General features: G+C 44.7%; 30 protein-coding genes (1 of these 30 running past the window's edge). 22 read left to right on the top strand and 8 right to left on the bottom strand.

Translation table 11 applies throughout. The features are described 5' to 3' along the window. Positions 1-310 precede the first annotated feature (310 nt). The 8 genes from yknW (at position 311) to sipT (ending at position 8606) form a co-directional block, all read left to right on the top strand. Positions 311-1009, top strand: a complete 699-nt coding sequence (yknW, locus tag AC2CGA_RS03875; RefSeq protein WP_024085245.1) for a YknW family membrane protein — start codon at positions 311-313, stop codon at positions 1007-1009. 1 nt (position 1010) lies between these two features. After that, on the top strand, positions 1011-2147 hold the full coding sequence (locus tag AC2CGA_RS03870; RefSeq protein ID WP_024085246.1) for an efflux RND transporter periplasmic adaptor subunit: 1137 nt from the start codon (positions 1011-1013) through the stop codon (positions 2145-2147). Continuing rightward, complete coding sequence (locus tag AC2CGA_RS03865; protein WP_003154575.1) at positions 2148-2840, top strand: ABC transporter ATP-binding protein; 693 nt, start codon at positions 2148-2150, stop codon at positions 2838-2840. Further along, positions 2837-4030, top strand: a complete 1194-nt coding sequence (locus AC2CGA_RS03860; protein WP_003154574.1) for an ABC transporter permease — start codon at positions 2837-2839, stop codon at positions 4028-4030. The genes AC2CGA_RS03865 and AC2CGA_RS03860 overlap by 4 nt, the downstream gene beginning before the upstream one ends. Positions 4031-4311: 281 nt before the next feature. Further along, a complete protein-coding gene (locus AC2CGA_RS03855) occupies positions 4312-5067 on the top strand; it encodes a DeoR/GlpR family DNA-binding transcription regulator (RefSeq protein ID WP_044053167.1) in 756 nt (251 codons plus the stop codon). After that, positions 5064-5975 (top strand): 1-phosphofructokinase, encoded by a 912-nt coding sequence (gene pfkB / locus AC2CGA_RS03850; RefSeq protein ID WP_003154572.1) that lies wholly within the window; start codon positions 5064-5066, stop codon positions 5973-5975. Before AC2CGA_RS03855 ends, pfkB begins: the two co-directional genes overlap by 4 nt. Positions 5976-5989: 14 nt before the next feature. After that, the gene (locus AC2CGA_RS03845; protein ID WP_003154570.1) at positions 5990-7894 is read left to right on the top strand and encodes a PTS fructose transporter subunit IIABC; all 1905 of its coding nucleotides are present in this window, start codon (positions 5990-5992) and stop codon (positions 7892-7894) included. Between the two features lie 130 nt (positions 7895-8024). Further along, a complete protein-coding gene (gene sipT / locus AC2CGA_RS03840) occupies positions 8025-8606 on the top strand; it encodes a signal peptidase I sipT (RefSeq protein ID WP_003154568.1) in 582 nt (193 codons plus the stop codon). Between the two features lie 36 nt (positions 8607-8642). Here sipT and AC2CGA_RS03835 read toward each other — a convergent pair whose 3' ends face one another. Further along, positions 8643-8912, bottom strand: a complete 270-nt coding sequence (locus AC2CGA_RS03835) for a hypothetical protein (RefSeq protein WP_003154565.1) — start codon at positions 8910-8912, stop codon at positions 8643-8645. Between the two features lie 162 nt (positions 8913-9074). Here AC2CGA_RS03835 and AC2CGA_RS03830 point away from each other — a divergent pair, with 162 nt between their 5' ends. Beyond that, a complete protein-coding gene (locus AC2CGA_RS03830; RefSeq protein ID WP_003154562.1) occupies positions 9075-10694 on the top strand; it encodes an ABC-F family ATP-binding cassette domain-containing protein in 1620 nt (539 codons plus the stop codon). A 112-nt stretch (positions 10695-10806) separates the two neighbouring features. Then, entirely contained in the window at positions 10807-11715 is a 909-nt protein-coding gene (locus AC2CGA_RS03825; RefSeq protein ID WP_003154561.1) for a ketopantoate reductase family protein, read from the top strand. 29 nt (positions 11716-11744) lie between these two features. Here AC2CGA_RS03825 and AC2CGA_RS03820 read toward each other — a convergent pair whose 3' ends face one another. The 3 genes from AC2CGA_RS03820 to mreBH all read right to left on the bottom strand — a co-directional run bounded on the left by AC2CGA_RS03820 (position 11745) and on the right by mreBH (position 14291). Continuing rightward, entirely contained in the window at positions 11745-12977 is a 1233-nt protein-coding gene (locus AC2CGA_RS03820; protein WP_025851469.1) for an aminopeptidase, read from the bottom strand. A 100-nt stretch (positions 12978-13077) separates the two neighbouring features. Beyond that, a complete protein-coding gene (locus AC2CGA_RS03815) occupies positions 13078-13212 on the bottom strand; it encodes a protein YkpC (protein ID WP_003154559.1) in 135 nt (44 codons plus the stop codon). A 71-nt stretch (positions 13213-13283) separates the two neighbouring features. After that, entirely contained in the window at positions 13284-14291 is a 1008-nt protein-coding gene (gene mreBH, locus AC2CGA_RS03810) for a cell shape-determining protein MreBH (protein ID WP_003154558.1), read from the bottom strand. A gap of 268 nt (positions 14292-14559) precedes the next feature. On the opposite strand from mreBH, the gene abhA reads away from it, so the two are divergent. The 5 genes from abhA to ade all read left to right on the top strand — a co-directional run bounded on the left by abhA (position 14560) and on the right by ade (position 19738). Then, positions 14560-14844 carry a transcriptional regulator AbhA gene (gene abhA, locus AC2CGA_RS03805; RefSeq protein WP_003154557.1) on the top strand — a complete coding sequence of 95 codons (285 nt, stop codon included), beginning with the start codon at positions 14560-14562 and terminating at the stop codon, positions 14842-14844. A gap of 172 nt (positions 14845-15016) precedes the next feature. Continuing rightward, positions 15017-16321: an ATP-binding protein gene (locus AC2CGA_RS03800; RefSeq protein WP_014304932.1), complete on the top strand. Its 1305-nt coding sequence runs from the start codon at positions 15017-15019 to the stop codon at positions 16319-16321. 1 nt (position 16322) lies between these two features. Then, positions 16323-17150: a gamma-glutamylcyclotransferase family protein gene (locus tag AC2CGA_RS03795; RefSeq protein ID WP_139885254.1), complete on the top strand. Its 828-nt coding sequence runs from the start codon at positions 16323-16325 to the stop codon at positions 17148-17150. Between the two features lie 40 nt (positions 17151-17190). After that, positions 17191-17856: a Ktr system potassium transporter KtrC gene (ktrC, locus tag AC2CGA_RS03790; RefSeq protein ID WP_003154554.1), complete on the top strand. Its 666-nt coding sequence runs from the start codon at positions 17191-17193 to the stop codon at positions 17854-17856. 148 nt (positions 17857-18004) lie between these two features. Then, positions 18005-19738, top strand: coding sequence for an adenine deaminase (gene ade, locus AC2CGA_RS03785; RefSeq protein WP_171463490.1), 1734 nt, complete (start codon positions 18005-18007; stop codon positions 19736-19738). Positions 19739-19769: 31 nt separating this feature from the next. On the opposite strand, the gene rnjA is transcribed toward ade, so the two are convergent. Further along, positions 19770-21437 carry a ribonuclease J1 gene (rnjA, locus tag AC2CGA_RS03780; protein ID WP_003154550.1) on the bottom strand — a complete coding sequence of 556 codons (1668 nt, stop codon included), beginning with the start codon at positions 21435-21437 and terminating at the stop codon, positions 19770-19772. A 5-nt stretch (positions 21438-21442) separates the two neighbouring features. Continuing rightward, positions 21443-21652, bottom strand: a complete 210-nt coding sequence (locus AC2CGA_RS03775; RefSeq protein ID WP_003154548.1) for a DNA-dependent RNA polymerase subunit epsilon — start codon at positions 21650-21652, stop codon at positions 21443-21445. 354 nt (positions 21653-22006) lie between these two features. Between AC2CGA_RS03775 and AC2CGA_RS03770 the strand changes: the two genes are divergently transcribed. Beyond that, a complete protein-coding gene (locus AC2CGA_RS03770) occupies positions 22007-22780 on the top strand; it encodes a Cof-type HAD-IIB family hydrolase (protein WP_003154546.1) in 774 nt (257 codons plus the stop codon). Positions 22781-22813: 33 nt separating this feature from the next. Here AC2CGA_RS03770 and def read toward each other — a convergent pair whose 3' ends face one another. Together def and AC2CGA_RS03760 are read right to left on the bottom strand one after the other, a co-directional pair. Next, on the bottom strand, positions 22814-23368 hold the full coding sequence (gene def, locus AC2CGA_RS03765) for a peptide deformylase (protein WP_003154544.1): 555 nt from the start codon (positions 23366-23368) through the stop codon (positions 22814-22816). 112 nt (positions 23369-23480) lie between these two features. Beyond that, a complete protein-coding gene (locus AC2CGA_RS03760) occupies positions 23481-23654 on the bottom strand; it encodes a YjcZ family sporulation protein (protein WP_003154542.1) in 174 nt (57 codons plus the stop codon). 246 nt (positions 23655-23900) lie between these two features. On the opposite strand from AC2CGA_RS03760, the gene AC2CGA_RS03755 reads away from it, so the two are divergent. The 6 genes from AC2CGA_RS03755 to AC2CGA_RS03730 form a co-directional block, all read left to right on the top strand. After that, positions 23901-24539 (top strand): YkyA family protein, encoded by a 639-nt coding sequence (locus AC2CGA_RS03755; protein ID WP_024085252.1) that lies wholly within the window; start codon positions 23901-23903, stop codon positions 24537-24539. Between the two features lie 469 nt (positions 24540-25008). Beyond that, complete coding sequence (fabD, locus tag AC2CGA_RS03750; RefSeq protein ID WP_139885305.1) at positions 25009-27315, top strand: ACP S-malonyltransferase; 2307 nt, start codon at positions 25009-25011, stop codon at positions 27313-27315. 21 nt (positions 27316-27336) lie between these two features. Next, complete coding sequence (locus AC2CGA_RS03745; RefSeq protein ID WP_484480129.1) at positions 27337-39588, top strand: SDR family NAD(P)-dependent oxidoreductase; 12252 nt, start codon at positions 27337-27339, stop codon at positions 39586-39588. Then, entirely contained in the window at positions 39588-44357 is a 4770-nt protein-coding gene (locus tag AC2CGA_RS03740; RefSeq protein WP_484480128.1) for a type I polyketide synthase, read from the top strand. The genes AC2CGA_RS03745 and AC2CGA_RS03740 overlap by 1 nt, the downstream gene beginning before the upstream one ends. 47 nt (positions 44358-44404) lie before the next feature. After that, positions 44405-53110, top strand: coding sequence for an SDR family NAD(P)-dependent oxidoreductase (locus AC2CGA_RS03735; RefSeq protein ID WP_484480127.1), 8706 nt, complete (start codon positions 44405-44407; stop codon positions 53108-53110). After that, positions 53103-57671, top strand: the 5' portion of a protein-coding gene (locus tag AC2CGA_RS03730; protein WP_484480126.1) for an SDR family NAD(P)-dependent oxidoreductase. The gene runs 2430 nt beyond the window's last position; the window shows 4569 of its 6999 coding nt (coding positions 1-4569); its start codon is at positions 53103-53105; its stop codon lies off the right edge, out of view. The genes AC2CGA_RS03735 and AC2CGA_RS03730 overlap by 8 nt, the downstream gene beginning before the upstream one ends.

Raw genomic sequence — 57671 nt, 5'->3', positions numbered from 1 at the left:
GTGCATCATTGCCATCCGGCTCTTTTTGTATATAGGCGCTGAATTTCAGAGAATATTTAAATGGGATTTAAAGGGTTTTGCAATTGAGGCGGTTTTCACTGCATGAATAGGCTGATAACAGTGCCTTTACAAGGTTTTGAGCCACCCGTCATACCGGTCTGACGATGCTTTTTTTTACATAATTATGGAACGTAAAGCTGAGAATTTGTGTTACAATTTAGCATAAATACGCAAACGGCAAAAAAATTGAAACTTCTCTCAGCCTAAAGCGTACGTATAAACAGAATAATACATAGGAGGCATCAGCTATATGGAACCAAACCTGGAAAAAAGCAATGCGGCAGTCACGGAAAAGCCGTCAATTTTCGGCGTCATTACAAGTCCTGTTGTGCAGTTTAAAAGATTAAAAGAAAAGCCGGTCATCGGCATTCCTCTCCTGATTGTCATCATTCTCATCGCGGCCGGCAGTATTTTGCGCGGACTGGGGATGAATTATGAAGAAGTGCTGAACAGCTCATCTCTTGACGGTTTGACGGATGATCAGATTGAAATGACCAAAACCTTCGCTAAATTCGGCACGATGTTCGGAGGAATCTTCGGGGGCATTATCGCTCTGTTTATCGTTCCGCTCATTTACTGGCTGTGCGTAAAAATTTCAGGCGGCGTGACAACTTACAAAAAAATGCTTTCACTCAGCCTGTTTACGGCGTTTATTACCAATATCGGCTTAGTTATTAACGGTCTTGTCACTTATTTTACCGGTGCGGGCTCATTGTACGCCGTTACATCTTTGGCGAGTGTCATACCGGCCGGAGACGGCGTCGCGGTCTTTTTAAGCGCGTTCGACATTTTCAGCATCTGGAGCTATATTTTGCTGGCTTTGGGACTTCGCTATACAGGCGGCATTTCGAAAAAAGCGGCCTGGACTTCCGCGGTTGTCCTGTTTGTTATTATGCTTTTGGTTTCGGCAGTCGGAGGACTGTTAAGTTCAGTGACAGCAGGTGTATAACATGAAAAAAATTTGGATCGGAATCGGCATCGCCGTAATTGTTGCAGTATTCATCGGTATCAATATTTATAAGTCTGCCGCTCCCGCGGGCGGCAGCGCCGAAAAAAAAATCGAAACCGGAACCATGGAAAACAGAGAAATCTCATCTACGGTTATGGTTCCGGGAACACTTAAATTCTCTAAAGAACAGTATGTTTTTTATGAAGCAGATAAAGGAACTCTTGATAAAGTGAAAGTAAAAGAAGGCGACAAAGTAAAAAAAGGGTCGTCGTTAGTCACGTATACAAATGAGCAGCTCAACCTTGATAAAGAACAAAATGAGTTGACGGAACAATCAAAACGGATGCAAATCGAACAAGTTGAAGAAAAACTCAGAGCATTAAACAGCAAGGAACAAGATCTGGCAAAACAAGTGGGAGAAGCGGAAGCCAAAAAACAAATTGAATCCGAACGGACTGATCTGCAGCTTCAGCAAAAAACGGCGGAAATCGAATTAAAGCAATCTGATTTGCAAAAGCAGTCTCTTGAAAATCAAGTGTCGAATCTCAATGTTAAGAGTGAGATGGACGGGACAGTTATCTCGGTAAATCAAGAAGCGGCTTCTAAAAAATCGGATATTCAAGAACCGGTTATACATATAGGAGACCCGGAACACCTGGTCGTTGCCGGCAATTTGTCCGAATACGACACGCTGAAAGTGAAAAAGGGCCAGAGCGTTACAATCACCTCAGACGCCATACCCGGTAAAACGTGGAAAGGGAGAGTGGCGGCTGTCGGCCTCGTTCCGGATCAAAAGTCAAGCGCTGCTTCGGGAGAAAGCACGGAACAAGCCGTCCAGTATCCGTTTCAGGTTAAGCTGATCGGAAACCTTCCGGAAGGCAAGCCGGGATTTAAATTAATTATGAACATTGAAACCGACAAACGGAAAGCCGACACGCTGCCGTCCTCCGCAGTCAAAAAAGACGGAGATGAGCACTGGGTCTTTACGGTGAAAGACGGGAAGGCCAAACGCGTGAAAGTTAAAGTCGGCGATACCGCAAATCAGCTTACGGAGATAAAAGAGGGGCTTTCAAAGGATGATAAAGTCATTCTGAATCCGGCTGACGGTTTGACTGACGGAACGGATGTGAAAGCATAGATGATTCAGCTTTCAAAGGTGAAAAAAAGCTATCAGATCGGCAAGGAGACGTTTGATGTTCTCCGTTCAATCGACCTGACGATTGAAGAAGGAGAATATGTGTCAATTATGGGACCCTCGGGATCGGGAAAATCTACGATCATGAATATCATCGGCTGTCTGGACAGACCGACGTCCGGCAATTACAGTCTTGCGGGCGAAGATGTTTCTTCATGCACCGAAAAAGAGCTTGCGGCGGTCCGGAACAAATCAATCGGTTTTGTCTTTCAGCAGTTTCAGCTGCTGCCGCGATTGAATGCAAGAAAAAATGTCGAACTTCCCATGATCTACGCCGGTATCGGCAAAAAAGAGCGTGAGGAACGGGCTGAGCACGCGCTGGAAAAAGTCGGTTTGGCGGATCGGATGCGTCACATGCCGAATGAGCTGTCCGGCGGCCAGAAGCAGCGTGTCGCGATTGCAAGAGCCATCGTGAACGAACCGAAGCTCATTTTAGCTGATGAACCGACCGGCGCGCTGGATACGAAAACAAGCATTTCCATTATGGAGCAGTTCACAGAGCTTAATGCAGAGGGCGTGACCGTGGTGCTTGTCACTCATGAGCCTGAAGTGGCGGACTGTACAAACAGAGTGATTTTCGTCCGTGACGGCATGATCGTTTCCCGCGATTCTGAGCAGAGGAGAGTGGGGGAATGAGCCTGTCAGAAAATCTCCGGATGGCCCTCAGTTCCGTAAGAGCTCACAAGCTGAGATCGATTCTGACAATGCTCGGAATCATTATCGGCGTCGGTTCAGTAATCGTTGTTGTGGCTGTCGGCCAGGGCGGAGAGCAAATGCTGAAGCAATCCATCAGCGGGCCGGGCAATACGATTGAATTGTTTTACATGCCCAGTGATGAAGAATTAACAGCCAATCCGAACGCCTTACAGCAAGCGAGTTTTACAGAAGAAGATATTAATGGATTAAAAGGAGTGGACGGCGTAAAGCAGGTTGTCGCTTCCGCGGTAAAATCCATGACGGCCCGTTACCATGAAGAAGACACGGATATTACGCTGAACGGCATTAACAGCGGCTACTTGGACGTAAAAAAGCTGGACGTTCAAGATGGACGGACGTTTACGGACAATGATTTTCTTTCCGGGAAAAGAGCGGGAATCATCTCGAAAAAAATGGCTGAAAAGCTGTTCGGGAAAACGTCTCCGCTCGGGAAAATCGTCTGGGCCGGCGGACAGCCCGTAGAAGTAATCGGCGTACTGAAAGAAGAGAGCGGCTTTTTATCGTTAGGACTCAGTGAAATGTATGTGCCGTTCAACATGCTGAAAACGTCTTTCGGTACTAACGACTACAGCAACGTTTCCGTTCAGACGGAGTCCGCTGATCAAATCAAAACAACAGGAAAAGAAGCGGCCCGTCTCTTAAATGACAATCACGGTACAAAAGAGGCCTATCAAGTCATGAATATGGAAGAAATCGCGGCGGGAATCGGTCAGGTCACGACCGTTATGACGACGATCATCGGTTCGATCGCCGGTATTTCTCTCGTTGTCGGCGGGATCGGGGTCATGAATATTATGCTCGTATCAGTGACGGAACGGACAAGAGAAATCGGCATCCGCAAATCGCTCGGTGCCACGAGAGGACAGATTCTGACACAATTCTTAATTGAATCTGTTGTGCTTACTTTAATCGGCGGCTTAATCGGAATCGGTCTCGGCTACGGGGGAGCAACACTCGTTTCCCTTATCGCAGGCTGGCCGTCGCTCGTTTCCTGGCAGGTGGTTTGTATCGGCGTGCTGTTCAGTATGCTGATTGGCGTCATCTTCGGCATGCTGCCCGCCAACAAAGCATCACGCTTAGATCCGATTGAAGCGTTACGGTATGAATAACCGGCGCCCCATGCAGTCTGCATGGGGTTTTTTGTGTTTTAATGATTGAATGAATATAATAGACTTTTTTCATTTATGATAAAAAGAAAATGTCATACAATTGTCCCCCTTTTTGTCGAATTTACAGTTTACAAACCCTATGTACATACGTTAATATGAACAAATGTGAAAGATTTTGATAGTTATTGAATGAATTTGAGTGATTTTAGTTGCTTGAAGTAAAAAAAGCGTTTACAATTATCTTGCAGCCGAAATGAATACGTTTTCAAAGGAGGCGGAATATGCTTACTCCTGAAAGGTATCAGCTGATTATGGATCAGATTGAAAAGCGAGATGTGGTGAAGATTCAAGAGCTGATAAGCATGACAAACGCTTCTGAATCAACGATCAGAAGAGATTTATCAACACTTGAAGAGCGCGGATTTTTAAAGCGCGTTCACGGCGGGGCGTCTAAACTTTCCAACAGCAGGCAAGAACCCGATATGCTTGAAAAATCCTCCAAAAACCTTCAGGATAAACTGAAGATCGCTGAAGAAGCGGCATCTTTATTAGAAGAAGGTGACTGTATTTACCTTGATGCGGGAACAACTACATTGCACATGATTGATTTTATAGATCATACAAAGGACATTGTGGTTGTCACAAACGGGGTTATGCATATCGACGCTTTAATAAGGAAGGGGATTCCTTTTTATCTTCTCGGAGGATATGTGAAGCATAGAACAGGTGCGATGATCGGCGGCGCCTCATTAATGGCGGTCAGCCAGTACCGTTTTGACAAAAGCTTTCTCGGGGTGAACGGCGTGCACATTGAAGCCGGCTTTACCACACCCGATCCGGATGAGGCTCTTCTGAAGACAAAGGCTGTGAGACAGGCGAAAAATGCGTATGTTTTAGCCGATCCTTCTAAATTCGGCGAGATTTCTTTCGCAGCGTTCGCCGCCTTGGGCGATGCAGCTATCATTACCACTGAAGCTGAAGAACTTGCATTCGATGATTACCAAGAAAAAACTGTCGTAAAGGTAGTGAAACCATGATTTACACTGTAACTCTCAATCCGTCTGTTGACTATATCGTTCACGTTGAAGATTTTGCCGTAGGCGGTTTAAACCGTTCCAGCTATGACACGAAGTATCCCGGCGGAAAAGGCATCAACGTTTCGAGATTACTGAAAAGACACCATGTGCCGTCAAAAGCATTGGGGTTTGTCGGCGGATTTACCGGAAATTATATCACGTCATTTTTGCAGCAGGAAGGTCTGGAAACGGCTTTTTCTGAGGTGGATGAAGACACGCGTATAAATGTAAAACTGAAAACGGGCGATGAAACGGAAATTAACGGACAGGGCCCGACGATTTCAGACGAAGTGTTCAATGCCTTTTTAGAACAGTTCTCCGCTCTGGAAGAGGGAGACATCGTCGTTTTAGCGGGAAGCATCCCTTCTTCCCTGCCGCATAACACGTATGAAAAAATTGCTGAGGCATGCAGAAAGCAGAATGCCCGGGTAGTGGTGGACATCTCCGGTGAAGCGCTGATGAAAGCGACAGAAATGAAACCGTTTTTGATGAAGCCGAATCATCATGAGCTTGGGGAAATGTTCAATACGGTCATTGATTCAGCCGAAGCTGCCGTTCCTTACGGTAAAAAATTAATTGAACAAGGCGCTGAACACGCGATTGTTTCGATGGCTGGCGACGGTGCGCTTTTATTTACGAAAGAGGCGGTTTTCCTCGCCAATGTTCCTAAAGGAAAGCTTGTCAATTCGGTAGGCGCAGGTGATTCCGTCGTCGCGGGATTCCTTGCGGGAATTTCAAAACAGCTGCCTTTGGAAGATGCGTTCCGTTTAGGAGTTGCTTCCGGAAGCGCGACGGCATTTTCTGAAGAACTCGGAACTGAAGAGTTTGTACAGCAGCTTCTTCCTGAAGTTAAAGTCACACGTCTATAGAGGAGGAAAGAAAAGTGAAGATAACTGAGCTGTTAACAAGAGATACAATTCATCTCAATATAGAAAGCAAAGAGAAAGAAAACGTTATCGATGAAATGGTGACAGTGCTTGACAAAGCCGGCAGATTAAATGACAGAGAGGCTTACAAAGCAGCCATTTTAAATCGTGAAAGCCAAAGCTCGACGGGAATCGGCGAAGGTATTGCCATTCCTCACGCGAAGACGGCGAGCGTCATTAACCCGGCCATCGCATTCGGCCGTTCAAAAGATGGTGTGGATTATGAATCATTAGACGGTCAGCCGGCACACTTGGTCTTTATGATTGCGGCAACCGAAGGAGCGAACAATACGCATCTTGAGGCATTATCAAGACTTTCAACGCTTCTTATGCGTGAGGAAATCCGCAAACAGCTTCTTGAAGCTGAATCAGAAGATGCGATCATTGACATCATCAATCAGCATGACAAAGATGACGATGAGGAAGAAGAAGAGCAGGAAGAACAGGCAGCGCCGTCAGGAAAAGGGAAAATCCTTGCGGTTACGGCATGCCCGACAGGTATCGCTCATACGTTCATGGCAGCTGACGCATTGAAAGAAAAAGCGAAAGAGCTCGGCGTTGACATTAAAGTCGAGACAAACGGCTCAAGCGGTATTAAACATAAGCTGACGGCTCAAGAAATTGAAGACGCGCCTGCGATTATCGTGGCGGCTGATAAACAGGTTGAAATGGAGCGCTTTAAAGGCAAACATGTTCTTCAAGTGCCTGTGACGGCCGGTATCAGGCGTCCACAGGAACTGATTGAAAAAGCCGTTAACCAAGATGCGCCGATTTACGAGGGCAGCGGCGGAGGATCTTCCGCTTCAAATGAAGACGGCCCGAAACAGAAATCAGGCACAAGCATCGGGAGTACTTTCTATAAACACTTAATGAGCGGTGTCAGCAACATGCTGCCATTTGTCGTCGGCGGCGGAATTCTCGTTGCGATTTCATTCTTCTGGGGAATTCATTCAGCTGATCCGAAAGACCCGACATACAACACGTTTGCTGCAGCGCTGAACTTTATCGGTGACGGTAATGCGTTAAAGCTGATTGTTGCAGTACTTGCCGGATTCATCGCAATGAGTATTGCGGATCGTCCGGGATTTGCGCCGGGTATGGTCGGCGGATTTATGGCTACGCAGGCGAATGCCGGATTCTTGGGCGGACTGATTGCGGGATTCTTAGCCGGTTATGTCGTAGTCCTTTTGAAAAAGCTGTTTGTCTTTATTCCTCAGACTCTTGACGGATTAAAACCTGTATTGATTTATCCGCTGCTCGGTATTTTTATCACCGGTGTCCTGATGCAGTTTGTCATTAACACACCTGTAGCAGCGTTTATGAATTTCTTAACAAATTGGCTTGAAAGCCTTGGAACTGGAAACCTTGTCTTAATGGGTATTATTTTAGGCGGTATGATGGCTATCGACATGGGCGGCCCGCTCAATAAAGCGGCGTTCACTTTCGGTATCGCGATGATCGATGCCGGAAACTATGCGCCGCATGCGGCCATCATGGCGGGCGGAATGGCTCCGCCGCTTGGAATCGCACTGGCGACAACATTCTTTAAACACAAATTCTCTAAACGTGACCGTGAAGCCGGTATTACGTGCTACTTCATGGGAGCAGCTTTCGTTACAGAAGGCGCCATCCCGTTTGCAGCGGCTGATCCGCTTCGCGTCATCCCTGCAGCCGTTGTCGGTTCTGCGGTAGCGGGCGGACTGACAGAGTTTTTCCGGGTAACGCTTCCTGCACCGCACGGAGGGATATTCGTTGCATTCATTACGAACCATCCGCTGCTTTACTTAATGAGCATCGTGATCGGAGCGATTGTAACGGCGGTTATCTTGGGAATCATCAAAAAACCGGTAGTAGAGAAATAAGCGAAAAGCGTCCTTTACGGGCGCTTTTTTCAATCATATACGCATAGAAGCGTTATGTATTTTGTGATGAGTTGTGATAAAGTAAAGATGGTACATGAACCGAAACAGTGATCGTCTAGGAGGAACCACGTTGACTGAAGAACAAAAACCTACTTCTGAAAAATCGGTAAAAAGAAAATCCAACACGTATTGGGAATGGGGAAAGGCCATCATTATAGCGGTTGCACTTGCGCTGTTAATCCGCCATTTTCTGTTTGAACCGTACTTAGTGGAAGGATCATCAATGTACCCGACATTACATGACGGTGAAAGACTGTTTGTCAACAAAAGCGTCAATTATATCGGAGAAATCGAGCGGGGGGACATCGTCATTATTAACGGCGATACATCGAAAGTCCATTATGTAAAGCGGCTCATCGGAAAACCGGGAGAAACGGTGGAAATGAAAAATGACACGCTTTACATAAACGGCAAAAAAATCGCAGAACCGTACCTCGCGAGCAATAAAAAAGAAGCGAAAAAACTGGGAGTCAACCTGACGGGAGATTTCGGCCCCGTAAAGGTTCCGAAAGGCAAATACTTCGTCATGGGCGACAATCGGCTGAACTCAATGGACAGCCGGAACGGCCTCGGCTTAATTGCCGAAAACCGGATCGTCGGCACCTCGAAGTTTGTGTTCTTCCCGTTTCATGATATGCGTCAGACAAAATAAAAACGCCGCGCTGCCCGATTCGGACAGCAGGCGTTTTTATTTGGCAAACGAGGCCGCGACGGCGATGAACAATACCGTGGCCAGCACTGATCCGACAATGGCCAGAACGCTGAAAAAAAGATTCACCTGCTTCTTCTCTTTGCCGCGTCTTTCAAGCATCCGTTTGGAAAAGAGATGCGAAAACGTATAAATGAGGGCGATTCCGACGTACAAGCCGATGTCACGTGCCGTAAAGCCTGTGACGGCCAGAAAAACCCCGGTGAAGAAAATCATAAGACAGTATTCTGTGAGTGTTAAAAGCTTCAACTTGTTCCTCCGTGATGAATATGTATATATATCTATTGTATCACAGCGCTCCGGGTTTGACGCCTGCATCTTTTCAAACCCGTATATTCGCAGGGAAACATTTCTCTTCCCCTTTATTCATGGTATACTTTTAATGATGATAGACACGATGGAGGATTCTAAATGATTGCTGTAAATAATGTGAGCTTGCGTTTTGCGGATCGCAAGTTATTTGAAGATGTCAATATTAAATTTACGCCGGGCAACTGCTACGGATTAATAGGCGCAAACGGTGCCGGAAAATCAACATTTTTGAAAATTTTATCCGGTGAGCTGGAGCCTCAGACCGGCGATGTCCATATGAGTCCGGGCGAACGTCTTGCCATTCTGAAGCAGAACCACTTTGAATATGAAGACTGCGAAGTGCTGAAAGTCGTCATTATGGGACATAAACGTTTATACGAAGTCATGCAGGAAAAAGACGCGATTTATATGAAGCCTGATTTTTCAGATGAAGACGGCATCCGCGCCGCTGAACTTGAAGGAGAGTTTGCGGAATTAAACGGATGGGAAGCTGAAAGTGAAGCCGCTATTTTGTTAAAGGGGCTGGGCATCTCTGAAGACCTGCATACGAAGAAAATGGCCGACTTAGGCGGTTCAGAAAAGGTGAAAGTGCTTTTGGCACAGGCGCTGTTCGGCAAGCCGGACGTTCTGCTGCTTGATGAACCGACCAACCACTTGGATCTGAAAGCGATTCAGTGGCTGGAAGAGTTTTTAATCAACTTTGAGAACACAGTCATCGTCGTATCCCATGACCGTCACTTTTTAAATAAAGTGTGCACGCACATCGCCGATCTTGATTTTAATAAAATTCAAGTGTACGTCGGCAACTATGATTTCTGGTATGAATCAAGCCAGCTTGCTTTAAAGCTTTCTCAGGAAGCCAACAAGAAAAAAGAAGAGCAGATTAAACAGCTTCAGGAGTTCGTGGCCAGATTCAGCGCCAACGCCTCTAAATCAAAGCAGGCGACATCAAGAAAGAAACTCCTTGATAAAATCACGCTTGATGATATCAAACCGTCATCACGCCGTTATCCTTATGTCAATTTCACGCCGGAACGCGAGATCGGAAATGACGTGCTGCGGGTTGAAGGCTTAACAAAAACGATTGACGGGGTTAAGGTGCTTGATAACGTCAGCTTTATTATGAACAGAGAAGATAAAATCGCATTTACGGGCCGCAACGAACTTGCCGTTACGACATTGTTTAAAATCATTTCCGGGGAAATGGAAGCAGACAGCGGCACATTTAAATGGGGCGTGACCACTTCTCAGGCGTACTTCCCTAAAGACAACAGCGAATATTTTGACGGCAGCGATGCGAACCTTGTCGACTGGCTCCGCCAATACTCGCCGCATGACCAAAGCGAAAGCTTTCTGCGCGGTTTCTTAGGACGCATGCTGTTCTCAGGAGAAGAAGTCAACAAAAAATCAAACGTCCTTTCCGGAGGAGAAAAAGTGCGCTGCATGCTTTCAAAAGCGATGCTTTCCGGCGCGAATATCTTAATTCTGGATGAACCGACAAACCACTTAGATTTGGAATCCATTACGGCGCTTAACAACGGCTTAATCAGCTTTAAAGGCGCTATGCTGTTTTCATCTCATGACCATCAGTTTGTACAGACAATTGCCAACCGCATCATTGAATTAACGCCTAAAGGCATTGTTGACAAACAAATGTCTTATGACGAATTTCTTGAAAACGCGGATGTGCAGAAAAAGCTTGAAGAGCTATACGCGTAATAAAGAAGCAGGGGAGACTCTGCTTTTTTATTTATGAAAAAAGTTTTCAATCTTCTGACTTCCCATTACAATAAAGGAATACATAAATTGAAAAGAGACGGAGGAATGCATCATGAAGTTTTTAGTTGTCGGAGCTGGGGGAGTGGGCGGATATATCGGTGCGCGTCTTGCAGAAAAGGGAAATGACGTTACATTTCTCGTCCGCAAGAAACGGGCGGAACAATTACAAGAAACGGGTTTGACCGTCAAAAGTGCAAAAGGTGATGTTTCAATCAAGCCGAAATTAATGTTGGCGGGCGAAGAAGGAGCATTTGACGCCGTTATCATCGCTTCAAAAGCGTATTCTTTGCAGGACGTCATTCGGGATGTCAAACCGTTTGTCAAACCTTCGTCGGTCATTATTCCTTTTTTAAACGGATACAGGCACTATCACCAGCTGTTTGAAGCTTTTTCAAAACGGCAGGTGCTGGGAGGCCTCTGCTTTATTGAGAGCGCCCTTAACGACAAAGGGGAAATTCTTCATACGAGCGCTGCCCACCGTTTTGTTTTCGGTGAATGGAACGGGGAGCGCACAGAACGTATGAACGAGCTGGAAAACGCATTTGCAGGCGTGAAAGCGGATGTCATCATCAGCGGGGATATTGAAAAGGACATTTGGAAAAAATATATGTTTATTGCCGCGCAGGCGGGAGTGACCACTCTGTTTCAACAGCCGGTCGGACCGATTTTAGAAACAGAAGGCGGCCGCAGCACGGCAAAGCGCCTCTTTGCTGAAATCGGAGCCATTTTCAAGGCTGCCGGCATCCCGAAAGATCCTGGTCTGGAAGAAGAGAGTTATCGCACATTGACAAGCATGTCTTACCATATGAAATCGTCGATGCTGAGAGATATGGAAAAGGGCAGGGTGACGGAAGGTGATCATTTACACGGCTTTTTGCTTGAGAAAGCGAAAGGCTTGTCAATTGATACACCTGTTTTGGAAACCGTCTGCGCCAACTTGCAAATGTATGAAGCGAAATAAAAAGGAGGCCTGATCGCCTCCTTTTTTTATTAAAATGCCCAGTTTCCGTTTCTGAAGATCGGTTCTCTTTTGCCGTCCGCGGTAATGCCGTCGATATTCATTTCTTTGGAACCGACCATAAAATCTACGTGTGTAATGCTTTCATTTAAGCCCTCTTTGACAAGCTCTTCCCGTGTCATTTGTTTGCCGCCCTCAATATTAAAGGCATACGCACTGCCGATCGCCAAGTGGTTAGAGGCGTTTTCATCGTACAGTGTGTTGTAAAATAAAATATTTGATTGTGAAATCGGTGAATCGTACGGCACTAAGGCCACTTCACCGAGATAGTGTGAGCCTTCATCGGTTTCGACGATGCCTTTTAAAATCTCCTCGCCTTTTTCAGCTTTCACATCGACAATGCGCCCGTTTTCAAAGGTAAGAGTGAAGTTATCAATAATGTTGCCGCCGTAGCTAAGCGGTTTCGTGCTGGAAACCGTGCCGTTCACCCCGTCACGCTGCGGAAGGGTGAAAACCTCTTCTGTCGGCATGTTGGCCATGAATTCGTGCCCGCTTTCATTCACGCTTCCCGCGCCTGCCCATACATGTTTTTTCGGCAGTTCAATGGTTAAGTCTGTTCCTTCAGCCTGATAATGCAGGGCGCTGTAATGTTTTTTGTTCAGGTGTTCCACTTTTTCATGAAGATTTTGATCGTGTTTTTTCCATGCTTCCACAGGGTTTTCTTCATTTACGCGGGTTGTTTTGAAAATTTCTTCCCATAAAAGCTCAACGGCTGTTTCTTCCGGCTGATCCGGGAACACTTTTTTCGCCCAGCCTGTTGAAGCCGCTCCGATCACCGTCCAGCTGACCTTATCTGATTGAATATATTGTCTGTATGTATGCAATGCTTTTCCGGCGGCTTTTTGGAACGCTGCAATCCGTTTGCCGTCAGCGCCTTTTAACAGGTCGGGGTCGGATGAGACGACAGAAATAAACGCAGCCCCTTTTTTCGCGAGCTCTTCTTTTCCTTTTGCTTCCCATTCAGGATACTCTTCAAACGCTTCAAAAGGTGCCATCTCGTATTTTAATCTGGACAGTTCATCGTCCTGCCAATTTACGGTGACGTTTTTTGCGCCTTTTTCATAAGAATGTTTGGCAAGCAGTCTGACAAGTTCCCGGACATCAGTTGAGGCATTGATTACGACATGCTGTCCTTTTTGGACATTGACGCCGACTTCTACCGCCAGCTGAGCATATGTATTTAACTTTTCAGTAAACGAACTCATCGTTCATTCCTCCTCATCGGTTTTTCTCATCATATCAAATATCGCCTCATAAAGGAAAGGAAGGAGCACAAACGAAAAAGACACAGCTTTTGCTGCGTCTTTACGGGTGATTCAGTTTTACGGCGCCGCCGGCCGGAGAATGGGGCATATTGGCCAGTGAAATGCTCATACCCCCCAAAATAATCCCGCTTAAAATGACGGCTACTGCTACGCGTCTTCCCACATCTCTAAGCATATGCTTCCTCCTTAATGTTTCTCCAGTTCTCACAATATGAGCCGGCCGGAGAAAAAAGAAGCACAATCTTATTATTTAATCGCTTTTTGCAGCTTGTCGATGACGTCTAATGAACGCCCAGTGCCGATAGCCACTGATTCAAGCGGATTTGCCGCCAAATGAACGGGAACGACGATTTCATCTGTCAGCCATTCTTTCATCCCGTTTAAAAGGGAGCCTCCGCCGGTTAACACGACGCCGCGGTCAACGATATCACCGCTGAGCTCCGGCGGACAATCTTCAAGTGTCGCTCTGATCGCTTCAAGAATATGCAGGAGCGACTCACGCATCGCGTGCTGAATTTCATTAGACTGCAGTCTGATTGTCTTCGGCAGACCGGTTACGAGGTCACGCCCGCGGATTTCCATCGTTTCCGGCACATGTTCGATCAATGCAAATCCGATTTCCATTTTCACTTGTTCTGCCGTGCGTTCCCCGATCAGCAGGTTGTATTTTTTTCTGACGAACGAGGCGATATCTTCATCAAGCTGGTCGCCGCCGATTCTGATCGAATGACAGGATACGACGCCACCGAATGAGATGATGGCGACTTCAGTCGTACCGCCGCCGATATCTACGACGACGTTTGCGACCGGCTCGTCAACAGGGAGGTCGGCCCCGATTGCAGCGGCTACGGGTTCTTCAATCAAGTGAACGTTTTTCGCTCCGCAGTTTTTGACAGCGTCACTGATGGCGCGGCGTTCAACGGCTGTTGAGCCTGAAGGCGTGCAGACGACGACATTCGGTTTGCGGAAGGTCATTCCGATTTTTTTTCCGGCTTTTTTCATAATGTGTTTTAATAAGTCAGTTGTCATATCATAATCAGCAATGACACCGTCTTTCATCGGCCGTACGGCGACGATTTTCCCCGGCGTCTTTCCGATCATGCTTTTGGCATCCGTTCCGATGGCAAGCACCGCTTTCGTTGTTGTATCTACAGCGACAACGGAAGGTTCATTTAAAATAATTCCTTTATTTTTACTGTAAACAAGTATATTAGCGGTTCCTAAGTCGATTCCGATCTCAGTTGATTGAAACATGTTTTCACCCAATCCCTATCCTGATTTAATTGATTCTACATTTAAAGTTTCTGAGAAAAACCACGATTTTTGGGGGTTTCCGCCGGGAATGAAATGTTTTTGTAAAAAAGGAGGGAAAGTCTGTATCCCGTATTTCAAAAGGCTTTCTTTTGTAAAAAACATTCATTTCCGGATGCTGAGAAACTTTTGCTCCGTTCCTTTCGTCTACGTTTATGAAGGATTTTCCTTGGACATAAAGAAGAGACATTAAAGGAAGTAGGGGATTTCTATGAAATCAATTGGTGTAGTAAGAAAAGTAGACGAACTCGGGCGTATTGTCATGCCGATTGAATTGCGAAGAGCATTGGATATCGCTATTAAAGATAGTATTGAATTTTTCGTTGACGGAGACAAAATTGTCTTAAAAAAATACAAGCCGCACGGCATTTGCTTAATGACCGGGGAAATTACCCCCGAAAATCAGGAGTACGGCAACGGCAAAATTATTTTAAGTCCTGAAGGAGCGAAAATGCTGCTTGAGGAAATCGAAGAAGCGTTAAAAGATAGATCATAATCAGCAAAAAGGGCGGGGCATCATTCCGTCCTTTTATTATGAACTTGTGCAAAAACTCACGGGAAAAGTAAGCGAACCTGCTCAATTAATTGGGAATAGTTATCATTTTTTAGTCAATAATGCAGTCAACAATGTTACAATATATGTAGAAATGTTAGCGGCAGGTGGGACTATGGGAAAATATCAAGCGCGTATCATTTCCTTAATCTTGGCAATGATTTTTATTATGTTTTGGGATTATTTATTTTATATGATTGAACGGAATCCGATTAACTGGCCCGTTGACATCACCTTTACCGCCGTCACATTAATCAGCGTCTGGCTGCTGGCTTATTATGTGGACAATAAAAAGCAGCTGCTGGCGGAGCTGAAGGACAGCGAGCAGAAAGCAAAGGCGCTTTCAGATGAGAAAAACCGGATCATGGACAATCTGCAGGAAATCGTTTTTCAGACGGATTCACAAGGGAATATTACATATTTGAATCAGGCCTGGACGACGATTACGGGCCACTCCATCAGCGAATGTATGGGCACGATGTATAATGATTATTTTATAAAAGAAAAACATATCATTGATTATATTATCTCCCAAATCAAGCAGCAGTCCCCGTCAGGAATGTTTACGGCCAAATATATTAAAAGAGACGGCACGATCTTTTGGGGAGAAGTCCATTATAAGCTGTATTATGACCGCAGACAGAAATTTGTCGGAAGCCTGGGGACGATGTCTGATATCAGTGAACGGAAAAAAGCGGTCGACGAGCTTCTGGAAACGAACGAACGCCTTGCCATGCAATCTCAAAAGCTGGCCATTGCCGGGGAGCTTGCGGCAGGAATTGCCCATGAAGTAAGAAATCCTTTAACGTCAGTCAGCGGCTTTCTCCAGCTGATGAAAGCCCAGTATCCGGAAAGAACGGATTATTTCGATATTATTTTTTCGGAGATTAAAAGGATTGATCTCGTGCTGGGGGAGCTGCTTCTGCTCGCCAAGCCGCAGACCGTGACGTTTACCGCTCATCATCTCAACCATATTTTAAGGCAGGTGGCGACGCTTCTTGACACGAACGCGGTGCTGTCGAACACTGTGATTGAGAAGGATTTCAGGCAGACTGAGTCCTGTATGGTCAACGGGGACGAAAACCAGCTGAAACAGGTATTTATCAATATTATTAAAAATGCGATTGAAGCGATGCCTGACGGCGGGAATATTCATATTTATACAGAACGGGATGAAGAATACGCGGTGATCAGCATACAGGATGAAGGAAACGGCATGTCGAAAGAAAAGCTTGAAAATATCGGGAAACCGTTTTTCTCAACAAAAGATCAGGGAACGGGTCTCGGGCTTCCGATTTGTTTACGAATTCTGAAGGAGCATAATGGTAAACTTAACATTAAGAGCAAAAATGGAGAAGGCAGTACGTTTCAGGTGATTCTGCCTTTAGAAGCGGCTGCTGTCCAAAAGGAGGAAAAATAACTTGCTTCTTTTTGTATACGGTTTGTTACGGAAGCGTGAAGAAAACCATGAACTGCTGAAAGGCGCTCCGTGTGTGTGCGAGCAGGCCGCGATAAACGGTGTGCTGTACGAAACGGATAAAGGTCAGCCTGCGGCGTCTTTAGCAGAAACAGCTTTTGTGTACGGGGAATTGTATGAAACAGATCATCAGATGATCCGTAAGCTGGATATGTATTATGCTGATTTTGACCGGAAAGAGGTTGCCGTGACGACGGATACCGGGAATAAAACCGCCTTCGCATATGTCGTAAAGCCCGGCCAGTGTGCCTCATTCAGCCGTATCAAAAGCGGAGACTGGAAAGAATACCGTTTTATGAAACGGGAGGATGACAGTCCGGTTTATTATTTCGCTTACGGCTCCTGTATGGACAATGCCCGGTTTAAACAGGCGGGGGTCGACCACTTTTTTGCCGAGCCGGTCGGAGGGGCGGTTGTTGAAGGGTATTCGACGAGATTCACGTTAAGGCGTCCTGACGGTTCCAGAGCCGATCTTGTTGAAGACGGGGGACGAACTGAAGGCGTGCTGTACAAGCTCCCGTTTGAAGCGGCAACCTATCTGTACAAAAGAGAAGGTGTTGATAATCACACATACCGTCCCGCGTTCATAGAAGTGTGTGCCGGCGGCCGTGTATACAGAGGCGTCCTGACGTTTCTGGTTCTTGATAAAGCTGAGGAAATTGCGCCTCCGGGTCACTATCAGGAAGAAATCGAACGCGGAGCGGACCTGTATTTATCACCCGCCTTTTCAGAAAAGCTTAAACGCTATATGAACTCATTGCCGAAAATGTGATACTATTCCTATTAGAGATATTGTTTAAAGGAGTACTGTTATGAGAAAAGAGTTTGCCGTTATCGGTCTCGGACGCTTCGGCGGAAGTATTTGCAAAGCATTAAGTGAAGAAGGCCTTGAGGTCATGGCGATGGATATTGATGAAGATAAAGTAAATGAATACGCCAAAATCGCATCACACGCGGTCATCGGCGATTCAACCGATGAATCGGTGCTGAAAAACTTGGGGCTGCGCAACTTTGACCACGTCATTGTGGCAATCGGCGAAAACATACAGGCGAGCATTTTAACGACGCTGATCTTAAAGGAACTCGGCGTGAACACGATCACGGTTAAAGCGCAGAACGATTATCATGAGAAAGTGCTTGCGAAAATCGGGGCCGATCACATCGTCCACCCTGAACGTGACATGGCAAAACGCATCGCCCACAACATCGTATCAAATAATGTGCTTGATTATTTGGAGCTGTCCGACGAACACAGCATTGTGGAGATCGTGGCCAACAGCAGGCTTGCGGGCAACACACTGCTTGATCTGGACATCCGGGCGAAGTACGGCATTAATATCGTGGCCATCAAGAGAGAAAAAGAAGTGATCGTATCTCCGCTGGCGACTGAAATGATCCAAAAAGAAGATATTCTCATCGTTATCGGCTCTCTTACGGACATTTCCCGATTTGAAAAAAGAGTGCTTCATACAAAGTGAAAAGCCGTCCGTAAAAGGACGGTCTTTTATTATGTCAGAATAGAAAGACATTTATCATGTAAGCGGTATATTCTGCAATTTTTATTGACTATGATCAGGCGATCCGATAGCATATTGTACCATATAAAGAAAAAGAGGAGGCCTCATTTTGAACAAAGAAACACTGGCTGAACGGCTGAATGCATCAGCCGGCAGACAAAAAGCCGATACCGTCATTAAAAACGGAAAAATCATGGATGTATTTAACCAGGAATGGATTTCTGCAGATATCGCCATTACGGGCGGAGTGATCGTCGGGCTGGGCGAATATGAAGGGGAAGAAGTCATTGATGCAGAAGGCCAAATGATCGTTCCGGGCTTTATTGACGGACATGTTCATATCGAGTCCTCTATGGTTACTCCGATTGAATTTGCTAAAGCCGTCCTCCCTCACGGAGTGACTACTGTCATTACTGATCCTCACGAAATTGCGAATGTTTCCGGAGCAAAAGGCATTTCATTTATGATAGAGCAGGCGAAAAAGGCGCCGCTGAACATCCGTTTCATGCTTCCTTCCTGTGTTCCCGCCGCTAGCTTTGAACGCTCAGGAGCTGTATTAAAAGCCGAGGATTTAAAGCCTTTTTATCAGGAGAAAGAGGTGCTCGGGCTTGCGGAAGTAATGGATTATGTGTCTGTTGCGGAAGGTGAAGAGGATATGCTTCAGAAACTGCTTGATGCCAAGCGTCACGGAAAGCGGATCGACGGGCATTTAGCCGGACTGTCTTCAGATATCATCAATATATACAGAACCGCAATGGTGTCAAATGATCATGAAGTGACGACAAAAGAAGAAGCGCTGGACAGAATCAGACGGGGAATGTACGTCATGCTGCGCGAAGGATCGGTGGCAAAAAATACGCTCAATGTGCTGCCGGCGGTGAATGAAAAAAACGCGCGCCGCTTTTTCTTTTGTACGGATGATAAGCATGTAGATGATCTGCTTACAGAAGGAAGTGTGAACCACCAAGTCAAAATGGCGATAAAGGCGGGACTTGATCCATTCCTTGCGTATCAGCTCGCCAGCTTAAATGCGGCTGAGTGCTACGGCCTTGAAACAAAAGGGGCGGTAGCGCCGGGTTTTGACGCAGATCTGCTGTTCATTTCAGATGTACGGGAGGCTGCCGTCACGAAGACCATGGTCGCCGGCCGGACCGTTGCCGAGAACGGACGGACGGTTTATGAACAGTCTGCCGGTTCCTATTCGCCGGACCAGGCACTGTTGGATACAGTGCGGCTGAAAGCGCCGCTGACTGAATCGGATTTTCATATACCGATTCAAGAGGGCAGGAAAATGAATGTAATCGAAATGATACCGAATCATTTGGAGACGAGAAAAAAAGAAGTGCCTGCACCGTCTGCTGACGCGTTTCGACCTGATACAGATAATGATTTATTAAAAATCGCCGTCGCAGAGCGGCACAGCGGCGAAAAAATGATAGGACTCGGGATTGTACAAGGGTTCGGGTTAAAAGAAGGCGCCATCGCCACAACCATTTCTCACGATTCCCATAATATCATCGCCGTCGGTACAAACGATGCCGATTTGGCAAAAGCAATCAACAAGCTCCGTGACACCGGGGGCGGATTAACAGCCGTGAAAAACGGAGAATTGCTTCACTCCGTTCCGCTTCCGATCGCCGGGCTTTTGTCTGATAAGTCGGCGGAATGGGTTAATGACAGCTTGGGCGTGCTTCATGAAAAGCTTCATCTGCTTGGATTCACCGGTGATTTCAATCCGTTTCTCACCTTATCGTTTTTAGCCCTTCCGGTGATTCCGGATATTAAAATGACGGCGGCCGGTCTGTTTGATGTCAAAGCCTTTCAGCATATTCCGCTGCAATAAAAAAACTGCACTCGTAATGAGTGCAGTTTTTTTAGACCTCCATAATGATCGGAAGGATCATCGGGCGGCGTTTTGTTTTTTCGTATAGGAACGGAGCAAGCGTATCGGTAATTTCATTTTTAATTTCGGACCACTGCGTTGTTTTCCGATCCATTACTTTCTCCAGATGGTTCGAAATGAGCTGCTGCGCGTCATTGATCAAATCACCGGATTCTCTCATATATACAAAACCTCTTGAGATTAAATCAGGTCCCGCCGAAACCTTAAAGTCGTCCATATTGATGCTGACAACAACGATAACAAGGCCTTCTTCTGAAAGAATGCGGCGGTCGCGGAGCACGATATTGCCGATATCACCGATTCCGCTTCCGTCAATGTAAACGGAGCCTGACGGAATTTTGCCTGCCACAGCGGCTTCTTCGCCTTTGAGGGCCAGCACTTCGCCATTATCCATGATAAAGCAGTTTTCTTCAGGTATGCCGCAATCAGTCGCGAGTTTGACGTGCATTTTCTGCATTCTGTACTCACCGTGAATCGGCATAAAGAACTTCGGTTTGATCAGGCGGAGCATTAATTTCTGCTCTTCCTGTCCGCCGTGTCCGGATGTATGAATGTCATTCAATGAACCGTGAATGACTTCTGCGCCTGCACGGTACAGCTGGTTGATGGTGCGGCTTACGCTGATTGTGTTTCCGGGTATCGGAGAGGAAGAAAAGACGACCGTATCTCCGGGATTAATGGAAATCTGCCGGTGCGTCCCGTTAGCGATGCGTGATAACGCCGCCATCGGTTCACCTTGGCTCCCCGTACATAAAATCGTTACCTTATTGGCAGGCATACGATTGATTTCGTTATGCTCAATAAACGTATTTTTAGGACAGGTGATGTAACCGAGATTTTGTCCGATTTCAATAGCCGATTCCATACTGCGTCCGAATACGGCAACTTTTCTGCCGTTTAAAACGGCTGCTTCAATCACCTGCTGAAGACGGTGTATATTCGAAGCGAATGTCGCAAATATAATTCTGCCGTCCACTTTTCGGAAAATATCGTGAATGCTTTCGCCTACGCGGCGTTCTGACATGGTGAAATCAGGCACCTCACTGTTTGTACTGTCAGAAAGCAGGCACAAAACGCCTTCTTTCCCGATTTCAGCCATCTTTGTCAAGTTGGCCGGTTCGCCTACCGGTGTGAAATCGAACTTAAAGTCCCCGGTATGTACGATATTGCCCGGCGGTGTTTTGACGACGATTCCGTATGAATCCGGAATGCTGTGTGTCGTTCTGAAGAAGGATACAGACGTCTTGCGGAACTTCACGATGTCGTCTTCACCGATGATGTTTAATTTGGTCTGTCTTAACAGCCCGTGCTCTTCAAGTTTATTCCGAAGTAAGCCGATCGCGAGTTTACCGCCGTAAACGGGAATATTTACTTGTCTGAGCAGGTACGGAATACCGCCGATATGGTCTTCATGACCGTGGGTGATAAACAGACCTTTAATTTTATCTTCATTTTTTACTAAATACGTGTAATCGGGGATTACGTAATCAATGCCGAGAAGTTCATCTTCCGGGAACTTGATTCCCGCATCAATCAGTACAATTTCATCCTGAAACTGCACCCCGTACGTATTTTTCCCGATCTCGCCCAATCCGCCGAGGGCGAAAACGGCAGTCTGGTCATTTTTTACAAATTTCATTCCGCTCATAACTCCAATACTTTAAAATTTTCGCTCTGCTTCTCATATTCTAAAAAAGCACCGTCCACAGGCTGAACAAATTCAATGTTGTATTTCTGATCTTTCAGTTTCGTTCTGACGTCCCGTTCTGAAACGCCCTCAATGTAAAGTGAATCTGTTTTTTCCCGAACAGGTACTTCGTCAGCCTTCTCTTGATAAAATACCTTATAAATCATCCAAATCTCTCCTTAAATGCCGTATGTTAGACTCGCTTATTCTATTATATTCGAAAACGGATTATAAGGAAAGTCTCGAGCAAAAAAGGGACTTTCAAAAACCGAAAGATCCCTTCTATGCGATGACTTTTTTCCGGAGCATTCCGCCCCACTGTCTTCTGAGTTTCTTCCGTAATCGGCGCAGCATCGTATACCTCCTTTAAAGCCCTTTATAGCAGTAGTATGCGGAAAAAATGAATTTGTTTTCGTGGGTAAAACTGGAATTTCGTCAAGGCGGTTTTCCGGAAGAAAAACTTTCTGTATGATGATATTGAAAAAGACACGACTGATAAACGGGAAAAAGGAGAAATTGACATGAAACCAAAACTGATCTTTTTTGATATTGACGGCACGATCTATGACCATGATAAACATATTCCCGATAGCGCAAGAAACGCCGTGACGGCGCTTAAAGAGGCTGGCCATCACGTTTTTATCGCCAGCGGAAGGTCCCCGTTTATGGTAAAACCGATTCTGGAAGAGCTTGAGATTGAATCATTTATTTCATACAACGGCCAGTATGTCGTATTTGAAGGTGAGGTCATTTATAAAAATCCGCTTCCTGAAGATGCGGTTGCGCGTTTATTAAAGCAGGCGGCAGAAGGGGAGCACCCCGTCGTATTTATGGCGGAAGACACGATGAAAACGACCGTCCCCGGACATCCGCACGTCTCGGAAGGTATCGGCAGTCTGAAAGCGCCTTATCCCGAAGTTGATGAAACATTTTATAAAGGAAAAGAAATTTATCAGCTGCTTTTATTCTGCCGCGGACATGAAGAAAAAGCATATGCCGCTTTTCCAGAGTTTGATTACGTCCGCTGGCATGAATTGTCAACGGATGTGCTTCCGAAAGGCGGTTCAAAAGCGGAAGGCATTAAAAGAGTGCTTGAGCGGCTTCCGTACGGCGTAAGTGACACTTATGCATTCGGCGACGGACTAAATGACCTTGAGATGATCCGTTTTGCCGGCACCGGGGTGGCGATGGGAAATGCGGTTCCGGAATTAAAAGCTGCCGCCGATTTCGTCACAAAGCCGGTGGATGAAGAGGGAATCAGCTGGGCTGTCAAAGAACTGGGCCTTTTGAAATAAAGAAAACCGGCACTTTGGGAAGTGCCGGTTTTTTTAACGGTCAATGGCAATGGCGTTTTCAGGTTCTTTGAACGGATTTTCTTTATCGATATGGTCGTAAAACATCACGCCGTTCAGATGATCGATTTCGTGCTGAAACACGATGGCCGGAAAACCTTTGAGGCGGATGTCAATCTGTTCTCCTTCAAGCGTCACCGCCTTTACGCGGATGCGGGCGTAGCGCGGCACATAGCCGGGAATGGGTTCGTCTACCGACAGGCAGCCTTCTCCGCTCGTCAAGTAGCTTTTTTCCACTGAGTGGCTGACGATTTTAGGGTTAAAAAGAGCATAGCTGTATAAAGTGCCTTTCGCATCTTCTGCATGGACGGCGATCATCCGTTTTTTTACGTCTGTTTGCGGAGCGGCAAGACCGACGCCCGGACGAAGCTTGTATTTCTCGGCTAATTCAGGATTTTGGCTGTTTTTCACAAACTCAATCATATCAGCAAGATGCTGTTTTTCTTCGTCGGAAGCGGGAAGCTGAACCTCTTCAGCGATCTCTCTGAGCGCGGGATGTCCGTCGCGTACAATATTTTCCATAGTAATCAAGAAACTTCACTCCTAAAGCTTAATATGTAAATTATAGCGAATTTCTTTATCGCGGCGCAACGAAACAATTGGCCGGCCATAGCAGGCCGGCCGATTTTCATGGTGTATAAGGTCAGCAGCCGCAGCCTAAATAAGCGGCACCGACGATGATTAATAAGATAAACAATACGACGATTAATGCGAATGTGCGGCCGTATCCGCCGCCGCAGCCATAACCGTAACCGCCATAACCGTATCCGCCGCAGCAACCGCCGCCAAATCCGCCGCCAAATCCATATCCGTACATAAAAAAACCTCCTCTTTTAATTACGCTGACCCTTTGTCAGCAGGGCCGGCGTCTACTATAAACTATGTAAAAGCCAAAAAGATGTATGGTCATCCGCCCTGTTTTCTCAATTTTTTACGCAAGTATTCTTTGACAGCACCGTAAGCATCTTTTTACCCGGTCATGCCAATTACAGCTCAGCTATTGTCAAAAAGCGTTCGGGCTTCTATAGTGGAAATTGTCAAGATTGGGGGATTTTAAGTGAATATGATTCAAAAAAAGGTATTAGCAGGAATCGGAGCGCTCGGCGCCGCAAGTATGCTGCTTGCGGGCTGCGGGGGAAAAGATCCGGTTGAATCGCTTCATGACTCGATGGAAAAAGCCGTTCAAGCGGAAAAACCGTTTCAAAAAGAGCAGAAAACATTAGGAAAATTGGAGAAAAAAGAGCATAAGCTTTACGACAGCGCGGTTAAACTGAATATGGATGATTACAAGAAAATCGTCACACTGTCTGATCAGGCTCTGAGCAATGCAAATCAGCGAAAAAAACATCTGAAAGCAGAAAAAGACAGTATTGATGATTCAAAAAAAGCATTTGAATCCGCAAAAAAAACTTCTCAAGAAATAAAGGATAAGAAAGTAAAAGAAAAAGCCGGGCATGCTGTCGCTTTAATGGAAAAAAGGTATGCATCTTATGATCTTTTGTACAAAAAGTACGAAAAAGCCATTTCACTTGATAAGGACCTTTATAAACTGATTAAAGATAAAAAGCTCACATTATCGCAGCTGGAAGAGCAAATCGGCAAAGTAAACTCAGTTTACGAAAAAGTGCATAAACAAGCAGATGAGTTCAATCAATTTACTAAAGACTACAACAAAGAGAAAGAACTATTATTCCGCGAATAGTATAGTGAAGGCATATCGGCATGGGCTGATGAACTGATAACAACCGAGTTCAGCCGCCTGTAAAACGGCGGCTGAAGAATTGGTATATACGTGTGTTTCCCATTGACAACATGTAAATCATGGTATAGTATTTATTTAGGGAAATATTCACATAAAACCAATCGTTGTTTCGGCACGTTGGGATGTTTTTATTATATTGATATATAAAAAACAGAATGAAAATGCGGTTATAATTATCAGAAAATTCTATCTATTATATTTGCGGCAATATGATCTTTGTACATGCTTTTTGCTTTTAAACCTTTATCCGGCATAAAGGTTTTTTTATTTTGCTTCGTAATGCTTATTAAGTAATGGTGCCGGGTGCTTAGAGTAAATGACAATTTTAAAAATTGAAGTGAAAAATGTTAAACAAATCACAATCGGAACGAAAAGAAACGGCAGAAATACGGAACAAGGAGGAAAACAAATGCTTGCTTACGTCTTTCCCGGACAGGGAGCGCAGTTTAAAGGAATGGGCAGAGACTTATTCGATGAATTCAGTGAGCTCATTAAAAAGGCAGATCATATTTTAGGATACTCCATAAAGGATTTATGCCTTTCAGATGAAAAAGAGAGGCTCACTGATACGAAGTATACACAACCTGCAATTTATACAGTGAGCGCACTGCAATATTTAAAGGGTTTAAAAGAAGGTCATACTCGCCCTGATGCTGTTGCAGGACATAGTCTGGGTGAATATACTGCGCTTTTTGCGGCCGGTGTTTTTAATTTTGAAACAGGTCTCCGGCTGGTTGCTAAAAGAGGCGAGTTAATGAGTGAGGCTTCCGAGGGCGGAATGGCTGCCGTGATCGGACTGGATGAGCATCACATAAAAAAAATACTTCAAAAGTATGAATTCGGCCAAATAGATATCGCCAATTACAATACATCTTCACAAATTGTGATAGCAGGGGCTGCAGAAGAGATAAAGCGTGCAGCCTCTTTTTTTGAAAAAGAAGGGGCGAAAGCTTATATCGTATTGCAAGTCGGCGGAGCTTTTCATTCTCGTTTCATGGAAAGTGCACAGCGTGAATTTGCGGAATTTATCGGGGAGTTTCATTTTTCTGAATTGAATTTCCCGGTCATCTCTAACTATACGGCAAGACCTTATAAACAAGAAGATATCAAACGGAATTTAATTGAACAAATAACAAACTCGGTGAAATGGACTGAAAGCATCAGGTACTTAATGGGACAAGGCGTCACTGTGTTTGAAGAGATCGGTCCCGGAAACATTCTGACTAAATTAATTCAAACCATACAAAGAGATGAGGAACCGCTTAATATTAGTGCGCCAAAAGACAGTCTCTTGTTTTCTGAAGGGAACAAGGACAATTCCGAAAGCGGGAAAGAGAAGGGCCTCTTGGCCGAAAATATAGAAAGCGTTGCGGCTTCACCGGTGTCCCGATTGGGTGATCAATCTTTCAAAGAAGATTACGGTTTGACATACGCGTATTTGGCAGGTGCGATGCATAGAGGGATCTCTTCCGCTGAAATGCTGATCCGCCTCGGGAAGAAAGGAATGCTGGGGTTCTTTGGCACAGCGGGTTTAACTATAAGGGAAATTGAACAGGCCCTTATTTCTATTAAGGAGACACTCAAAAATGGCCAGCCCTACGGAATGAATCTGCGATTTGAGCCGGATCATCAAGATAGAGAAAAGGAATTGATAGATTTATATATCAAGCATGACGTACGGGTAATAGAAGCGTCTTCGTATCTTTCCGTCAGCGCGCCATTAATTTATTACAAAGCGCATCAGTTGAAGATGGACAAAAGCGGCAGGGTCATACCTCATAATCGGATCATTGCCAAAGTTTCACGGCCGGAAGTTGCGGCCGCATTTCTGAGTCCGCCTCCCCAAAGTATCGTAAAGAGAATGTGTCAGCACGGTATGCTGACGGAAGAGCAGGCGGAGTGGCTCAGCCGTGTTCCGGCAGCAGACGATATCATTATTGAAGCAGATTGCGGCAGTAATACCGAACAGGGCTCATTGACGGCGATGCTGCCGTTTTTTGTTAACCTGCGGGACGAAATGATGGAAACACACAAATACGCAAGGAAGATCAGAGTCGGGGCCGCGGGAGGAATCGGGACTCCCGAGTCTGCGGCGTCTGCTTTTTTAATGGGCGCTGATTTTATTATGACGGGATCCATTAATCAATGTACAGTTGAAGCAGAAACAAGCGGTTTTGTTAAAGAAATGCTGAGTGAGACAGGAATATGCGATACTGCTTATGCGCCTTCGGAGACTCTGTTTGAGTTCGGAACAAAGGTGCAGGTGCTGAAAAAGGGCACGCTGTTTCCGGTCAGGGCAAATAAATTATTTCAAATCTACCAACAATATGAGTCTTTGAGTGAGATAGATGAAAAGACAAAGATTCAGCTCGAAAATGACTATTTTAACAAGACTTTTGATGAAATCTACGAAAGCATAATAGATAAACAGCCGAACCTGGCCCAAAAAGCTGAGCGCAATCAAAAATATAAGATGCTGTTACTATTTAAGTGGTATTTGCAGAGAGGATGTCTGCTTGCTTTGGAAGGGCAGGAAGAACAAAAGGTGAATTTCCAAGTTCATTGCGGCCCGTCTTTAGGCGCTTTTAACCATTGGGTAAAGGGCACGGAGTTGGAATCATGGAGAAACAGACATGTCGATGACATTGGTGAAAAAATGATGAATGAGACCGAAAGTCTGCTAAGGCGCAGATTGGATACGTTATTTCTACACTAAAGAAGGGGCGGGTGGAGGCCAATGGTTCATTTGAATAAACAGAGTGCGGATATCGCGATAATCGGGGTTGCTTGCAGATTCCCCGATGCAGATCATTATCATGAATTCTGGGAAAACATAAATAGCGGCAAAGATTCCATCCGGGAAGTGCCGATTGAACGGTGGGATCACGATCTTTATTACTCAGCTGATATCAGTATACCGAACAAAACAATCAGCAAGTGGGGAGGTTTTATTCATAAAGCTGATCATTTCGACCATAAGTTTTTTAATATCTCTCCCCGGGAAGCGAAAAACATGGATCCTGAGCAAAGAATCCTTTTAGAAGAAACTTGGCGGTGCATCGAAGATTCCGGGGTCTCTTTGCGGGATCTCCAGCGTAAAACCACTTCTGTTTTTGCGGGTATTATGAATTCTGACTACCGGCAGACAGGTCATGAATCGGAAATCGACAGTTACGCCTGTTTAGGAAGTTTCGAAGCTATGCTCTCCAACCGGCTTTCATACACATTCGGTTTGACCGGAAAAAGCATGTCTGTAAATGCCGCTTGTGCATCGTCGCTTGTTGCTTTACATGAAGCGGTTAAGTCATTGCGGACAAAAGAAAGCGATTATGCAATTGCATCGGGAGTAAACTTGAATTTCCAACCCGGAAAATATATTTCTTTTTCTAAAGCCAGAATGCTGAGTCCTGACGGCAAATGTAAAACCTTTGACGCAGCGGCGAACGGGTACGTTCCCGGAGAAGGGGCAGGCGTTGTATTGCTGCAGCGCCTTGGTGATGCAGTAAAAGCCGGTCACCATATATACGGGATCATAAAAGGGACGGCTGTTAATCATGGCGGTAAATCCCGTTCCATAACCGCTCCCAGAGCAGAAGCGCAGTGCCGGGTCATCTCAGAAGCTTTACACAACGCTGCTGTTGATGCTGCGACGGTTTCTTATGTAGAAGCACATGGCACAGGTACATCTCTGGGCGATCCGATAGAAATAGAAGCATTGACAAAAGCATATCGGCAATATACTGAGGATACTCAATATTGCAGAATCGGAAGTGTGAAAACAAATATCGGTCATACAGAAGCAGCGGCGGGAATGGCCGGATTGATAAAAGTTCTAATGATGATGAAACATCGGAGGGTGCCGAAAAGCCTGAATGTACATACGGTAAATCCAATTATACAGTTTGAAAAAACACCGTTTAGGCCGGCGCTTGATTCAAGTGATTGGAAGGCGGCAGACGGGGCTCCGCTCAGGGCGGGAATCAGCTCCTTCGGTTTTGGGGGTGTTAACTCTCACGTCATCATCGAAGAATTTATACATACAAATGACGAAACTGACAGAAAGGGAAGGGTTCCCTTCCTTTTTTCCGCTAAAAGTGAAGAAAGCATGAAACAAATGATACATAATTGGAGAACCTTTTCTGACGATTCTGAGGAATTTTGCAAAATATCAAATGAAGCGATCAGCAGCACCCTTTTAACAAGGACATCGTTTGATTACAGGGCGGGTTTATTGGCAGGCAGCAAGGAGGAATTTAAAAATCAGCTTAAAGAGGGATTAAGTTTTCGGAGGAAACAAGATTCTGAATGGGCGCTTGCCATCGGTGACTTCAAATGGGAAAGTTATAAACAATTTGCCGTTTTGAAACGCGTGTTCCCTGATCTAGAAAAGAACGTAAGGTCGGTGCTGAAGGGTATACCAGCATTGCACAGTTCATTTAAAAGAAAATGGACGCCTGAGAAAATCCGCTTGTATTCTTTAGTTATCAATACGGAAATCATAAAAAGTATCCTGGCATCCGGTTTTAAGCCAAGTCTCATTACAGGCGCCGGAGACGGATATTACGTCGCTCTTGCAGCAGCGGATATCATCAAAATTGAAAAGGCCATTTCTGTGATCACAGGCGCTGAAAAACCTTCGCACTTATCCTGCGAGCCGCCGTCCATTCCATTTGTCAATCCGTACACTTCAAAAACGTACCCGCCGGTTCGATTAAATGAAGAATATGTAAGGATGCTGCTGAACGGTCTGAGCTTCCCGGCTGATTTTACAGACCGCCTGTACGGGAAAACACGGCTGCTTCTTGAGCACCAATATACGTTTAAAGGGTTTTTAGAAGAGTGGGATAAAGCGGGAAAGACTCAGGAAATCGAGATTTTATCTTATATTGTGAATCGCACGGCGGATAAAAGAAACGCATTGCCGGCTGAAGAGGAAGCGGCGATCATGGCTATCCTTGCCTCTATGAGAAGACTGTATAAGAGATGGGATTTAACAGATTATGATGGATTCTTTGATAATGATTATGTTCTGGAAATATTAAATTTACTGGATGAAGGAATCTTGTCTAAAGAACTTTTTCTGAGCATGTTATTGAAAAAGCAAGACGGAATTAAACAGGCTGTTGCTTGTATGAATGAGCATCCGTCAGGTTTTTATAATAAGGCCCGTTTTCCGCTGATGACAGAATACAATCAGATGGATGCCGTGTTTCAGGAGATAGCTGACCATATGCCGCTTCACACGGAAGAAAAGGGAACGGAGCCGGATGTGAATATCTCTGATTTTTCAGTTTTTCAATTCGGATCGCTCCCTCCATCAGCAAAACTAAACAAAGCGGCTGCTTTTGAAGCGGACAAACCAGCCGATGAGGCTCTTTATCATTCATTTATGCAAATGTGGCTTTCAGGAGAAGAGATTGAATGGGCGAAACTAGGTGATTATCATAAAAGAAAAGCCCCGCTTCCGCCTTATCCGTTTGAGCGCTCTCAATTTTCTTTAAACCCTCAGCCGGTAAAATCAGACGCGGCTTTTTCAGAAAAGAAGAATCAGGCACTTTATACGCCGGTATGGAAAGAAACCGCACTTGAGAATGAAGCGGGCAGCGGACAAGCCTGTACTATTTTGTTGTTCTCCGGGAATAAAGACTATTTTGAAGAGCTGAAAAAAAGAGAGAATACGTCCGCATATCTTATTATGCCCGGTGACCGTTTAGAGCAGATAAGCGACAGTGTTTTCACCATCAACAGGCAGTGTCCCGAAGATTATCAAGGTGTCATTCGTCTGTTAAAGGAAAAAGGCGCAGCGCCCGATGCAATTTTGCATACTTGGTCTGAAAAACAGCCTGAACTGGAAGAAACACTCGCATCAGGAATTTATTCTGTGTTTTATCTGACTAAGGCTTTAATCAGCGAGAACCTTATAAACAAAGTAACGTTCATTTATACATTCAGCGCAGATCAAAAAGAAAAATTGCCGTATTTTGAAGGTGTGAACGGTTTTTTAAAATCGGTAAAACAAGAGTACCCGCAGCTGCATTGTAAGACGGTTTGCTTTGAACATGATTCTGCATCCGTTTCATGTTCAGAGAAGGCTGACATTCTTTATAAAGAAATAAACACAGCGCCTGATCGGCATATTCATATCACTTACAGAGGCTGCGTAAGATATGCACGGATGTTAGAGAAGCAGAGAGAAACAAACAGAAAGACCATTCAATACCCTGAAAAAGATAAAGTATATTTAATTACAGGGGGATTTGGGGGGATTGGCAGTAAAATCGCTGAATATTGCGCGAAAACTGAAAGATCCACTATTATCCTATCGGGGCGATCTGTTTTAAACGGAGATAAGCAGAAACATTTAGAATACCTGAACAGCTTTAAAGCCAAGGTTTATTATATACAGGCGAATATATCCGATAAAGAAGCGGTAAAAAAAATGATTGACGGTATTACCGATCAGCATGCAGGTCTTCATGGCGTCATTCATTGTGCAGGAGTTATCAGAGACTCGCTGCTTTTTCGAAAAACAAAGCATGAACTTTCAGAGGTGATTGCTCCGAAAGTTCATGGCGCATTGAATCTTGATCATGCAACGAAGTCGCTCGAATTAGATTTTTTCGCCGTTTTTTCTTCAGTCGTCTCTATTGCAGGCAACGAAGGTCAGTGTGATTATGCATATGCAAACGGCTTTTTAGATCATTTTGCCGAATATCGGGAACAGAAACGGCAAAATTCTCTGCGCAGCGGCCGCACCCTGACAATCAATTGGCCTTTATGGCAAGACATCGGAATGGGGGCGAACCTGTCAGGTCAAGGGCGGACGTCTCTTTTTCATGGTTCAGGGCTCGAAGAACTTCCTGCTGAAGACGGAACGCAATGGTTTTCGCGGATTGTAACTTCGGGTCAGCTGCATAATATTGCAGTCTGCGGTGATCATGAACGCTTTGAACATTTTATGCAGCAGAGATTTTTGACGGACGAAACAGAGACAGGCAGTGCCGTTCCTTTGGCTCAAGGCGATATTTTGGATCAGACAGTTTTGTTTTTAACCAATATCATCTCCTGTGAGGTCGGTGCAGAACGGGAAGAGATCGATCAAGATGTGCATCTGGCTGAATATGGAATGGATTCCGTTATGATTCATCAATGCAACACAAAGCTGGAGCAGTCACTGGGAGCAATTTCGAAAACGCTTTTATTTGAATTTCATACAATCAGAGATTTAGCAGATCATCTTGTAAAGGAATACCCGGATCGGCTGGGACGTTTATTTTCACGGGAGGAAAAAGGAAAACAGATTCAGAGCATTACCCCCGCCAGGCCGGAACAAAACACCACTGCATCTGCGGCGGAGGAAAAAGAACATCTTGACGGGATAGCGGTAATCGGTATCAGCGGCCGTTATCCCGGGGCTGAAAATATCGAAGAATTGTGGGATCTTCTATCAAAAGAGAGAACCTCAATCACAGAAATTCCGAAAGAACGATGGAATTATGAGACCTACTATGATCCAGATCCCGCTAAAGCGCATGAGGGGAAAATTTATTGCAAATGGGGCGGATTTTTAAAGAATGCTGAATCATTTGATTCTTTGTTTTTCCAAATATCGCCGAGAGAAGCAGAAGCGATGGATCCTCAGGAACGAATATTTCTCGAAACCGTATGGAAAGCATTTGAAGATTCGGGATATACCATTGAAGGGTTGAGAAAGCAGACCGAAAAACATGTCGGTGTATTTGCGGGAGTTACAACCAATTCTTACAAGCTGCTCGGCGAAAGAATACCGACGGACAAAAACGATGTACTTCCAAATTCGTTCCCGTGGTCTCTCGCGAACAGAGTGTCTTACACATTTGATTTTACGGGTCCCAGTATCCCTGTAGATACGGCTTGCTCTTCATCCTTAACGGCAATTCACATGGCTTGCCAAAGTTTAAAAAAAGGTGAGTGCTCGGTTGCGGTTGCGGGAGGAGTAAATTTGTATCTTCATCCTTCTGACTATTTATACCGGTGTCAGATGGGAATGCTTTCAAAATCGGGAAAATGCAGAAGTTTTGGAGAAGGCGGCGACGGTTTCGTGCCCGGAGAAGGTGTCGGGGCCGTTATTCTTAAACCGCTTAAAGATGCCATACGTGATAATGATACTGTGTACGCCGTCATAAAAGGAACGGCAATTAACCATGGCGGAAAGACGAATGGCTATACGGTGCCTAATCCTGCCGCACAGGCGGATTTAATTCAAGGAGCTCTTAAAGCGGCCGGTTGGAGCGCCAGAAGTGTCAGCTTTATTGAAGCACACGGCACGGGAACGCCGCTGGGTGACCCGATTGAAGTCCGAGGTCTGACCAAGGCGTTCAGAGCTTATACCGAAGATGTTTCATATTGCTCTCTCGGATCGATTAAATCTAACATCGGTCATCTCGAAGCGGCCGCGGGAATTGCCGGCCTGACAAAGATTATTTTACAAATGAAGTATAAAAAAATAGCCGCAACACTGCATGCTGAACGGGTGCATCCGGATCTTTATCTGGAAGAGACACCTTTTTGTCTCCAGCAGGAAACCGCCGACTGGATAAAACCCGCGAATGAAAAACATTCTGACAGCAAATATCCGCGGCGTGCGGGATTAAGTTCTTTCGGAGCGGGCGGGGCAAATGCTCATATCCTTGTGGAAGAGTATGAGTCTGCTGCTGACTGTCAAACGGGGCGTGAGGAAAGTGAAGAACTTATCGTACTCTCAGCCAAGCATTCACTGAGTTTACGGGAATCAGCAAAACAGCTGGAGGAATATCTTCAAAAGGCTCGTCATAAGCAGGGCGAGTGTTTACAGCCGGCGGGAACAAATAAGCCGCTTCACCTTTCTGATATTGCATATACCCTTCTTGAAGGGCGGGAAGCCATGCCGGAAAGGCTTGCTGTCATTTCGAAAAATATCGATGACCTGATGTTGAAATTAAATCACTTTTATAATGGAATTGACGATCACGAAATATTCAGAGGGAAAAAACCGAATCATAAACGCGGACAGCGGCAATCGGATCTTCCGCTCAAATCCGGCAGAACCACATTAGCCGACATGGCTGAATTCTGGGTATCGGGAGGGAATTTAAGCTGGGAAGATTTCCGCACCGGCAGAAAACCGGCAAAAATTGCGCTGCCGACTTACCCTTTCTTAAAAAACAGACTGTGGGTGTCAAATAAGGCGCAAACAACATCAGCAGCCGGTACAGCTCCTTTATTTGATTTTTCTGCAGGTGAGTGCCGATTTTATAAAACGCTTTCAGATTCTGAATATTATTTAAAAGACCATGTTGTGCATGGGAATATGGTTCTGCCCGGAGCGGCAATCATCGAAGCGGCCAGAGAAGCGGGAGAGAGGCTGTACGGAAAATCAGTCATAAAACTGAGTCAGGTTGTATGGGCGGTTCCGATAACCGTTGAAAAAGAAAAGACGATAATGATAGATCTGCTGCCGAATCAAAAAGACGGCAGATTTGTGGTAAAAACCGATATGCAATCTGAAGCGGCAGTTCATTGCCAAGGAAACATTATGACATGCGGAGATAAAGACGCCTCTCATACAGAGCATTTTAAATTGGACAGCTGGTTAACCGGACAGAAAAGATTAATCAGCGGCGCTGAGTGTTATAGAAACTTCCGGCAGAGCGGTTTGGACTATGGAGCCGGCTTTCAGGTAATAAAACAGCTGTTTATCCATGAAAATGCTGTTCTTGCACGAATATCACTTCCTGAGAGCATTGATAAAAAATCCGGCGCGCTGCTGGAACCGTGTTTATTGGATGGCATTTTTCAATCCACAATCGGGTTTACGTTCGGTCAGGAAGACGATCATACCGCATATTTGCCTTTTGAATTAGGTGAGCTGGAGATTCTTCACCCACCTTCGGCAAACGGCTATGCTTACATTACTGCTGCCGATGAAAGACAACATGATGATGTCAAAAGGTTTCATATACTATTTATGGATGAACACGGATCTGTAAGTCTTAAAATAAAAAACTTAGCGTTGAAGGCATTAAGGGCTGCACCGCAGACTCAAAATGAGCGGCATTCAGCTAAGTATTACACTGATATGTGGAAGCGGGCCCCTATGCTTCATCAGCCTGAAGGCAGCGGTTTAAACAGCTGCCTTGTAATTTCACTCCGTCAGGATATATCAGAACCGCTGATCCGCCAGGCATATAAAGATATCGGCCTGAACATGATCTTTGTCCGCCATGGCGGAAGTTTTCAAGAAAAAGAAGCTGATTCCTTTGAATTGAACAGCGTCAAACTTGAAGGCTATAAGAAATTGCTGGCGATTCTTAAAGAAAGACAAGTGACAATTGACCGCGTCATTTTAATCGGGATGAGCCCTGAAACGGGAATTGAGCATAACATTCATGAAAAGCTGGAAGAGGCTGTTTTGCCGATTTTCAATGTAACGAAAGCTCTGTTAGCAACCATCCCAAGACATAAAATTCTGATATCACATGTATTTTTCACAAGGAACAATCAAATCTTACCTTATCAAATGGCAATCAGCGGCTTTTTTAGGTCGCTTCATTTAGAACATCCAATGTTGTCCGGTAAAAATATTGAAATACACAGCGATGAAATTCAGTTACAGCTGAACACCGGTCTGCCTGAATTAAAAAACCTTGTGAAAGAAACAGTCATCAGCGATGATGCTTCAGAGATCAGATACAGAGATGGAATCAGGCAGGTGAAACACTCTGCAGAAATTGAAAGGGCAGAGCCCCCCAAAAAGATGGAAGTAAAAGAAGGGGGAGTTTACCTTATTACAGGAGGAACAGGCGGCCTGGGCCTGATTTTTGCCAGACATCTTGTGCGAAAAGGGAGAATAAAGCTTGTGCTTATCGGCAGGTCAGAGCTTTCTGAGGAAGCCGTAAGCAATGTAAAAGAGCTCGAAAAAAACGGATCAGAAGTTTTTTATGTAAAAACCGATATTTCTGATAAGGAAAATGTCAACAACCTGATAAAACTCGTCAAAAACAAATTAGGTCCTGTTAAAGGAGTTATTCACAGCGCCGGTGTGATAAAAGATTCATTACTCATCAATAAGCGTGAAGAGGATCTCGATTCAGTCCTGGCCAGCAAGGTTTACGGAACGATATGGCTTGACCGGTATACAGACAGAGAACCTCTGGACTTTTTTGTTATGTTTTCATCTATCAGCGCAATAATCGGGAATGCCGGACAAACTGATTATGCTTATGCAAACCGGTTTATGGATTACTTTGCGGAAATGAGAGCGGCGGAAAATAAACCTGGAAAAACAGTCTCGATTAATTGGCCTTTATGGAAAGAAGGCGGTATGCAAATTGACATTCATTCAGAGAAGTTCCTTTATGACCGTTTCGGAATGCTGCCTCTGGGAAAACGGGAAGGCCTTGCAGCATTTGATCAAGCAATGACAGGGTGTGAACATCAAATAATGGTATTTAGCGGTAATGAATTAAAGCTGGAACGAATGATAACGATTGACAGCGGAAAAAGTGACCCGGCAATCGCCGACGAAAATCACGAACCGAAAGAGCTGTCAATAACTGAATCTTTAAAAAGCACTTTGACGCGCATCATCACCGGCGTATTAAAAATTGAAGAACGGGAATTTGATTTTGAACTGCCGATAAGTGAATACGGATTTGATTCAATTATGTTTACAATGCTGGGCAACGAATTAAACGAAACATTAGGAATATCAATGATGCCGTCAGATTTTTTCGGTCTTACTGATTTTAATGAACTTCTTGAGTTTTTAAAGAGTGAGTATTCCGAAGAGCTTCATCTCTGCGGATCTTTTTCTTCAGATGAATCTGCGGCGAAAGACAGGAGAGAAAATCTGATTGAGGGCATCGCAAAGATGATGTCCAGTATTTTAAAGATTGACAGAAAGGAAATGGAAGAAGAAACTTCATTCGGCGAGTACGGATTTGATTCTATTACGTTTACCAGACTCGGAAATGAAATCAATCAACAATATGGTACGGAATTATTGCCGTCCATTTTCTTTGAATGCAATTCACTGGCTGAACTGACTGATTATGTAATCGAGCAATACGGAGAAATCCTTTTTGCTGAGACAGAACCTTTTTCTGCAGCAGACGAAAAAACATTGTACAGCACGCCTCCGCCCGAATCCTATGAACATTCCCCTGAGCCTGAAAACAAAACCAGGCAAGAGGAAAGACATATGAATGAGCCGGTTGCAATAGTGGGAATAAGCGGCCGTTTCCCCCAAACAGATACGCTGGAAGACTTTTGGGAAGGAATTGAAAAAGGGCGGGATATGATTACAGACATTCCTGAAGACCGTTGGGACTGGAAAGAGTTTGACGGCGATCCGATCAGGGACGTCAATAGAACAAAAATAAAAAAAGGCGGATTTATCAAAGGCGCGGACAGTTTTGATCCGTTGTTTTTCGGGATTTCTCCCGCCGAAGCAGAATTAATGGATCCCCAGCAAAGAATTTTTATGGAGACTGTATGGAAAACAATAGAAGATGCGGGCTATAAGCCGTCAGATCTGGCAGGGACGAAAACCGCGGTGTTTGCAGGGGTCGCCACAACGGACTATGCGGAACGTCTCAATGAAAATGGCGTCTCTGTTCAGGCGCAGACCGCAACCGGTTTAAATCATTGTATATTGGCTAATCGTATTTCTTACCAGCTGAACCTGACGGGTCCGAGCGAACCGATTGACACTGCCTGTTCAAGTTCATTAGTTGCACTCCATCGTGCGGCTGAGGGGATTCAAAGAGGCGATTTTGAAATGGCGATTGCAGGCGGAGTGCATATTATGACAAGCCCTACTCTGTTTATAGCTTTTGATAAAGCAGGTATGCTTTCCAAAGACGGAAAGTGCAAAACGTTTGATAAAAGCGCTGACGGCTATGTAAGGAGTGAAGGGGCGGCTGCAGTACTGCTTAAGCCGCTCAGCAAAGCACAGGCAGACGGTGATCATATTTATGGTTTGATTAAAGGGTCAGCTGTAAATCACGGCGGCCGCGCCAATTCTTTGACAGCTCCGAATCCGAACGCACAGGCGGACTTATTAACCGAAGCTTGGCGGAAGGCGGGGGTCAGTCCCGCCACTGCGGGATATATAGAAGCGCATGGCACAGGGACAAGTCTTGGCGATCCGATTGAAGTAAACAGCATCATAAAGGCATTTAAAACGTTATATCAAGAATGGGACATTCCTTTTGAGAAACAGAAAAGCTGCGGAATCGGGTCTGTCAAAACAAACATCGGCCATCTCGAAACCGCTGCCGGAATAGCCGGAGTGCTGAAAGTGTTACTGGCTTTTAAATATCGCAAACTTCCGGGACTCGCCCATTTTTCAGAACTCAATCCATACATCAAACTGGAAAATACGCCATTTTATATCACAGAAACCGCTCAAAAGTGGAATCCGATAAAAGATGAAGAGAACAACGATCTGCCGAGGAGAGCAGGTGTCAGCTCATTCGGATTCGGCGGTGTGAACGCGCATATTGTTTTAGAGGAATATAGGGAACCTCAAAAAGAAGTGCCGGAAAACAACGGTAAAACACACATTTTTGTTTTATCTGCGAAAACCAAAGATCAATTACTTGAGTATATCCGGCTTATGGTTCAGTACTTGGATCGCGTGATTGCCGGTGACATGACCGTTAATGCCAGTGACATGGAATTTACATTGCAAAACGGCCGGGAAGCAATGAACGAGAGAATTGCCGTATGTGCAGTGAGTCTGACTGAGCTGAGAGATAAATACGTCAGCTTTCTTGATAAAAGCAAGGTGCAAAATGGCGTATTTATAAGCGAAAACACTGAAGAGCGCGCAGCTGTTTCTGAATATATGATTCAGGAGGCTCTTCAAAGCGGAAAAGAGGAGCTGCTCGCACAATGGTGGGCCAATGGAGCCGAGTTTGAATGGAAGACCATCGGCAATGAGAAATTGAATAGAGTGCCGCTGCCGTCTTATCCGTTTGCAAAAGAGAGTTATTGGTTTACTCCGAAAAAGAACAAAAGCGAGGTGAATAGCAAAAGTCTTCACCCATTAATCAGCGAGAATGTCTCAACATTAAAGAAACAAGCATTTAAAACTGTTATTTCCGGAACTGAATTTTTCGTCACTGATCACCTTGTTTCAGGAGACTGTGTGTTGCCGGGAGCCGCTTCGCTTGAAATGGCTCTAGTTTGTGCGGAAATAAGCGGAGAAAGTAAAGTATATAAAATAAAAGACGTGATGTGGAACAGACCTATATTATATAAAGGAAAAACGCTGCACATTTATACCGGCTTGGAAATGAAACAAGATAAGTTGAACGTAACGATATGTAAAGAGGGCCCGGATGGCGTGCAGCAAATCTGCACACAATGTGAAACAGTATTCGGAGACATAAACAGCAATCCTGAGTATGTCGATATTGATCAGTTCATACGCAGCAGTAAAACGGTCATAAGCCGGAAAGAGTGTTATCACCGCTTCAGTCGTATGGGCCTGACATATCAGAGCGGTTTTCAAACGTTGAAAGCCGTATATCGCGGTGATGTGGAGTTAATGGCAGAATTGGAGCTTCCGGATCATTTAGCGAACGGTTTTTCACATTTCACACTCCATCCTTCATTAATTGACGGCGGTTTTCAAGCGGCGGCATTTTTGTTAAGAGAAAATGAGGAAGACGGCTTATTTGTTCCTTATTCACTTAGAGAGCTTCACATTAAGAGGGCGCTTACTGCCCGATGCCATGTTTCGGTGAGAGAAACCGGTTTTTATACGTATAACATTGATTTTATTAACGAGAGCGGCGAAGTAGCCGTGAGCATGAAAGACTTCTCTGTCAGAAAAGTGACCGGGGGAGAATTAACCGCAGGTCATAAAAATGAAGATCAGGAAATTCTCTTCTTATTGGAACAATTGAAAAACGGTGAACTTTCTGCTGACCAAGTTTATCAGCTGCTGGAGGGAAAATAGTGCAGATCAAACAAATACTTTCCTTAATTGAAGAACAGCAAATGTCTCCTGATGCAGGACTGGAGCTAATTCGTACTTACAGAAAACAACAAATGGAAAAAAAGGCGGAGCCGGAATCACAAGCTCCGTCCCCAACCATTTTTTTTAAGACCGATTGGGTCAGGACAAATCACATTGATATGCCGAATCAGCAGGCACCGGGGAATATGCTGATTTTTGATCAGGATAACCGTCTTTTTCAGCATGCCGAGATGATGAATGGAGAACATAACCGTGTCATTCTCGTAACGCCCGATTCTGATTACAGAATTGAACGGAATAGATGCACAATCAATCCTTCTGATGAACATCATGTCGAAATGCTGCTTTCTGATTTGGCTGAAAACGGATTTACACCTGATGTCGTGCTTTATTTATGGGACGGAGAAATCAGAGAATTCACTGAAGAATCTGTTAATGAAACTCTTCGCAGAGGGATAAACTCGCTCTTTTTATTATCAAAAGCTTTAATGCGAAGAAACGAACCTGTTACGTTATTGCATATTTATTGGACAAGCGGTCTGAATCAGCCGTTTCATGAAGCTGTCGGAGGGTTCGTGAAAACGGTAAACATGGAAAGCTCCAAGCTTAAAGCGAAAACCATACAGATACGCCACGAGGATTCTGACATAAATCCTCCGGTTTCCGAGATGTGGGATGCTGCAATTAGTGAAATGCAGCGCATTCAAACGGATGAATGTGAGGTTTTAATAGACTCATATACCCGTTATGTGAAAGGACTGCAGCCTATTGATATTCCGGAACACGATAACGGATCTGTAACGTATCAAAAAGGCGGCATATATATCATTACCGGAGGAGCCGGAAAACTCGGGCTGCTGTTTGCGGAACACATCGCTAATGAAAATCAAGCCGTGATTATACTTACAGGCCGTTCTTTTTTAACAGCTGATCAAAAAGAACGGATCAGTAAGCTTAATGAGAGCGGCTCTATTGTTGAATATCAGCGGACGGACATAACAGATCGAACAGAGGCAGAGCGATTCATTTTCGGCGTTAAAGAGCGGTACGGCAGCATAAACGGGATCATCCATGCTGCCGGCATCCTTCGTGATTCATTTCTTGTAAATAAAAGTCTCGGTGATTTTACGGACGTACTGAAACCGAAAGTTTACGGGACAATCTGGCTGGATGAGCTGACAAAAGACGAAGATCTTGATTTTTTTGTTCTCTTTTCTTCTTTTTCCGCTTACGGAAATGCCGGCCAAAGTGACTATGCGTACGCAAATCATTTTATGGACAGTTTTGCAGTGCTTCGATCCCAGCTCTCTCGAAACGGAAAAACACTATCAATTAATTGGCCGTTATTGAAAGATGGCGGAATGAGTCTCGACAGCAGTGGAATCGTTCAAATAAAAGAAAAATACGGAATGACTCCGATGCGAACTTCCTCTGTTCTGGAAGCGTTTCTGAAAATGCTGCGGTCTTCATTTACCAGCTTAATGCCTGCAGAAGGTGAGCGGGATAAAATGATAAAGGCGCTTTCAATTCAAAGAAATACAGCTGCAGCAGATCAAGATACACTCACGGCGGGACACGATGAAGAAGCGGAATATGCTGCGAAAGAAAAAGTCAATGACTATTTAATCAAGATCATCAGCGGTGTCTTGAAAATCCAAGCTCATAAAATAAATGCGAAAGACTCTTTTGAGAAGTTCGGAATCAACTCACTTATGATCATGTCACTTATTGCAAAGCTTGAAGATACTTTCGGGGATCTTCCGAAAACAATCTTTTTTGAATATCAGAACATTGAAGAGCTTTCAAACTTCTTCCTAACATCTTTTAAAGAAAAAGTGCTTAAGGCCGCAGGGGCAGCTTCGGTAACAAGAGTACAGAAGAAAAGAGAAAATCCGAGTAAAAAACAGCACCGTCAGCAGAAGGATACACCTGCACCGAGCATGGTTCAGCCGGGTGAGGATATTGCCATTATCGGTGTGAGCGGAAGATATCCGAATTCCGATACTCTTGAGGAGTTCTGGGAAAACATTGCCGGAGGGAAAAACTGTATTATTGAAATCCCCGAGGAACGTTGGGATTTCAGATCGATTTACAGTCCCGACAGAATGGAGAAGGGGAAAATCAACAGTAAGTGGGGCGGTTTTATCAGCGGTGTTGATCAATTCGATCCGCTGTTTTTCCATATTTCTCATAAAGAAGCTGAGCTGATGGACCCTCAGGAGCGAATTTTTCTCGAAACCTCCTGGCATACGTTTGAAGATTCAGGATATACAAAAGAGAAGCTTAACGGTATGAAAGCCGGTGTGTTTGTCGGAGCCATGTACGGACAATATCAATTATTCGGCGCAGAAGAAACTGCGCGGGGCAATCCGATTGCGCTCAGTTCCTTCTTTTCATCTATTGCCAACAGGGTTTCATACTTTTTTAATCTCTCCGGCCCGAGCATTGCACTGGATACGATGTGTTCATCATCGCTGACGGCCATTCACTTGGCATGTGAGAGTATTAAAAGAGGGGAAAGTGAAATTGCGCTTGCAGGCGGCGTTAATGTATCCATACACCCCAGCAAATACCTTTGGCTGAGTCAAGGTAATTTTGTTTCCACCGAAGGATTGTGCAGAAGTTTCGGAGAGGGCGGAGACGGCTATGTCCCGGGAGAAGGTTCGGGAGCCGTTCTGTTGAAACCTCTGGAAAAAGCAATTGCTGATCAGGATCATATATACGGAGTGATTAAAGGAACATCTGTAAATCATGGCGGAAAAACCAATGGATTTACGGTTCCGAATCCGAATGCACAAGCTGAGCTGATTGCTGAAAATTTCAAGAAATCGGGCATCAGTCCGCGATCCGTCAGCTACTTGGAAGCACACGGAACGGGTACCTCGCTCGGAGATCCGATTGAGATCGCAGGATTGACAAAAGCTTTTGAGAAATTTACGGATGATAAACAATTTTGTGCCATAGGTTCAGTGAAGTCTAATATCGGACATTTGGAGTCTGCCGCAGGTATAGCAGCCCTTACAAAAGTTCTTTTACAATTTAAGCATCAGAAGTTGGCGCCATCCATTCACTCGGAACAGCTGAACCAAAATATCCGATTTGAAAAGACGCCTTTTTACGTTCAGCAGAAAGAAGAAGAGTGGCGGAAAGAATCAGGCGCCTCTAACAGGAGAGCAGCAATCAGTTCGTTCGGAGCGGGAGGAGCAAATGCCCATGTCATTGTGGAGGAATATCAAAACCATACGGACACACAAACAATAAGCGGTCCGTTTGCCGCAGTTCTTTCTGCCAAAAATGAAGACAGACTGAAAGAATACGCCCGGCGCCTTCTGCAATTCACAGAGCGGGAGACAACAGCCTCGGCAGCTGATATCGCTTTTACATTGCAGACATGCAGGGAGCCGATGGAAGACAGACTTGCTGTTGTAGCTTCTGATTTGCCGGAACTTAAGGAGAAGCTGAGAACTTTCTGTACTGAAGGAACAATTGGAGAGGGCGTATACAAAGGCAATGTTACGAAAGATTTTGATAAAGTCTTTATCTTTCATGATCAAAAGATGAAAGATAAATTCCTCGAAGTGATGATGGAGACAAAGGACTTGAATCTTCTAGCAAAATTATGGTCTTTCGGGGCTGATATTCAATGGAGAGAGTTATATGAAGAGTATACCCCGCAAAAGGTCAAGCTTCCTTTATATCCATTTGCTGAGGAGTCTTACTGGGTGCCTCGAAATCAAAGCGCAATATTTCCGGAAATATTGCCGCAGCAGTCTTCACTGCACCCGCTTCTGGATTCGAATGAATCTACTCTGGAACAGCAGTTTTTTAAAACGACATTAAGAGAAAAAGAGATTTGGTTAAAAGACCACATCGTAAAAAACAAGAGCATTCTCCCGGCAGCTGCTTTTCTTGAAATGGCATGCGCAGCGGGAACGCGGTCATATCGAAAGAAAGAGGTCACTCGTTTAAAAAACGTGATATTTGCAAGACCGGCCATGCTTTTGCAAGAAAGCCTGACCATTTACACTCACATTTCCGTAAAAGACGGCAAAATATTATTTAATATGTCATCTGACGAGGATGCTGCTGTAAGGAATGGATTTGTGACGGGGGAATTAGATTATGATCATCATTACGATGATGATATAGAGAATATCGACAGACAAGAGATGATAAACAGAAGTGCTTTTGTCCGTGAACAAGATGAATGTTACAAGTATTTTCGGGAAAACGGGTTCCTGTATGGGCGCGCTTTTCAGCCGATTCAACGTTTATGGGGCGGAAAAACAGAAGCGGTTGCACACTTATTGCTGCCAAAAGAAGCCGCATATGCTCTTGAAAATTATACATTGCATCCGTCTTTAATTGATGGGGCTCTGCAATCTTTGTTCGGGATTACGGACGGAAGAGAAGAGGCATCTGTTTATGTTCCTTTTTCAATAGGAGAGATTACGATTCGGAAAAAAGTTTCAGCAGAATGCTGGGCATATGCGCGTAAAACAGGCCAAAAAGGTCAATCCGAGCTTATTTACGATATTCAGCTGCTTAATGAACAAGGAGAAAGACTTGCAGGTTTGAAGGATGTAACCATTCGTAAAAAAGAAACGTTTTCCGCGGAGGCACAGACTCGTGCAACAGCGGATTCCAATGGAAAGAACGAGAGAGTAAAAGAGCTCCTGAGACAATTAAAAGCGGGCGAACTGACTGCCGAAGAAGCAGATTATGCGCTGGAGCATATGCAGGATTAGTTTATCATTTTGCGGCAGTGCCATTTGTAAAGGGGATGAAGATTTTTATGAAAGAAGCCCGTCATATTAGAAAAAAAGTACTTTCTGACATAGAAAGCGGCAACATTTCTTTGGAAGAAGGAGTAAAGCGGATACAGCAGCTTGGTTCTCATTCCGCAGGGGGTAACGGACAGGCGATATATTATCAGACGGTCTGGCAGCGGACAGATCTCAGCATTCATGTAAAAGGCGGCCGGCGTGAGGGCAGCCTTTTATTATTTGATAAAAATGAAGATGTGAGTAAAGAACTTGCTGCATTGCATGATACAAGGGTTATTTTGGTTAAGCCGGGGAAAGAGTTTCGAAAAACCGGGGACGGTGTATTTGAAATCGACCCCCGCTCTGAAAAAGATTACATAAACCTGTTAGGATGGCTTATAGAAGAAGAGAAGTCAGATATACGGGAAGCGGTGCATTTATGGTCAGACATGCCGTTTGAAAAAACAGAGAGAGCGATTCGTGAACAATGCGACAGCGGAGTCTATTCTTTGTTTTTATTACAACAGGCGCTCTTCAAAAATAACTGCCGCAAACCGATCAAGCTGTTATATGGATATTTTTCGCATCTTTCCGGAGAACAGCCTCTTTACGCGGCGGCAAGCGGATTTTTGCGGACATTACAGCTGGAAAATCCGTTAATCTCAGCAAAAAGCATTGAAATGGAGCAGTCAATAGCAGCCGTTCACGCAGCTGATATCATACGCAATGAGCTGAGTGATTTCCAGCCTTCAGATTTAGAGATCCGTTATAAAGACATGCAGCGTTATGTCAAACAGCTCAAAACGTATGAACCCGAAAAAAATTCCGGAAGCGGAGATGTGCCGCTGAGAGAAAATGGAGTATATATTATCGCGGGCGGCGCGGGCGGATTAGGATTTACCTTTGCAGAATATTTGGCTTTTCAAACAAAATGCTGCCTTGTTTTAACAGGTAGATCTCCGCTTTCAGATCATATAAGAAAACAGCTGAGGCGATTGGAGGATGCCGGTTCTTCAGCTGTTTATGTTCAGGCTGATATTACCAATAAGGAAGAAGCCGAATATGTAGTCCAAAAAGCCAAAACTTCTTATGGAAAAGTAAACGGGGTCATTCAGGGCGCGGGAATCATCCGGGACTCTTTCCTTCTTAACAAGTCACGAGAGGAATTCGATCAGGTAATCAGACCGAAAGTATTGGGTACGATGTGGCTGAATGATGCTGTTGAGAAAGAAAATCCTGACTTTTTCATTTGCTTCTCCTCTACTTCCGCAGTGTTGGGAAATGTCGGGCAATCTGATTACGCGTTCGGAAACAGTTATATGGATCATTTTATGAATATGCGTTCTGCCCAGCATTCTGATACGATTTCTCTCTCTCTGAACTGGCCGCTGTGGAAAGAAGTCGGCATGCAAGTGGATGAGCGAACGGTAGAGACAATGAAAAAGGCGGGTTTTTATCCTTTAGAAAAAGAAGAAGGTAAAAAAGCGTTTGCCGTCGCATTGTCCTCCGGTTTTTCGCAATTTACTGTATTTTACGGAGATGAGCAAATTGACAATCATGTTCATCAATTATATGAACGAAAAGACAATATTCAGGCAGATGAAGGAACAGGGAGAAATATCGAATCATTTGATTCAGAGAAACTGACAGCTGAAACATCTGATTTTATCATAAAAATAATTGCTGCAGAATTCAGGATGCCTGCGGACAAAATAGATGCAGAAGAGGCATTGGAAAAGTACGGACTTGATTCCGTTATGATTATCAATATGACGAATGAGCTTGAAAAACATTTCGGCGCGCTCTCAAAAACGCTGTTATTCGAATATCAGACTGCGGCAGAATTGTCACAGTATTTCGTTGAGGAGCACAGGGATACTCTTCTTCATAAACTCCGGTTAGGAGAAAGCGGGAGCGGCACCCCATCTCAGAAGAAAAAAGATAATAAACAGACAGCCGATCTTAACAGGAAACAGAAAATCCAGATGAAAAATCAGGTGCAGCAGGAGAAGTATCATGACAATGATATCGCTATTATCGGTATCAGCGGACGTTACCCGATGGCAAATGATCTTGATACTCTGTGGGAAAACTTATTGAACGGTAAAGACTGTATAACTGAGATACCTGAGGATCGGTGGGATTCGAGGCTGCACTATCAGCCTGCGGCGGGCGACGAAGTAAAAAACCAAAGCAAATGGGGGGGATTTATTGACGATGTGTATCATTTTGATCCGTTGTTCTTTAATATTTCTCCTGCCGAAGCTGAATTAATTGATCCGCAGGAAAGACTGTTTTTAGAGACGGTTTGGCACACCATAGAAGATGCCGGGTACGCAAAGAAAACGCTTGAAAGAAAAAACGTCGGTGTTTTTGCAGGGGTTATGTACGGCCAATATCAGCTGTACAGCGTTGGTCACGAAGCGGCCGTTTCTTCCTCATATGCATCAATCGCAAACCGGGTATCCTACTTCTTTAATTTCAGCGGGCCAAGTATTGCTTTGGACACGATGTGTTCCTCATCATTAACGGCTGTTCATTTTGCCTGTGAAAGTTTAATCAGGAATGAATGTGAAATTGCAATTGCAGGAGGCGTCAATTTATCCATTCATCCTCATAAATACGAACTCCTGACTCAAGGAGGATTTTTATCCAGTGATGGCCGGTGCAGAAGCTTCGGTTCAGGAGGAGACGGCTATGTGCCGGGAGAAGGGACAGGTGCCGTGCTGCTGAAACCGGTAAAAAAGGCTATTGCCGACGGTGATCAGATTTATTCAGTTATTAAGGCAACAGCGATCAACCACGGTGCTAAGACGAATGGATATACCGTGCCGAATCCAAAAGCTCAAAGTGAGGTCATTGCGAGAGCCTTAAAAAAAGGATGTATTGATCCAAAAAGCATCAGCTATATAGAAGCTCACGGAACAGGCACCGCGTTAGGAGATCCGATTGAAATCACCGGCCTGACCAAAGCATTTTCAGGTGCCGAACGCGATAAGAAGACATGCGCGATCGGGTCGATTAAATCAAATATCGGACATCTTGAGGCTGCTGCAGGCATAGCGGGCATTACGAAAGTTATTCTTCAAATGAAACATAAAACGATTGTTCCGTCACTGACTCATTCTGCTGAATTGAATGAGAATATACCGTTTCAAAAAACACCTTTTTATGTACCGGACAGAGCCGAAAAATGGGAGTCATCCGTTCCCAGGCGTGCCGGAATCAGTTCTTTCGGGGCAGGAGGAGCTAATGCCCATGTTATTTTAGAAGAATTTGCGGATGAAGCTATCTCTCCTCTCGCGGCTGAAGAACCTGAACAGCTTTTATTTGTTTTTTCTGCAAAAAATGCCGACAGGCTGGCAGAATATGCAAAACGCGCAAAAGAACAAATAGCAGCCAGAGATTATTCATTAGAAACACTTAGAAATACAGCATTTACTTTACAAACCGGGAGAGAAGAAATGCCGCACAGATTGGCTGTTATCGCCTCCACAAGAGATGAATTGCTTAAAGGGCTGACAGACTATACTCTCGGAAATGCGAGGGATCATATTTTTACAAGCGGCAAAGACACAACAGAAGCTCAAAGGATGAACAAAGCTGAAATTGAAGAAGCAGCCGCAAACAGGGATCTTGTGAAGATTGCTGAATACTGGGTTGGCGGTAACGGAGTAGATTGGCCGTCACTTTATAAAGATGTCACTTTGAGACGGGTATCAGCACCGGGATATCCATTTGCCAAAGAGCTATGCAGAATAGATGCGCAAAATACGGGAAGCCGCCGGATGAACGTAAATAACGATCTGCATCCTTACATTTCATGCAATATATCTGATTTTAAAGCCCAGAAGTTTCTTATCAATGTAAGCGATACCGGTTTGTTTATAAAAACAAAGTATCAAGACAAGGAAATGTTTCCGTTTCTCAGCCAGATTGAAATGGTGAGAGCTGCCGGAGCGATGGCTTCAGGGAATCCGATTATTAAATTAACTGAGCTCTCCTTTAGAGAACCGATGTTACAAAGCGGAAGCAATGAGCAGATCCGGATTGTATTAACCCCGGATAATCAGGGTGCATCGTATTCTATAGAAAAACAGAGCGACTCATCCATTTATTCCTCAGGGCGGCTCGAATTAGAAGGCGGGGCGTACGAGAACGGAAATATTCATCTTGAGCCGTTCCTGTCTCAGGGCGCAGACCGTATACCGTACGAAGCGTTTTATCAGCGGCTTGCCGAATTCGGATACAGCTGCAGTGACAGTCTGAAAGCCGCAGAGCACTGCGTCAGCAGGAACGGACAGGTGCTTTTAAAGATAAAAGCAAAGGCCGGGCCGAAAGGGTGCATAATCAAACCGGAAGTGATTGAGAGCGCATATCAAGCCGTCGTATACCTTGCGGGGGAAAATGCCGGAGAGACCCCGGAAAATATTAAAGAATGTACGATTTTTGATCATGAGACTGAACCCGTTTATGTATATGCAGAACAAACTGAAGAAAGCGATTCGGCTTATGATGTGTATGTATTAGACAATGCCGGCGGGATTTTGATGGAACTGAGCGGGCTGGTTTTTGGCGAAAAGCCTAATAAAAATGTACGTTTTTATGAGCATGAGTGGGATCAAAAAAACCCTCTGATTGAAAAGAAAGATAGGGAGCCAAAAACAATTCTGGTTTTTGCAAAAGATGAAGCATTGGCTGAAGCTCTGACAAATCAATCAGACAGCCGTGTCATTCTCGTCACGCCGGATCAGCGGCAGACCGATCAAAATCTGCTGACATTCTGTATAAACCCGGAAGTGACGTCAGATTATATTCGTTTATTCGAAGAATTGGAGAAAAAGGGGTTTTCTCCTGATGTCATCTTGCACACGGGAGAAACATTTTACGCGGGTGACCGCCTTCTCAGCGGCCTGGAATCAATTTTTTATTTATTAAAAGCCCTGAGTGCCCGCAGTGACGCCTCTCTTTATCTTCATTCTCTGCTTCTTGTTCACTCTTTTAAAGAAGGCATGAATGATCCGTATACGGGCGCTCTTGCAGGCTGTTTAAAAACGGCAAATATGTTGGTGCCATCCGCAGAGAATGTGAAGTCAATCGGTTTTTCAGAACGTATATCAATTGAAAAAATGGCTGAATTTTGTCTTAACGAAATGGTTTCAGGCGTGGAACGGCAGGCGGAAGAAGTTAAATATATAAATGACAAGAGGTATGTTAAGACATTAAAGGAGTATGTATTCAATCATACAGAGCACTCTCATCAGCTGAAACAGAAAGGGATTTACCTCATAACGGGCGGTTTGGGCGGTCTGGGCCTGATTTTTGCAAAATATTTAGCCTCTCAGTATCAAGCAAAATTAGTATTGACGGGAAGATCACCGTTAACAGCTGATAAACGACATAACATTGACCGGCTGCAGGCGCTTGGAGGAGACGCGGTATATTATCAAGCTGATGCCGCAGATCAAAAGACGATGGGATGGGTCATAGAAGAAACGAAACGGACTTGGGGATCCATTCAAGGCGTTATTCATTCAGCTGGTCATGCCGATGATCGGTTATTTACAGAGATGAATCTGACTGATTTTACAGAAGGCATGACTGCTAAAATTGAAGGAACGGTATGCTTAGATGAATTAACGAAAGATGAGCCGCTTGATTTCTTTATCGTATTTTCTTCTATTTCTTCGGTCTTCGGAGATTTTGGACAGGTTAACTATGCGTTGGGCAATTATTTTCAAGATCAATATATAAATTGGAGATCCGAACAGAGCCGCAGGCAAGAGAGACAAGGCAAGAGCATTTCGATTAACTGGCCGTTGTGGCGTAAAGGCGGAATGCATTTAAACAAAGAAGCTGAAGACGCATATCTTTCCGCATCCGGGTTTGATTATTTGGAAACGGAAGAAGGGATAGCGGCTTTTGAGGCAATTTTGGCAAGTGACTGTCCGCAAATTTCGGTTGTTACCGGGGATGCCGGAACTACACCAGCAAAAAAAGATCTGCCGCATCAAAAAGTAAATACGCTTCCGGCTCGTCAAGAGGAAAGTTCTTATACAGGACCGGATTCTGCAGACAATGTCCTTGAAGAACTGAAGCAAATGGTATCGGAATTATTGAAAATTAACATTGAACAGCTGGATACGGCAGAGAATTTCGGAAATCTCGGCTTTGATTCTATCAGTTTGAAAACATTAGCTGTCCGACTGAATAAAAAATACAAGCTTAAGCTGACACCTGCCGTTTTCTTTACTTACAGCCATATAAAGTCTCTTTCAGAATTTCTAAGCAGTGAACTGCGTACTGTTGCAAAAGGGAATACAGATGCAGAAAAAAACATTTCTGAAAAAAGGAAAGTGCACGCCGGGAAAACCGCAGGGAAAACCGTGAAGCCGCCGCGAAGTTTTCCGTTTGAAAAAAAGACAGCAAGACAGGCTGACCATCATCCGGAGAAGCAGCCGGTTGCCATTATCGGGATGAGTTGTGTTTTTCCGGGAGCAAAAAATGCAGATAAGTTTTGGATCAATTTAATCAATGAAAAAGATTCGATTCAGGAAATTCCCCCGGATCGATGGGATTGGAAAAAATACGCCGAAGGCAAAGGAAGCAGCGAAGTACATTCGAAATGGGGCGGATTTATCACAGATGCCGATAAATTTGATGAGGCGTTTTTCAATATTAATCCGCGGGAAGCAGAACTCATGGATCCTCAGCACAGAATTTATTTGCAGGAAACCTGGAAAGCGATAGAAGATGCGGGTTACAAAGCTTCAAAGCTGTCCGGCAAACATATCGGGGTGTTTACGGGCATTCAATTTAATGATTACCGCCAGCTGCTGATGAGGCATTCGGACGGGGCGCATGCGTTTGCGGGAACCGGAAACAGCCAGGCGCTCATCAGCAATCGTGTATCCCACTATTTTAATTTCAGAGGTCCGAGTGAGTCCATTGATACAGCCTGCTCAAGCAGTCTTGTAGCAATCCACAGAGCTGTGCGCTCGATTCAAAATGGCGAAAGTGAGCTGGCGGTAGCAGGCGGGGTTTCGCTGCTCTTAGATCCAGTCACGCATATGTATACCGATAAACTCGGTATTTTGTCTAGGGACGGCCGGTGTAAGACGTTTGATAAACTTGCCGACGGTTATGTCCGCGGTGAAGGTGCAGCTGTTCTGTTATTGAAACCATTGCAAGCGGCAATGAATGACAGAGACAATATTTACGGAGTCCTGAGAGGAACCGGAGAAAATCACGGAGGAAGATCTGCTTCATTGACCGCTCCGAACCCGGAAGCTCAGGCAGAACTAATAACGTCTGTTTACAAAAATGCCGATATTCCTGTTGATACGATATCTTATATTGAAGCACACGGAACCGGAACAGAACTGGGAGATCCGATTGAGATTGAAGGCTTGAAAAAAGCGTTTGGATCTTTTGAGCCGCATCCAGGAAAGAATCATGACCAATATTGCGGCATCGGTTCAGTAAAAACGAATATCGGTCATTTAGAGCCCGCCTCTGGAATGCCGGGGCTGATTAAAGTATTACTATCCATGAAGTATAAAACATTGCCTGCCACACTTCATGTTAAGGAGCTGAACCCTTACATTCAATTAAGCGGAACACCGTTTCATATTGTCAATAAAACTATGAAGTGGGCCAGATTAAAAGATCGAAAAGGAAATGAAATTCCGCGCCGCGCCGGAGTCAGTTCCTTTGGATTCGGCGGGGCAAATGCTCATGTCATCGTGGAAGAATTTGAATACGGACAAGATAAAGCAGTAACTGCCGAGCGGGATCAAATCATTGTTCTATCGGCCAAAACAAAGGAAAGGCTGATGGTTAAAGCCAAAGAGTTAACAGCGTTTTTACATGAAGAACTATCAGTTCAATTCAGTCATCAAGAGGTGCAGGAACGTGATGTGCAAGAGGCGGTTCGGGAAGCGGCAGCGGGTATCCTGCGTTTAGATACCGCAAATATAGATGCAAAGACACCTCTTTCAGAATTCGGATTTGATCCGTTGGCTTATTCCGAATTAATCTCTTATATAAACCAAATGTACGGCACAGAAATATCACTAGATATATTTCAGGAATTAATGACCCTGAGTGAGCTGTGCCGCTATATCAGCAGCGTCCGGAATCGATCAGCTGATAAACCGTATAACGGCAATTTTAGAGAAAAGTCCGGAATCGGTCTTGAAGAAATAGCATATACGCTGCAAACCGGAAGGGAACCATTTGAATGCCGCCTTGCGATCACTTGCTCGAATACCGGAGATCTTCTTGAAAAATTAAACGGTTACATTCAGGGGAGCAGACTGCAAGGTGTTTATGAAGGAAATGTAACGGATTTTGATAGTCTGTACGCTTCTTTATTCGGCGGCCCCGAAGGTCATGCATATGTTCAATCACTGATTCAGCAAAACAAGCCGGCCAAACTGGCTCAGTTGTGGACGATCGGTTGTGAAATCAGCTGGGAAGACTTGTATGAGGAGGAACTCAAACCGGTTAAACGGCCTCTTCCTCTTTATCCTTTCAGTAAGAACAGACATTGGATTCATTTAAATAAAGATGAAGCGCAGAAGATTGAGGCTTTCTCGAACACTGAGCTTCACAATTCAAATAAAGATACAGCAGATGGAGAAATCATGTCGCTTCTTGAAAAAGCACAAACAGGTGAGATGAATACGAAAGAGACGTCAGAGCTGATAGAGGAGTTGCTTTTCCATGAATGAAAAAACGATGCAAATTGAGCAAATCGTGAAAAAGGTGAAAGAAGGCAGCCTGACGCGTGAAGAAGGGCTGGAATTAATTAAGAGTTTGGGGAAAACCCATCTATATGAAATGGTATGGGATAGACATGAATTTAAAGGCAGTGAAAAATTCCCGAATACGAAAGAGCCAATTTTATTTTTTTGCAAAGACGACAGCATGTATACCGTAATGAAGAGGCAGCTTGAAGGCTATGAGGCGCCTTTCATTTACGTGACTTCCGGCGAGCGTTTCGAAGATTGCCGGAACGGTCGTTTTAAAATGAACTTTGCAAATGATGAGGATTATGATGCGCTATGCGGGGTTCTGCGTTCTCAAAATATAAGACCCCGCCATATTATTCATTTTTTAGCTGCCGGGCTCTTCAAAAATACAGAAGATGCAATAAGAAAGCAGCTCAATAAAAGTCTGTTTTCCTTGTTTCAAATGTTTCAGGCTTTCATGGCGAACAAACTTTGTCCGAAAGCAGAAGTTTTGTATCTGTATGAAAATGCCGAGGGCGAGGTTCAGCCCATTTATAATGCGGTTGAAAGTTTTCTTAAGACCGTACAGGCCGAAAATCCGAATTTCACATGTAAGGCTGCAGAGCTGAAATCAATGTTTGACGAGCCGTTTACAAAGCAGCATATTGCAGATGTCATCTCTTTTGAATGGAACAATCAATGCAAGACGGACCACTTTACCTGTTATGAGCCGAGGCATTATTATAAAAGGCAGCTTAAAAGAGTAAAACAAGAAGATGGGGAGAAACATAGTTTCAGTGTAAAAAAGAACGGTGTGTATTTAATTACGGGAGGAGCCGGAGGCCTCGGGTATCTGTTTGCGGAATATCTGGCGAAACAGGCGGAAGTCAAGCTGGTATTAACCGGGCGTTCTCCGGCATCCCGTGAAACGGCGCAAAAATTGAGCGCGCTTGAAAATCTCGGCGCTGAAGCCTTATATGTCCCGGCAGATATTTCAAAGGAAAAAGAGGCGGACGCGTTAATTAAGCACATTAAGCAGACATTCGGGGAATTAAACGGAATTTTGCACAGTGCCGGACTTGTTAAGGATGCATTTATCATAAAAAAAGCGAAAGAAAGCATAGAAGAAGTTATAGCGCCTAAAGTATTCGGAACCGTTTGGCTGGATAAAGCAGCTGAAGAAGAGCCTCTTGATTTCTTCGTTATGTTTTCATCCCTTTCGGCCGTTCTGCCTAATGCGGGTCAGAGCGACTACGCCTTCGCTAACGGATGTATGGACGGATTCACCCAGTATCGAAGCATGAAAGGACGTCCCGGGAAAACACTTTCTATTAATTGGCCTTTATGGGGTGCGGGTAATATGACAGTTGGTCCGGCAGAGCTGCAGGCTTTAAGACACACGGGGCTGGAACTTTTATCTGCCCAAGCAGGGCTTGCCGCTTTTCAGGACAGTATGAGCCGTTCTGCTTCTCAGCTGGCTGTTATCAGCGGAGACAAAGATAGAATAAGTGAATTACTCTCAACTGACCATAAAAAGATAGAGAATGTGCCTGAAAACAACAGTCTGCCGCAATTAAATGAAAAAGATCTGAAAAAGCAAACGATCCGTCTTTTGACAGAGATCGTCGGTGCGGAAACGGGAAGACCGGCGGACAGCATTTTACCCGAGGATACATTTGACCGTTACGGAATTGATTCTCTAACGATTTTAGGTCTTAACTCCCGTCTGGAAAAGTATTTTGGAAGAGTGTCTAAGACTCTTTTCTTTGAATACAGCAGTGTTGAAGAGCTGTCAGAGTATTTTCTTGAACACTATCAACATGAGTTGAAGAAGGCGTTTTTACCGGCAGCCGAACAGCGAATTGATCATTCGGCGCCGGCGAAACGGGAGAAGCTTTCCGTTTCCCGCATACCATCCGCACCTTCCGAGGAAGATATTGCAATTATCGGTATAGCCGGCCGCTACCCGATGGCGAAGGATGTGGAACAGTTTTGGGAAAATATTTCTTCCGGAAAAGATTGTATAACGGAAATACCGAAAGAGCGCTGGGATTTTCGGAAATATTATCACACAGGTGACAATGCCCGTCATGACAGCAAATGGGGAGGTTTTATAAAAGACGCTGATAAATTCGATCCGCTGTTCTTCTCAATTTCGCCTCGTGATGCCGAGTTAATTGATCCTCAGGAACGGTTATTTTTAGAGACAGCATGGCACACGTTTGAAGATGCGGGTTACACAAAGAAAAAGTTGAAACGGCATAAGACAGGGGTATTTGTCGGCGTCACCTACAGCCACTATCAGTTATTTGCAGCCGGTGCTTCAGATGATGAGGGACGTCAGGCGCTCTTGTCTTCTTATTCGTCTATCGCAAACCGGGTGTCATATTTCTTTGACCTGCACGGACCCAGCCTTGCAATTGATACAATGTGTTCTTCTTCACTTTCTGCTGTTCATTTTGCATGTGAAAGTTTAAAAAGGGGAGAATCCACCCTCGCCATAGCCGGAGGAGTGAATTTATCCTTACACCCGGATAAATATACTTTACTTTCACAAAATCATTTTGTTTCAAGCGATGGGCGCTGCAGAAGCTTTGGAGCGGGAGGAGACGGATATGTGCCGGGAGAAGGGGTCGGGGCCGTTCTTTTGAAATCGCTTTCTGCCGCAAAGGCTGACGGGGACAGGATTTACGGTGTGATTAAGGGAACATCTGTAAATCACGGCGGAAAAACAAATGGATATACTGTGCCAAATCCGGGCGAGCAGGCAAACGTTATCAGTGAAACTCTTGATAAGGCGGGGATTGATGCAGACAGCATAAGTTATATTGAAGCGCATGGCACAGGGACATCTTTGGGAGACCCGATTGAAATTTCAGGTTTAACCAAAGCTTTGCACAGCTCAAAAAGCGATTATCGTTGTGCAATTGGTTCGGTTAAGTCAAATATCGGACACCTAGAGGCCGCGGCGGGAATTGCTTCTATCACAAAAGTGCTGATGCAAATGAAGTATAAACAGCTTGCTCCTTCCCTTCATTCCGATAACTTAAATCCTAATATTGATTTTGAGGAAACACCGTTTTACGTGCAGTCTGAACTGACCGATTGGGAGACGCCGCAAAATCAAGCCAGAAGGTCGGGTATCAGTTCTTTCGGCGCTGGAGGATCTAATGCCCACATTATCATCGAAGAGTACAAGAATGAAGAAAAGATGGAAACGGTACAGAGCAACAAGACGCAAATTATTCTGCTTTCTGCCAAAAATGAAGAACGGCTCAGACTCTTGATTGATGCATATATAAAAGAACTGGAGCCAAAAACGTCACTAGCTGATGCCGCGTACACTTCGCAGACCGGGAGAAACGCTATGGAAGAGCGGCTCGCTGTTGAGGTTAGCAGCATTGACGATCTTCGCAATAAGCTGACGATGTATTTGCGGTCAGATCATAAGTTAAACGGTTTATATAGGGGAAACGCCCGCCGAGGCGCCGGTCAAAAGAATGCCCTGTCAGCCGCTCACTTTGAAAATGCAAGAGATATGGCCATTCACTGGGTGAACGGAGGAGACGTTGAATGGGAAGAGATGTACACTGCGGAATTACCGAAGCTTATTTCTCTTCCTGCATACCCTTTTGAACGGAACAGATATTGGGTGCCTGCCGCAAAAGCAGCACAGAAACAGAAAACAGGTGTACCGCAGAGTCTGCCCCATGCACCGACTGACTTATCATTTGATGTATTAAAAAAATCGTGGAAAAAACAAAAGGCTGCGCCTTCCGCTTTTACGAAAGGACAGGTGATGATCCTGGCTAATAGTGAAAGTGAGCGGCTCGCATTCGAATTGTTTGATTCAGATACTCTGATTGAACCCGCTGTCATTTGCGCAGATAACTGGGATCATTCGGATGGAGAAGCCAAAAAAACGGCTCTAGCAGTCATAGAAGAAAATCCGGAAATCATCGGCATGATTGACCTGTCAGATTTGCGGAGTAATCAAAACGGGGCACGCACCGGCACAATCGGGAAGCTGATACTGCTGCAGGAAATCATAAAGACACGTAAACAGCTTTTCGTTTTACATGTGACAAGAGGGCTCCAGACATTTCTGAATGACAAGCCGTCATTAGCCGGAGCCGAAACAGCCGGACTATATAAAATGCTGAGCGCGGAGTATCAAAAGATAAAATCAAAAACAATAGATGTAGACGGGCATGTCGGGACTGCGGCGGAACTGAGACAGGTAATCACAGATGAAGCTTGCGCTGACGGGCTGTATAGTGAAATCTGCTACCGGAACGGTGAACGTTATATTCCATACGTCGAGAAATTACATGCGGCGGAAATAAACCGGAAACTATCCGGTCTGCCGGTATGCCGTACGGATCAAACCTTGGTTATTACAGGGGGAACAAGAGGGATCGGAGCAGAACTTGCCAGACATTATGCCGGCAAGGGAGTCAAAAAACTTGTGCTGATGGGAGTAACCGACCTTCCGGAATCTGATAAAATAGCCGGCATGTTAGAAGACACCGATGAAAAGTCACCTCTTTTTTCGAAATTA

The sequence above is a fragment of the Bacillus sp. SYZHCR11 genome (assembly GCF_057196865.1).
Note: the sequence above shows the minus strand (reverse complement) of the source record. Positions and strands in the feature narration are given on the sequence as shown.

Coding starts and splice junctions, on each gene's coding strand:
- yknW (WP_024085245.1), top strand. CDS start 311: ATGGAACCAAACCTGGAAAAAAGCAATGCGGCAGTCACGGAAAAGCCG.
- AC2CGA_RS03870 (WP_024085246.1), top strand. CDS start 1,011: ATGAAAAAAATTTGGATCGGAATCGGCATCGCCGTAATTGTTGCAGTA.
- AC2CGA_RS03865 (WP_003154575.1), top strand. CDS start 2,148: ATGATTCAGCTTTCAAAGGTGAAAAAAAGCTATCAGATCGGCAAGGAG.
- AC2CGA_RS03860 (WP_003154574.1), top strand. CDS start 2,837: ATGAGCCTGTCAGAAAATCTCCGGATGGCCCTCAGTTCCGTAAGAGCT.
- AC2CGA_RS03855 (WP_044053167.1), top strand. CDS start 4,312: ATGCTTACTCCTGAAAGGTATCAGCTGATTATGGATCAGATTGAAAAG.
- pfkB (WP_003154572.1), top strand. CDS start 5,064: ATGATTTACACTGTAACTCTCAATCCGTCTGTTGACTATATCGTTCAC.
- AC2CGA_RS03830 (WP_003154562.1), top strand. CDS start 9,075: ATGATTGCTGTAAATAATGTGAGCTTGCGTTTTGCGGATCGCAAGTTA.
- AC2CGA_RS03825 (WP_003154561.1), top strand. CDS start 10,807: ATGAAGTTTTTAGTTGTCGGAGCTGGGGGAGTGGGCGGATATATCGGT.
- AC2CGA_RS03820 (WP_025851469.1), bottom strand. CDS start 12,977: ATGAGTTCGTTTACTGAAAAGTTAAATACATATGCTCAGCTGGCGGTA.
- AC2CGA_RS03815 (WP_003154559.1), bottom strand. CDS start 13,212: ATGCTTAGAGATGTGGGAAGACGCGTAGCAGTAGCCGTCATTTTAAGC.
- mreBH (WP_003154558.1), bottom strand. CDS start 14,291: ATGTTTCAATCAACTGAGATCGGAATCGACTTAGGAACCGCTAATATA.
- abhA (WP_003154557.1), top strand. CDS start 14,560: ATGAAATCAATTGGTGTAGTAAGAAAAGTAGACGAACTCGGGCGTATT.
- AC2CGA_RS03800 (WP_014304932.1), top strand. CDS start 15,017: ATGGGAAAATATCAAGCGCGTATCATTTCCTTAATCTTGGCAATGATT.
- ktrC (WP_003154554.1), top strand. CDS start 17,191: ATGAGAAAAGAGTTTGCCGTTATCGGTCTCGGACGCTTCGGCGGAAGT.
- rnjA (WP_003154550.1), bottom strand. CDS start 21,437: ATGAAATTTGTAAAAAATGACCAGACTGCCGTTTTCGCCCTCGGCGGA.
- AC2CGA_RS03775 (WP_003154548.1), bottom strand. CDS start 21,652: ATGATTTATAAGGTATTTTATCAAGAGAAGGCTGACGAAGTACCTGTT.
- AC2CGA_RS03770 (WP_003154546.1), top strand. CDS start 22,007: ATGAAACCAAAACTGATCTTTTTTGATATTGACGGCACGATCTATGAC.
- AC2CGA_RS03760 (WP_003154542.1), bottom strand. CDS start 23,654: ATGTACGGATATGGATTTGGCGGCGGATTTGGCGGCGGTTGCTGCGGC.
- AC2CGA_RS03755 (WP_024085252.1), top strand. CDS start 23,901: ATGATTCAAAAAAAGGTATTAGCAGGAATCGGAGCGCTCGGCGCCGCA.
- fabD (WP_139885305.1), top strand. CDS start 25,009: ATGCTTGCTTACGTCTTTCCCGGACAGGGAGCGCAGTTTAAAGGAATG.
- AC2CGA_RS03745 (WP_484480129.1), top strand. CDS start 27,337: ATGGTTCATTTGAATAAACAGAGTGCGGATATCGCGATAATCGGGGTT.
- AC2CGA_RS03735 (WP_484480127.1), top strand. CDS start 44,405: ATGAAAGAAGCCCGTCATATTAGAAAAAAAGTACTTTCTGACATAGAA.